The sequence below is a fragment of the Algivirga pacifica genome (assembly GCF_039543525.1).
In the GTDB taxonomy this organism is placed as follows: domain Bacteria; phylum Bacteroidota; class Bacteroidia; order Cytophagales; family Flammeovirgaceae; genus Algivirga; species Algivirga pacifica.
On record NZ_BAABJX010000058.1, the window covers coordinates 1 to 57,671 of the forward strand.

A 57,671-nucleotide genomic window follows, 5' to 3' on the forward strand; every position below is an offset into this window, starting at 1 on the left:
TGTAGGCCCTCGCCTTAGGCGCAATGCCGTCAACTTAAGTTAAATAATAGCACTGTTCACTCGTAGACGATGGGTTGAAAACCCACCGCTAAAAGATTCTCAATCCCATAAATGGGAATTAGGCGCTACGTTCATTCCCATTTATGGGATTAATAATATCAGCGGTAGGCTTTAGCCTATCGTCTACGGGTGAATAGAAATCCTTAAGTAGACGATATTTTACTTAACCAGCCACGCAAGTAGCCTCAACAAAGTACATCTAGAAGTTGGCTAAAAAGGCATGAAGATCCGTATCTTCCCCATTAATGCCTAGCTTTTTTCTCAATCGGAATCTAGCCATATTGATGGCTTTAGGCGATTGAAGGGTAATGGAGGAGATATCCTTGGTACTAAGGTTCAGTCGAAGAAAGGCGCAAAGTTTACGCTCATTGGCCGTCAGGTCAGGATATTTTTCATGTAGCCGCTCGTAGAAATCTTTATGAACTTGTTGAAAGTGGGCTTCAAAGGAGTTCCACATCTGATCTTCCACGGAGGATTGTAAAGAAAAAATGACCTGGCGGACAGGCTTACGGTTCTCAACTTTCAAGCTTTTCTGTAACTTGAGAAGCTCTTCAGTAACCTTGTTGATCAGTTCATTTTTCTGCATCAAGTGCATAATGTTAGACGTCAGTTCTTTGTTCTTGAAGTTGACGTCTTGCTGTAGTTTTTCATTCTCTAAGGCCAGTCGTTGGTGCTTAAGGATCGCTTGTTGCTCTTTATAATAGGCATTCTTGGCCTTACTTTTTTGTAGAAGGTATAAGACAATCGTAATTGCTGTAAGGGCGAGTAAGATGGTCATGATAATGTATATCCTCACCTGAAAGGCTTTTTCTTTCGCCTCTTGTAGTCGTTGCTCTTTTTCAAACTCATATTGCTTGATAAGGGCAGAGATCTTGGAGGCACTTTCCTTTAGATTGATCTTTTCCTTATAATGGGAAAACTTTTGTAGATGAAAGAGTGCCTTCTTGTCATTGTTTTTAGAAAGGTAATATTGGTAGTAAGCCTCATGAACTTCTTTGTAGATATCATCAGAAGTAATGGAATTGGCAATGGCCTCTGCTTTTTGTAAGTAAGGGAGGGCACTATCAAAGCTTTTTAAAGCGAGGTAACAGTTGGCTAGCTCACAATAGGTGCTTACTAAGGTATGATTGCTCCCCAGTTTTTGTTTGAGGGCCAGTGCTTTTTGATATAACTTAATGGCGGAGGAGTACTCGCTTTTATTTTGAAAGAGTTGCCCTTGATTATGATATACTTTGGCTTCAATTTCTTGATTTTTTGATGCCAGGGCCAATTCTAGTGCTTTATTATAATATATACTTCCTTGAAGGGTATCGGCATTTTCAATATTGAGTACTCCCAGGTTAAGTAATATATGTTCTCTAGTACCAGAGATTTTTTTATTAGAAGCGTTATTGTTGGCAAGCTTCAAGGCTTTCTCCATATACTGGCTGGCATTTTGGAAATCTTGCTGTTTGCCGTAAATTAATCCGATGTTATTGTACACCGCTAATAAGCCTTCCTGGTCACCGATGGACTCAAATACTTCTGCCGCTTTCATATAGTACTTGGTCGATTGCATATATAATAGCTGATTGAAATAAATATTTCCATAGGTATTGTACAATCGTCCTTTGTAAGGATGATTTTCTGCACCATCAATCGCTAGCTCAAATTCCGCTATATACTGCATGGCTTTATCCATGTCATTCTCCATGTAAAATATTAACACCTTTAATAAGGCTTCAAGTTGTGCTGCTTCGGTTACTATTTCTTCCCAGTGAGCGGTCAAAGAGTCAATTTCCTCTTGGCTATTCTGGAAAGGTTTGGCATAGACGGAGAATGTTGATATAAGGAAAAAAGTGATAATAAAAATAAATCTCATAGCGGTTAAATAGGTGTGCAAAGTGGCCCTTCTTTACGATTCTATCTGGTACATGAAAAAAATACCAACACCAATTTAACTATTTTAAGAAATTATTAAAACATATTAAGAAAAAAATATAAGTACTTAACTATAGTTTGAATTGCATCTGCATGACAATCATGCCTTTATGCCCTTCTAGAGTAGCGTCGCTTCTATAAATCGGTCGGGAGGAGTATTGAGCTGTAATTTTAAGGGCATGCTTATAAATCATATAGTGTAACCCTGCATCGTATTGTACGGAAGTATCTTCCAGAGCATCTAGATCCTTGATGGCAAGTGCGCCAAAGGGCATGAAACGTTGGTATTTTTTAAACTTGAAAGGAAGCAAGTAGCCGGTACTTAAGTAAGAGACATATCCCGTACCAAAAGTAAACTGTTGTATGCCTACCCCTTGCAAGGGAATGTCTCCGGTAGAAGGTGCGGAGGCAACTCCTCCTAGTGGGGTGGTTTTCCATAAGTAATTATCTCCATAATCGTATCGATAAAATACCCCATAAACACTTAGTGCACTGTTGTTGGGAAGGGGCTTTTCAAAAAATACATCTACAGCCAGGGAGAGTTGCCCATGCTTGGAGACACTTCCATCACTTTCAAGAATTCCAGAGGCTTCGGGTGTCCACTGGAACCCTGTACCCAGGTTTAGAATGGTCCCTTTTTCACCTAGATAAGTAGTTCCTTTAAAGGGAGTGACACTATAGTTTACCCGATCAAAGAAGCCCCAATCTACATAGCCTCTAAAACTATAGTTACTATGTTTTCTGTTTTGAGCAATATTCACTTCTTGTAAGCTGATAATTTGCTCATCGGTAAGCGTGGCATTAGGATCTAGTAAGGGAGTGTTCCAAGCGGCTTGATACCGTAGTTTTCCAATCTCCCCATGAACGAAAATGCCAATCTGTCGTCCAAATAGGTCAGAGACATTGATGTTGGGAAAATTAAAACTAGGGTTATCGAGTGTAAGTATAGAAACGTAGCTGATCTGGGTCAATCGGGAAAGACCTGTAAAAAAATGTTGCCCAGCACCTATGTATAATGATTTATTGAACTTGAACTGTCCCCAAAAATCATGAAAAAACATTCGGGTAGACCGTCCCGTAAAAGGGGAGATACTCGTATTACCAAATTGTGTATAGAAGAAATAACGGCCCTTGGCACTCACCAGCGCAGAGATTCGGGCACGACGAATATCAAAGTCGCTGTAAGTGTCCACCGGCTCCCCGGTGTTTCTGTCCAATGAACTAGGGTTGAGCCAGGCGTATCTGCCCCAAGCTTGTAAGCCAATCCCCATATCAATTTTAGATTCTCCCTCTTTGTCGATCTTAAAACTAAGCCGAGGGGTAGATATAGGCGTTTCTTTTAAAGGTTCTGATTCTTGGGCATAGGAAGTATAGGAAAACGTAATAAAGAGAAGAAGGATAGGGTAAATGGGTTTCATGCTTGTTCGGGTATTAGGTTTACCCTAATTTCAAAAGAAATCTCCGTAATTCATAGGAAGAACTACGGAGAGCTAACATGAATAATAAGCAGAACTATGGAATCAATAAAACCTTCCCAGCACTCTGTCCACTTTCCAGGAATTTATGAGCTTCTTCTCCCTCGGATAATTTGAAACGAACCGGCTCAGCAATTTGAATACTACCGTCCAGCAACCATCCAAATAACTCTTTGGCACGTGTCTGTCTTTGTTCCGCAGAGGTTAAGTAACTCCATAGGTCACCCCCTGTTAAGGTTTTACTGCTGTCCATCAGCATTCTTGGATCTACAGGAGCGGGATCTCCACCACTCATGCCGTAAAACACAACATGTCCTCCTTCTCGACATACCTCAAAGCTATCCATAAGGGTGATGCCTACGCTATCATAAACTACGTCCACGCCTTTGCCTTGGGTAAAGGCCATTACTTCTTCTTTCCAACCTTCTTGAAGCAAAACGACCTTGTCTGCTTTGTTCTCTTTAATTAAGGCTGCTTTGTCCTCACTCCTTGTTAGGCCAATGACGGTAGCACCTTTCATCTTAGCGATCTGTGTCAAGAACTGTCCAACTCCACCGGAAGCAGCATGAATCAATACACTTTCTCTAGCCTGTATAGCATGGCTGTCTTTTGCCAGATAATGTGCCGTTAACCCTTGTAGCAATACGGATGCGGCTAGCTCGAAGGAGATATCGTCACTTAGTGGAATGACATGGTCTTCAGAAACGGTGACCAACTCAGCATTGGCATAAGGTACATCCGCAAAAGCGACACGTTGCCCTTCCTTAAATTGTGGAGACTCAGAAGCGACAATAACTCCTGCTCCTTCATATCCTGCAATATAAGGAGGAGTACCTTTGAGGTGATAGTTCCCTTTTCTACGGTAGATGTCCGCATAGTTGAGACCAATCGCTTCCATGGCAACCAGAACTTCTCCCTTTTTAAGTATAGGGTCCTGAACATCTATGTATTCCATTACCTCAGGCCCTCCAAATTTCGAAAATGTCAGTGCTTTCATTCTTTATCAGTAGTTAAAGTTGTTCATACCGCTACACGGCGTATGTTAATTGAGCTTCGCTCGTTCATGGTGTTTAGTTGATGCTTATGACATATACTTAGTATAGAAACATCATTAGAGTTTATCACGGTTAGTTGTCTATGAGTAAAAAACTACTGAACTGCTTCTAGAGGGTATTAATTTTCAATGATCAATTTTCAATTAAAATGAATCACCCCAAAAGGCTGCTGAACTAGCTCTAGAGTCGATTAATTATTGAAAATTATAAAAGCTATAGCGTACCACTGACCTATTTTAAGAGCTCAGCATTTTCTGCTTATACTAAATTAAACGTGATAAAGTCTATTGATAACCATCATAATGATAAAACAAAATGAAAAATAGGGGGGCGAATATACGACAGTTTATGAACATATCCACTTATCAATGAACAGTCATCGATAAATAGCAAATAATTGAAAATTAATCATTGAAAATTAACTACCACTGCACCAACAATGATCTACAAAAGCATCAATTTGCTCACTGCTCACTGCTCACTGCTCACTGCCTACACAAAGATTTCCTCAATATTCCCTGCCACTTCCAGTCCGGCGTTTCGTCCGGTATCTTCCAGTAAGATGGTTTTATTCTTTTTGTCATAAAGGACAACTTTGAGTTGAGCATTCATGCTTTCCTCTACACGCCCATCCATAAATCCAGCGATAGGAGAGGCTAATCCAGTAGCTTCTTCTCTAAGGGCTTCAATTTGTAGGCGGTATTGGGTGTTTTCCATTTCTAATATCACCTTTTCTTGGTTGGCAAAGGATTTATTCAGTTTGGTGAAATTGTAGGTAGTGAACTCAATCAGTCGGTCTTTCAGCCATACGCCTGCAATAAACCCAGTAAAGGAACTTCCCAACCAAGGAATTTTAGCAATAGAGGCTTTCAGGGAAATACCAGCTTCACTAAAATGATTGGTTTGCATCCAGAAATAGGCACTTGGAAAGGTGTGTCCCCAATCTTTTTCCATGTAGCCCCTTCCTCCTGTAAAATCAACGGCTTCTCCATTGATGTCTAATACCCCCTCAATATGGTGGTTCATGCTCAAGATACCGTGGTAGCACTCCATAAAAGGAATAAAAGAGAAAGGCCCCATAATATTGGGGGAGTACCAGTTATTGGACCAGGGAGCATGTTCCTGGAAATGAAGTGTACCTTCAATATTCGGTAAGGAAAGCTGTATACGATCGTTGGAGAAGTAGTTTTTGTCTATGTTTACTTCAAATCGTTCGCTGCTTGTGGAGAAAGTATCAAAGTCATATTTATGGTAATTGGCCGTAAGCTGTTTTCCATCCAATACTTGCACAAAGGCTTGTTGTGCGCCATTCTCATCCATCGCAATCCCCGGAATAAAGGCAAAGGCACGGTCTTCGGCCTGATTAACAACCTTATAGTACCATCCTTCGAAATAGTTTTTTTTACGTCCCCACCCGTGGTAACGTTCTGCATTAAAGAGGGCTTGAAGTTTTTTGAGTAGCATAGTAGATTCAGTTATCAGTTATCAGTTATCAGTTATGAATTATGAGTGAGCAGGAAGTTAATAGTTAAGTGGGATAATCCCATGGTTCTTTGTGAGGATATACTGAGTTTGTTTCTGAAAACTAGTTTTCTATTCTGGCGATATAGTGTAGGTCTTTGCCTCAGGCGTAATGCTGTTAACTTAAGGATTGCTATTCATCCGTAGACGATAGGCTAATTAAGGTTGAATAAATAACCGACACACTTCCCACGTGAAGAGATGGGTTGAAACCCACCTCTATGTGATGTCACCCCTTCGGGGTTTTGATAAATAACCCCGAAGGGGTGACATCACATAGGGGCGGATTTTAATCCGTCACTATACGAAACATGACGGATAAATATTCAAACTTAATTAGCCCTAGGCGGAGTTGAGGGAAGAATTTATGACGATTATTTATTCAACCTTAATAAGCCTACCGCTGATATTATTAATCCCATAAATGGGAATGAACGTAGCCCCTAATTCCCATTTATGGGATTAAGAACCTTTTAGCGGTGGGTTTCCAACCCATCGTATACGAGGAAATAGTGTGACTGTTTTTCTTAAGGTGATGACATTGCGCCTCGGGCGAGGGTTCAGAAAAGAATAGTGTTTCGACTGGAATCTTAGAGGGGCAACCTGAAGTATATTCAGTAATATATATTGTAATGATCTGGGATGTGATATACTTCGATACTTTATGGGTAGGAGTTTCTTGGGACAAAGTTTAGGAAGGCGCAGAAGTATATACTTTGTTCATGATGTTTAATTGTCGTTGCTTCGCAACTACGTTGATGATGTTTAGTTGTTTTATTGATTGGTAATAACAACTAAACATCATGAACGAGCGAAGCTCAATTAACATACGCCGTGTAACGGGATGAACATCTTTATTCTGCCGCAGGGATTTCATTCCCCCAAAAATCTTCCTTATCACGTTCACGGCCTCCTGTTTGCCAGTAAACACAATGTGGACGATCCTCCGGGAAAAAAGCGTCCGCAGGAACCAGGTCCGACCACACGCCTTCCTCAAAGTAAGCAATAATGGCCTTCCTATTGATATTAACTTTCTTGATCTCGTTTCTATGACAACGAAGGTGATAGATGAAATCATTGATGCTGGAAGCCGGAATCTCTCGGTCTTCCGCCCATATTCTGATCGCGCCTAGGGTCTCTGCAAAGTCAGGCCCTTCATTCGGATATATTTTAGGCATAAAAATACTGTAAAATCTTCTTCAATAATTAATACTGCAAAAATGCAGGAAATATTTGTATGGAAAAAGAAGATAGGATGATTAAAAGATGATCTTGTACAATGTTTTGATGGAAAGGCATTTTTTCGACGATTTCTTTTCTAATTTCATTGTCCTAAAGGACGATTCTTGTGTCTTTATTTAAAATCGTTAACGATCCAATTAAATTACTCATTAGGGATGCGCAAGCATTTCGGCCGAAACTATTTTTATGATGAAACAACTACAAGTGTGCCTCACATTTTTTCTTTTGTTGGTGGGGACGCAATCTTATGCCCAGAACAATTATACCATTAGTGGTTATGTGAAGGAGAAAGGAAGTGGGGAGCTGTTGCCCGGAGTGACTATTTATGATGCCAACTTACAGTTGGGGACTACCACTAATACGTATGGTTTTTATTCCTTGACCCTTCCGGCAGGTAGTCGACAACTAGTGTATACCTTTGTAGGCTATGAACGGGTAGTAAAAACCATTGACCTAAAAGATAATATTACCCTAGACCTAGATTTTTTGCCTTCTACCGTAGAACTGGAAACCGTGGAAGTCAATGCGACCGCACAGGAGCGAGTGAGTGAATCCGTGGAGATGAGTAAGATGATATTACCCGTTTCCCAGATTCAGGACTTACCGGCTTTTTTGGGAGAGAAGGATGTGATTAAAACCTTGCAATTGATGCCCGGGGTACAGTCAGGTAGGGAAGGGAGCAGTGACCTGCATGTAAGAGGGGGAGGAGGAGACCAGAACCTCTTGATTCTGGATGATGCCGTGGTATATAATGCCAATCACTTGTTCGGCTTTTTCTCGGTATTTAATGGAGAAGCACTGAAGAGTGTAGAAGTTTATAAAGGGGGATTTCCTGCACGCTACGGTGGACGATTGTCTTCCGTGATTGATATGAATATGAAAGAGGGGAATAAGGAAGAGTTTCATGGAAGTGCTTCTGTAGGGTTGATTTCCAGTAGCGCGACAGTGGAAGGACCTTTAAAGAAGGGGAAGTCCTCCTTCCTGGTTTCTGGTCGAAGAACCTATGTGGATATTCTGACACGCCCGTTTATGGATGATGATTTCAATGCAGGGTATTATTTCTATGACTTGAATACGAAGGTGAACTATGACTTTGGTCCAAAGAATAAGGTATACGTTAGTGGGTATTTTGGACGTGACCGATTCTATTCCTCGGAAGATTATAGAGATGATGAGTTCAAGGCCGGATTGGAATGGGGAAATGCCACTGGTACGGTCCGATGGAATCACCTATTCAATCAAAAACTTTTTGCGAATGCGACCTTGATTGCCAGTAACTATAAGTTTGGCTTGTTTCAGGATGAAAGATACCAGGAATATCACCCGGATGGGAGGGAGGAAGTGCATTTGAAGATGCGCTATAATTCCAATATTACAGATTATTCCTTCAAATATGATTTGGACTATATGCCTACTGCCAAGCATCAATTAAAAATGGGCGTAATATTAACCAATCACCGTTTTTCACCATCTGCCTTTGTGTTCAAAGGCCCGGAAACAGACATTGATGAGCGTCAGTTGATCAGTACCTTGGAAGGAGGCGTATATATTGAAGATATCTATAAACCAACCGCAAGACTAACCTTAAACCCCGGTTTTCGTTTGAGTACGTTCTACCATGAAGGAAGAACCTATGTACAACCAGAGCCTCGTTTCAATGTGTCTTATGTGGTGAGCAAAGATTTGGCTATAAAGGCCTCTTATGCGATGATGAATCAATACGTCCATCGTTTGAGCAATACAGGAATTGGCTTGCCAACGGACCTTTGGGTATCATCGACCAAGAATGTTTTGCCACAAACCTCTCAGCAAGTAGCGGCAGGCTTGGCTAAAGATATTGATAAGTACGGCTTGACCTTGACGGTAGAAGGGTACTATAAGCGCTCCATCAATGCCATTAGCTACAAAGAAGGAGCATCTTTCTTATTCCTGGAAAACTTATTTGAGGGGGAGAATAATGAGGTGGATTGGGAAAATAATATTACCAGAGGGAATGATACCTCCTATGGTGTGGAGGTGATGCTGCAACGAAAAGTAGGGCGACTGAGTGGTTGGGTAGGATATACCTTATCCTGGAGTGAACGACAGTTTGACGAGCTTAATCTTGGTAAGTCATTTTATGCTCCTTGGGATCAGCGCCATGACCTTTCTATTGCAGGGTCTTATAAAATATCTGACCGAGTAAGTGTGGGGGCTACCTGGGTCTATGGTTCAGGTACGCCATTGACGATGGCCGTTGCAAAAACACCAAGTGATGTTCATAGCCCTGAGTTGGATGCTCATGCCCCTAAGGATCCTCTAGGGCAAACGTATTATTCATACCAACCTACTAGAGACTATTATGGTACGCTGAGTAATTTCAGAAGACCGGCCTACCACCGTATGGATATCGCTTTCCGTTTCCACAAGCAAAAGAAATACTTCCAGCGTACTTGGGAGGTGGGAGCCTACAATGTGTATAACCGACAGAATATGTTCTTCTATACCACCGATTATGAGTATGACTACCGAAATGATCAGGAGTATGCTTATCTGCAGCAGGTCTCTTTGTTTCCGGTGATTCCTTATGTGTCTTATAAAGTTACTTTTTGAAGGATGAAGGATGAAGGATGAAGGATGAAGGATGGGTTCTCCTTGTGGGCACTCCAAGAACAAGAAAAGATATAAGGTAAAAAGTAAAAGGTATTAGGTAAAAGGTGATTAATTTTCTCCTTTCTCCTTTCTCCTTTCTCCTTTCTCCTTTCTCCTTTCTCCTTTCTCCTTTCTCCATACTTATAACCGATATAAAACCAAAATCAACAATGATTAAAAAATATATAATACCATTTCTAATTCTGCCGATAGGGGTACTATTAGGCAGTTGTGAGGATTTCTTTTTAAAAGATATAGACGTAGATGACTTGCCACCTTATGAGAAAATTATGGTGGTACAAGGGTTTATTAGCCCACAACAGGACAGTATAAAAATAGCCTTGAAATTTACTTTACCAACTTGGGGCTTAAGAAACCAGCCTTTGTCAGAGGAAGATCAGTTGGCGTTACGTTCTGCTGTGGTTACTTTAAAAGATGAGGAGCGCTCTGTATCCATTCCTTATGTGGAAGCCCAAGGGGTATATGCCATTAGCCAAGAAGAATTTCCATTACAAGAAGGAACTCGCTATGAACTGACCGTAGAGCGAGAAACACAGCGATTGACGGCTTCTTGTGAAATTCCTAAGAGTAATAATACGCTTGTCATATCATTGTCCGAAAGAGAAAAGGAGAATGATCCGCAATATGGATATGAGCCACAGTATTTACGTTTAACTTGGGAGGATACAAAAGACCAGGTTAATTATTACAATGCTTATGCATATAAAAACGAGTACTATACTTATTATGATGAGCTTGGTAATGAGACACAGCAGGCATATCAGCAACGGTTAACTTATAGTGAAGGATATACCTCAGATTATTTAAGTGATGGCCGATGGCTAGAGGTTGAAGTGAACTACTATGGTTATGGAGAAGGGGAAATAAAAGGAGTACTTTACTCCGTGGACGAGCATTATTATGAATACCATCAAAGTGTTTACAATTACACGGGAGATAACCCTTTTGCTGAACCCCAGAATATCTACACGAACGTAGAAGGAGATGGTACCGGTATTTTCTGTGCATACAGTTATGATTCTACGGCAATCCCTACCATAGAAGTAGAAGGGGTGGAGAATTAAAAATGAAGAATGAAGAATGAAGAATGAAGAATGATCAATTTTCAATTTTCAATTTTTAATTAAAATGAATCACCCCAAAAGCCTACTGAACTAGTTCTAGCGTGTATTAATTATTGAAAATTGATAATTAATCATTGAAAATTATATTTCACATAAAAAATCCCCTTGGAGTAGATCTCTAAGGGGATTTTTTGTACAGAATAGCCTTTTCGGCCTATTCCTATGCAAAATATATCTAGAAAGGACGGTTGCCCTTATTTTTCACACGGACAGGAATTGGCTTCAGCTTTTGCTGTTGTTTAATGGATAGTTGTTTCAGGAACCAAGCAGCTCCAGATAGGATTGTAAACCCAATAATAGAAACTCCGATGTGATAATCCATAAATAAATGGTTGAGGTGGACATTAACTATATTCAGTACAATATAAGTACTCAAGGTTAAGAATAAAAGAAATTTATTTTACCCTCATGGTTATTAACGGAAAAGTACAATCAAAGGTTTTACAATCCCGCTTCCATTTCTGTAATCGTCGATTCCTTACCCGGTGTATACTGTCTACCGCCTTTAGAAAGTGACATTTCCTTGCTTCTGTATACAGGACGTAATTTTTCCTGAACAAACAAATTAGCTTGATCACTATAGTGTGGAGAGGTAGGGTCTAAGGTTGCCGTTCCATAGTTATGGATGGCTTTGGAAGAAATTACACCATTGCTATCCCATTCTACCATCATGATATAACTGTCTCCGGCACGGTTGTGTAGTTGACCATCCTCATTTAGAGGTCCTCCGTAGACTGCTCTTAAGATATCTGGTCCACCACTAATCGGCAGACTGACCTCACCTCTGACATGACGATTGACCTGACCATAGGTGGGAGCATAGGTATTATAATGTTCTTCTAATTGATCGACTGCTTGCACAAATGCTTCTTGAATTACTTCAGAAGACACCTTTTTTCCTTGAGCTTGCTGAATAGGGGCTAGCGTTAGTACCCCTAAAGCGGCAGCGGTATTATCAAGATGTGTACTAAGGTCCCAGGACTGTAAATGCAGGAAAGCCTTTTCATAGACCGTGCCTTTCCAAACTTCTGGAATAGGTTGTGAGAGCCATTCACGAAGCCTTTTGGCTTGAGTAGAAGCTGGGTGGTAACTTAAGTCATACTTGAACTGCTCAAATTCTTTGGAAGAAATTTTATCTTCCAGTCCATAGAGCGTCTCAATTTGCAAGGCTCTATTGGTTACAAAAGACTCTATTCCCATAGAAGGAGGGAAATCCTGAGACTTAGGATCATCATTTCCATCCGTAGCCTGAAAAGGAGGATTGTTGGCGTTATAGACTAAGCCCGTAGTTGGGTTGACCGTCTTAGGGGTATCCTGATAGGGACGATAAGTATTCCAAATAAGCTCAGAGCGGTCACCCGGTAGGTATTTTTTCCAGTCCCATCCTTCGATGCGGTGGGGAAATTGAGCATTATAGAAATGTGCAATATTGCCTTCTTTATCAGCGTAAACATAATTGATACTTGGCATGGCCTGCATACGCATCGCCTCTTCAAATTCTTCAAAATTGGAGGCCTTGTTTAAGCGATACATAAAGTCCAGCTGTCGGGTTTCTCCCCTTCCAGCCCAGTTGATCGCAAAGTACCCCTCTTCCGTTTCCATCACAGGGCCATGTGCAGCAATAAGAATATCTTTCTTGACCGTCCATCTTAAAGGGCCAAATAATTTGACTGTCATAGAGGCTTCTTTCATCTCAAAGTTATGCCATGCGCCATCCATCCAGTATTGCTGATCGTTTTCAGGGTTGATTTTTAGCACGTAGATATCTGTCAGGTCCGGTTTGTTGACCGTGTTCGCCCAACCTAAGTGTTCGTTGTGTCCATGAATAATGATAGGCGCACCGGGAAAAGTAGCCCCAGCCATATTCCATCCTTCTTCGGAATGTAGAGAAGCTTCGTACCAGGCTACGGGTCCTGTTAGTGGTTGATGGGAGTTGATGAGCAAGTGGGTACGCCCTTCCTCACTTCGATGAGGAGCGACAGCAATTCCCTGACTTCCGACAGGTAAATGCTCCGAAGGTTGCCATACCAATGGCTGTTCCCCTTCTTTTGCAATCTCTTTTGGAATAGATGTGTCGAATAGCTTTCCAAGCTCTTTATCGAACCCATAAAATAAAGGGGTTTTAAAAGTAAATCCCGCGACAACATCTTCTCCCTTAAATGGAAAAGCATAAGGAGAAACTTTGTCAGGGTTTTCTGCAGCATATAGGTTCAGTCCATCGGCATAGGCTTCGGCGATAGCTTTAGTATGTTCGGGAAGGGTATCATACCCCTGAGCAACGGCTTCCCATATTCCCATCCATTGAATCAGATAATCTGTCTTGGCGGCTTTAGGACCCTTTTCAGCGGCTAGCTTTCCTCTGGTAGCAAGCATCACATCTTGTATGGTGGCAAAGTCATCCTCGGCATGGGCATAACCCAGTCCAAAAGCGGTATCTTTATCTTTCTTTCCAAAGATGTGTGGAATTCCCCATTCGTCTCGAATAACGTCTACATTGTAAGCGTGTGCCTTTTCCTTAAAGGGTGTCATATCCGGAAGAGAAGGAAGCGTACTGTAGGCAATTGTAAAAATCCCACCAACGAGCAGCCCCAATACTAAAAGAGTAGTATAGCGTTTTTTCATGGTTGTTGAAGTCTGTTTAATAGGTGTGTTCAAAAAATGGTATAAGATAAAGGTAGGAATTATTGATTGGAAAGCCATTCGTAAGGAGCGTAAGCCCCAAAATACTGGTCGTAGCGTCCTCGCTACGACCCACCAGCGCCTTCCCCGAGGGTCCACCCTCGGGTTAACTGCATTATAATTGAAGTAGCCCTCCCTACCTTTCTGCTTCATCAAAACATAAAACCATATGGGCAGAAAGTATAAAATCCACGAATCCGATTACCCTTATTTTCTTACGTTCACGATTGTGGGATGGATAGACCTCTTTACAAGACGCTGTTATGCAGATCTTATGGTTGAGAGTCTACAGCATTGCCAAGAAAATAAAGGATTAAAGGTAGGAGGGTGGTGTATTATGAGCTCTCATTTACACCTTATTTTGTATACGGAAGATAACCAACCCTTGGAAGGGATTATTCGAGACCTGAAAGCCTATACCGCCAAGGAAATCTGGAAAACACTGAACAACAATGATCAGGAGAGTCGTAAGCGATGGATTTCCGGCATGATGAAAAAAGAAATAGAGTACAGTTCCAGAAATTCTACTTTTCAGGTTTGGATGCAACATAATCACCCTATTTAATTATCCAATGATGAGAAACTGAGGCAACGGTTAAATTATTTACATGAAAATCCAGTGAAGGCTGGGTTAGTGAGAAAGGCAGAAGATTGGGTGTATAGTAGTGCTATTGATTATGAAGGGGGGAAGGGGTTGCTGGACATAGACTTTTTGTTTTGAACCGAGGGTGGACCCTCGGGGAAAGCGCTGGTGGGTCGTAGGCTGGAGCCTACGACCAGTTGTCAATCGCCAACTGTTTTTGAGCTTATGCTTTAAACACCACATTCTTCATGATAGTAAGTTGCTACTTTTTCTTAGTATGATTACATTGCAAGGCTGTAGTGGGAACGTAGATGTTATACTTTTTGAATTAAGCGAATGCCAGCATTTCATTCTGTAGACCAACTGCTTCTGGAACTGGGAAACCATAAGGTCCGGAAGGTTGTAGATATCATTTTTAAGCATAACGAGGTTACTCTGGATCGACTGATTGATCTCCTAGAAGGAGATGAGAAGTTCGTGAGAAGTATGCTAGCCAAGGAAATCATCTCTACCGATGATGATGAGAAGGTACGCATGGATGAGCGACTATTGTCCTTTTTGGAAGGATTCATGGAGGTACGGGAAGAAATCCAGAATTTTGAGGTGGATGCCCGTATCAAGGGACTTCGTCGCAGAATGAGGCTTTATGAGATGGAAGATGACTATCTCGAAAAGCAGCAGCATATCGACAAGATCAAGAGCGAACTGAAGCGTATCGGGAAGGTGATCAAGCGAAATGTGATCGACCTGAGCCGTTTGGTTATGCAGGATTATAAGACGGCTGATAATGCGGAGGTGAGGAAAGAAAAAATTCTTGATCATAACGATAAGGCCGATCGACTATTGACGCTGATCCAAGGGTTGGAAGAGATGTTGCAGGAAGAGCATATCTTCTCATCGGTACAGGATGAACAGTTGCATCGTATTGCCAATAATCTTCGCCACGACTATCTTAAGCCTGCCCGCACCAACCTCATTGAACTTAGCCAGGAGATCGTAGCCTTTATCAACCGTATCATCTATCATCAGCGAATCTTCAAAAAGTTGATGAAGATCAAGCGATTGAGAGATCACTACGAGTTGGAGAAGTATACCAATATTGAAGAGATCCTGGAACAGGATGATAAGTTGTTTAATGATTCCCGCCCTTCTTTTCGTACCAAGCCTTCTTTGGAGTTTTTGCGTTCCGATGATGGGTATGAGATGATTCTTAAGTTGGCGACCCGTCAGCATCACCAATCCTTGAAGTTGCTGAAGGCAGGGGAAGCGTTGGATCAAAGCTTGATCAATACAGCAGCGGTGGTCGAGCAGCGTATCAACTATCGCAGTATTAAGGATAAATTTTTGCAGTCAGGGAAAGACCTGTTCACTTTTATCATGGAGTATCCCTTCAAGGTAGAAACACCTTTTGAGGAAAGAGTTAAGGTGTATTGTAAGATTGCCTTGCTGTATGCCGATGAACTGGACTACTCGGAAGCGAACGACAATAGGCTGCAAATGAACGGTTATGAGTTTGCGAATATTGCTGCAGGTACGCCCAAGGCGAAAAGGCAGACCAAAGCAGTAGCTTCTGTCTAAATGCGATTTGCAAAGTAAAAGCTAAAGCTCAACGCTCCAAAGGAGCAACTCAACTCACCGAAGGTGAAATTCAACAGCCCGAAGGGCTACTCAACCAGCCGCGCAAGCGGCCTCAACAATAATTAACCATTTACGGAATTGGATCATATAAAGAAATATATCAGTAAAGCTTTTGAGGTATTGAGTGCCGGGCATTTTATCAGTGCCAATAGCTCCAGAACCGAGATCAAACGTTTATATGAAGTGATAGAGGAATACTTCGAGGATTTTTATAACTACTTCGAGCCTTTGAATTTTTTCTTGGGAAGAGGGAATAACTACTTCTACTTTTCAAGGGAGCAGCAACGCCAAACGGTAGAGCAGAAAGTAGAGCGATTCTATCGCTATATCGACTACCTGGCTTTCTTTAGGGTATACGATAACCTCTTTTCGGAGGGGACTCGTTTTACGCTAGGAGATTTAGAGCAACGTTGTAAGGCAAATACGGACCTAATGGAAATTCTAAAGCGAATGAATCTGGAGAAGGAAACCGTAAGAGATAGAGTGCAGAAGATTGTCGAGCAAATGACCAGAGAGTCTTTCTTCGAATGTGAGAACCCCGAAACCCAAAGCTATAAGGTGCTTTCGGCTTATAATTACTTTGAGGAGATCATTGAAATGCTTGACATCGATCAAACTGACGAACAGTAAATAACCATCACACTACCAACTCGCTTTGTTGAATCGTTGAATTTCACCTTCGGTGAGTTGAATTGAGCTTTGCTCGTTGAATCGAGTTGAACTGTTTACTGAACTCAATCAACAGTTCAACTCGATTCAACGATTCAACAAGCAGTGTAAGCTGCCTCAACGATTCAACAAAGCGAGTTGGTAGTATAATGGGTAAATCTTCAACAACACTCCTCCCACTTATTGACAAACAATTTTCATGGAAAATAAAAGATATTTAAAGAAAGTCGTTTATATCAATGCCGCTTCCCTACCGTATTCGGAGGTAGAAGTAGGTGGAAATATTCACTTCGTAGGATCGAATGGTTTTGGAAAGACCACCGTATTGCGTACGATCCTGTTTTTCTATAACCCTACCAGTAATAAGTCAGAGCTAGGGATTCGTGAGAACCAACGTTCTTTTTCTGACTATTATTTTGAGCAACTGAACTCCTATATCATATATGAGGTAGCCAGAGAGACAGGGGATTATTGTATTGTTTGCTATAAGTCCGGGGGGCGTATGCAGTTCCGTATTGTGGATGCGCCTTACAATAAAGACTATTATATTTCTCCGGATATGCAGGTATACTTGCCGGAAGAGGTGTGGGATAATTTTAGAAAGGACGATCTACGTTGCTCGGAGGAGCCGATCATCAAGTATGGAGACCTTCGTAATATTATTTATGGTTCTACACAACTGAGACGATACAGAGGGTATGGTTTGTTGCAGGCGCGTATTGGACAAACAGCCAAGCGTACTGCCAGTATTCCAAAAGCGATTGCGAATATCTTCCGTTCATCGGGTTTGAACTCGGACTATATCAAGAAATCAGTCATTGATGCCGTAGTAGAGGAGGAGCAAAAGCCTATTGATCTTTCGGTGATTGAGAGACACCTTCGTAAGTTTAGGGATGCTTTACAGGCGTTGGAGACTTTTGAGAAGAGTAGGGATTTAGCGGATGATATTATCAATGCCTATCAGGAAGTAGTTGATAAGGAATCGCATTTGGAAAAGGTTGCCAATACATTGGGATTGGTGGTGAAGCGTACACAAGCCAACTTGGCTAAAATGCGTAAGGAAGAGGAGCAGTTGGAAGAAAAGCTCTTGCAACTGCAGGAGGTTTATGATACGGAAGCCAAGGAGAGAGAAGAACAGGTAGTATCTCTTAACCAGCAAGTAGGAGAACAGAATAGTGTGCTGAAGAATATTGAGCGCCTGAAGAAGGAGTATGAAAATATTGAAGTCTATGGACAGGGGTATTCCATAGAGGAGGTACTGGAAAAGGCAGGGGAAGAATTGTCTGTAAAGGACCGTTTGAGCAATGAAGAAGCTACATTGCGTACGCTTACGGCGAAGGCAGAAGAAGTAGAGCGCATGTTCAACAGCCAGCAGGTACAATTGGATAGTGCGATGGAGTCCTTCCGTCTCAATACAGAGCGAGAGAAGAACGAGTCACAGGCAGCATATCATGAAAAGCAAGAGCAGATTCGTCAGCAATCCTACCGCAAACAGCAGGAAGCGACCAAGATGCTTAGAGCCGATTTGGAGAAAGCCGAGCGAGTGGCAGAGGAACATCGTATTAATGTCAATGAACTGCAGCTACAAAAAGAGCGCATAAAATTAACGACCAACTCTTCTGAGGCGATGCAGTTACACCGCAACAAGGTGCATGCCGCAGAGCAGGAACTGACGGCATTGAAAGGGCAGTATGAGTTGAGTAAGGCAACTTTCCAGAATAAGAGAGTCTTACTGGAAAGCCAAAAGGAAAGCTTGGAGCAAAAGCTGAAAACGGAAGAAGAAGTATTGCTGCAGGAACGCCAAACACTGGAGCAAAAACTGGTCTTGGAGCAAAAGAAACTGGAGGAGTTTGAAGGTTCATTGCAAGATTACTTGAATCAGGAAGTAGGAGAGTGGGAAGGTACAATCGGTAAGCTTTGCCGGGAAGAAGTACTGATGATGAAAGATCTGAACCCTCAGAAGGCTATAGAGAATACAGGTTCATTCTTTGGCTTGAAACTGGATTTGGATAAGATTGATTTCCAACCGGCACAAGCGGATGATTTTAGAGAGCGAATTGATAAGATTACCAAGAAGCTGCAAGCCTGGAAAGGAAAATTCCATCAGGCGAAAGAAGAGATGGAGGTAAAGCTTCAGCAGTTTAATGAAGGAGCTAGAAAGGAACTGAGAGAGTTGGATGAAGCCGTACAAGAACTGTATGGTAAAGTAGCGAGCACGGACAATAAGGTGAAGCGTCTTCACCTGGAGCAGGAAACGTTAGCGGATAAATTAAAGAATGAGCAGGATGCAGCTCTTAAGTCCATAGAAAAGGAGCTGGAAGAGGCTTTTCAGGTACTGGAAACGGCCCGTGAGGAGTTGAATAAGGTGCGTACTCGTATGGAAGAACTGCAAGCGACCCAAGAGGAAGAAAAAGATGAATTGCTCAGGGAAGCGCGATTGCAGTATGAAAATGCATTGGAGAAGCTCAAAGAGAAGTTACAGACCTATGAGCAAGAGTATGCGAATAACAAGGAGGAACTGCAGCAACGCCGTACGGAGCAGCTACATTCCTCAGGAGTAGATACCGAAGAGGTGAAATCCATTGAGTTGACCATTGGTCGATTGAAGGAAGAACTAAAGGTGATCGAGCAATGCAAGGAATGGAAAAATAAGTATCAGGTACACCGATCGGATATTGAGCAGGAGCATGGTGTGAAGGAGCAGTTGCAGTTGCTGGAAGAACGCTTGCAGGTTTTGAAATCCCAGCAAGAACAACGTAAAGCTACGCATCAGCAACAAACCAAGGAATTGCGTCATAACCTACAGGAAGTGACGAATAGTATCCGAGATGACGAGAAGGAACTGTATGATGATTATGCTTACTTCAAGCAGGATCATACCAGCCCTTATTTCTTGTATATGTCTCAGATTGATCACCCACAAGAGGAGGAAGAAGCATTAGGGGAAGCGGAGAATATTCGCTTGAAGCAGATTCTGCAGTTGATGCGTACGACTTTCCAGGATAAGAACATGACCCTTGGACGTATGAAGGAGCGTATCAAGAAGTATGTGGAGAAATTCCCGGAGAATAACGTATTGAACTTCCCAACGAAATTCAGTACGGTAGATGATGAGGAATATCGTCTGTTTGTATCTACCTTGCTGTTGCCGTTTATCAAGGAAGAGAAGTATATTCAGATCCGGGAGCAGATGGAACGACAGCATGGAGGGATCATCAAGAGTATTGCGAATGAGGTACAAGACCTATCTTCTGCTTCTTCCAAGATCTCCGAGACTATCCGAAAGATTAACTCGGACTTTGAGAACTCCAACTTTGTAGGGGTGGTAAAATCCATTCAACTGGACTTCCGTAAAAATGACACGGGGATCATTCGCCTCTTGAAGAATATCAAGCAGCTGGAAGGTCAAAATGTATTTGGAGAGCAGTCGGAAGTATTCAAGCCTCAAAGTACGATTGAAGTCAATAAAGATTCCAAGAAGCTGTTGAATGACCTGATCAAGGCCATTGATAATGAGCCTAGAAAATTCATTTCTATCCACGATAACTTCGACCTGTTATTCCGTGTACAGGAGAATAATAACGATACCAACTGGGTAGAGAAATTATCCAGCGTGGGGTCAGAGGGAACAGACGTTTTGGTCAAGTCCATGATCTATATTACGCTACTGAATGTCTTCAAGCAGAATGCATTCAAGAACAACGACAACTATCTGTTGCATTGTATGATTGATGAGGTGGGGAAACTATCGGATAGTTATCTAAGTGATTTGATTCAATTCACCAACGATAAAAACATTCGATTGATCTTTGGTTCACCGAATGAGAATGATCCATTGATTTATCATCATGTATACAAGATTCACCGTTTGGGTAGAAATAAGGCACAGGTGGTGAAATTAGTTGGAGAAGCATGATTAAAGGTAAAAGGTAAAAGGTAAAAGGTAAAAGGTAGGGGCGTCCCTTGTGGTCGCCCACAATGTTGTCAATTTAAACTGAAAGTAAAAAGGTAGAAACTGGTCTTAGGGTCGACCACGTCATGTAATGATAAGACCTAAAGCGGGTTTGCACTACCCTTTCTACATCCACTATTTCTTTGAGTTTACAGCATTGCGCCTCAGGCATGGTCTCCCTCCTAGTCCAAGAGTTCAGTATTTATAGGAGGAACGACTATAAATACTGAACTCTTGGACTAGAACAGTAGCAATTTATAACAGACGAAAATTTTCAACAAGTCAACAATCAAATATCCCATGCACTCATCCACTGTCAAACGCTTACAAAGTCTAACCTCCTTCCAAAAGCAAGTATTAGCCATTTACGCGCTTTACCAAGAAGAGCCTTTGGGACAAAAGCGAATATACGAGTTGCTTAAGGAGCACCCGATACGAAAAGAATACAGAACAGCCGTCGAATTTAAAGAGGAGATTAAAAAGGCAATCAACCAGTTAAAAAGAGGAAAATGGTTGGCGACTAGTGGTTATTCAGGGTACGAGCTAGGAAAGGATCATCCTTTGACGGTATTGTATTACTTTCTTAAGGAGGAATACATTAACCTAGATATGGAGTTGCAGATAAGGCAAGACATGCATGGGTTTACGGTGCGATGGCAGTGGCAACAATACAGTACTCCTAGGGCTAGAAGCATGTTCCTTTGTGCAATTTACTTTTCCAATATCAATGAGTTTGATGAGGCTTTAGGACATTTTTCTATGGAGGAGATGGATTGCTTTCTAGAGGATCTCCACAAGGAAGGTTTTGATTTGAAGGAAATGACGGAGCATTTACCGTTTATAGGACAGTACCTGATTTTTGCAGTATTGGTGGAGTTGAATACCCTATACCTATTGAATCATGACTGGATTATTGACCTTGCGACTGAAATCGCCTCTATCAATCGGGATGAGATCAACGATGATCTTTATTCTGGTATGCATCGTCACTTGGGTGCTTACTACTTCTTGAAAGGTGATTTTCCACAAGCCCGAAATTACTATGAGAAAATAACACTTCCTGAGATGAAGGAGATGTCCCTGCAATGGCTATCCTTGATGGAGGGTAAAACCATTACCGAGGAGCGCATCAAAATATTGAAGAAGCAAGTAAGCCTTTATCAGCAACGGGTGGAGGATAAAAAGGATTACCCTCCCTATATGGAGGCTTTGGCTTACCCTATGATGATGTTGTTGCAGAAAGATTCTACTCACCTGAAAGCTGTGATTACCTATGCGAATAAGTATAAGGACGACTTGATGGAGGCTCCTTACCAGGGAATCAAGCGTATGAGTTACTATCTGCAGCACGAAAAGTCTAAAATGGAAAAGACAACGGTACATTTCCAGCCATATATGTTTCTCTGTTTTGAATTTGTGCCTGCTTTGATGTTGGCTTGGTCAAAGCCTCAGGCTTATGAAGACCACTATGGAGATCATGCGTCTTTATTATTGGGACGTTGTGTCGTTCATGGGTACCGATGGATGGCGGTGCAGCTGTATATGATGATGCGCGAGATAGAGGTAGACATCGCAGCACCTATTCGGAAGCAGTGTGAGGAGTGGAAGACGGATGTTGATTTTTACCTGATAGATCGCTTTGAGGCTAAATCTCCGTGGGAAGAGCAATTAGACTTTTTCTTGAATGAATTTTCAGCGACGCAAGCAGATGCTAAGGGAGCGGTTAAAGAAGAAGCTAGGGTGGTCTATATCCTTAGGGAAGGATATGGAGGTGGATTACCGATCATTACTCCCAAGGAGCAAAAGATATTGAAGAGTGGTAAGTGGGGCAAAGGCAAGCGTATCGGTATGCAGCGATTTATGGAAAAAGAGGTGATGGGTATGACCGAGCAGGATAAGGCGATTGCCAATTCCGTAGAGGTGCATGTAGAGTATGGGGGTTATGGATGGGGAGGAACAACAACTTATGAGTTTGAGGCGGAGAAAACCTTACCACTATTGGCAGGACATCCTTATATTTTTAGAGAAGATCGTGGAGAGTTGACTCCTGTGACAATTACGTTGGAAGAGCCTACTGTAACGATTACTTCCAAGAATGGCATGCTGGAGATGAGTATTTCTCCAAAGATGGAAGAAGGCAGTTATGTGGTCTGGCAAAAGAACGGTTCCTTTGCTTATAAGGTGTATAAGTTAGGAGAGGCTTATCAGAAGTTTGCGGCCATGTTTCAGGGAAAGAAAACATGGAAGATCCCTGAGAAGGGTGCGGAGAAGCTGCAGCAGGTGGTGGAGGTCCTTTCCAAGGGAGTGACCGTCAATTCTGAGGTGGAAGGACTAGGGCCTTCCCTACCGGAAGTGCCAGCAGATACAACACCAAGGGTACATTTTGTGCCTACTGATTATAGCTTTTCATTGTCTTTTTTAAGTAAACCTTTTACAGAGGGAACAACCTATTTGCCGTTGGGAATAGGGGACCAGCGTTGTACCGATATTGTTCATGGAGAGAAAGTACAGACGGTACGAAACCTGAAGCAGGAGCAAAAAATGTTGGATAAGCTATTAGGCTTGTCGGAGGCTCTGGAAAAAAATAAGGAAAGAACCTGGGAACTGGAGGATAGGTATGCCGTACTGGAAGTAATGCAACAGCTATTGCCTTTGCAGGAGAAAGGAGAAGTAATTATAGAGTGGCCTCAGGGGGCGCAGTTGCAGCTAGGAGGAACTGTCGATACGGGCCAGGTACAAATGGGCATCAAAGGGATCAACCATTGGTTCGAGGTAGAAGGAGAAGTACAGGTGGACGAGCAAGAGGTAATACAACTAATGGAACTGCTCAAGAAGTATAAGGGACATCGTTTTGTAGAGCTATCCTACGGGAAGTTTGTGGCACTGACGGAAAAAATGGAACGTAGTCTACAAGCTTTAAGTGAACTGACACATGGGGGAGAACAGATGCGAATGCCTATGCTGAAAGGGGCAGGGTTGCAGGACGTGGTAACTTTATTGCCTACCCAAGCCGATGAGGAGTGGAAAGCTTATACGGATAAGATGAACAAGGCGTTGGGGATGAAGCCTAGGGTGCCGGCAACCTTACAAGCTTCCTTAAGGCCTTATCAGCAGGAAGGCTATCAATGGTTGGTGAAACTATCTGAGTGGGGTGTAGGTGCTTGCTTGGCGGATGATATGGGATTGGGTAAAACCATTCAAACATTGGCTTTACTTCTGAAGAGAGCAAGCAAGGGACCTGCCTTGGTGATTGCTCCGGCTTCTGTAGTTAATAATTGGGTAGCGGAAGGAGAACAGTTTGCGCCATCCTTGAACTTCCAAATGATACGAGAAGGGAACAGAGAAGAAGTCATCGAAAAAGCCAAGGCGAAGGATGTACTGCTTTGTACCTATAATATAGCGCAAATAGAGCAGGAGCATTTTTCTCAAAAGCAATTCTCTACCATTGTACTGGATGAGGCACAAGCGATCAAAAACAGAAATGCCAAGCGTACCAAGGCGATCTTAAAGTTGCAAGGAGACTTTAAGTTAGCGCTGACGGGTACTCCAATGGAAAACCATTTGGGAGAACTTTGGAGTTTGTTCCATTTTATTAATCCAACTTTGCTGGGCAGTCATGACGCTTTTGTGCAGCACTATACCTCTGGAGAAGTAGGACAAAAAAGATTGAAAAGGGCCATACAGCCATTTATTCTTAGAAGACGAAAAGACCAGGTACTAAAAGATCTGCCTCCAAAAACAGACATTACGCTACATCTGGAGTTGTCTAGCCAGCAGCGTACTTTCTATGAGGCGGTAAGACAAAATGCCTTGAGTAAGCTGGAAGGAATGGAAGAAGGGCAAGGTGCCGTAGAGATTCTGGCAGAGCTTACCCGTTTGAGAAGAGCCTGCTGTCACCCACTGTTATTGGATGGAAATACGACAGTGAGTAGTCCGAAGATTGAAGCCCTTCAAGGAATTTTGTCGGAGCTCAAGCAAAATGGCCACAGAGCCTTAATTTTTAGTCAGTTTGTTAGTTTTCTGGATCTGGTCAAAGAATTTATGGAGGAGGAAGGGTATAGCTATTGCTATCTGGATGGAAGTACTCCCGTCAAGAAGCGACAAGGTATTGTGGACGAGTTTCAGCAAGGAGATGCCGATTTCTTTCTGATCAGCTTGAAAGCCGGAGGTACCGGACTGAATCTAACAGCTGCTGATTACGTGATTCATCTGGACCCATGGTGGAACCCAGCCGTAGAGGATCAAGCATCAGACCGAGCACACCGTATCGGACAGGATAAGCCTGTGACAGTTTATCGTCTGGTGACTAAAGATACCATTGAGGATAAGATCATTCAGTTACATCATCAGAAAAGGGACTTGGCAGACCAGTTACTGGAAGGAACGGAAGCCAGTGCGAAGATGTCCGCTAAGGATATTTTAGCCTTGATGCAGGAGGGATGATTTTTTATGCCATAAAGCCTCTTGTACGGCTGCGCCACTGGCGCGGCCGTACAAGAGGCTTGCAATGCTGTGTCTGTCTTATTGAATGATGCTAGTCCAAGGAAATCCTTGGACTGGAAATGACGGAAGCATTTGCTTCCGAATTGCTCTAAAATAGGCGACTCGAAAGTAAATTAAGGTTGAATATTTAAGCGTCATATTCTGTATAGTGACGGGATAAAGTTAATAAAAAGAGGTTGCCACCACTGCTGCCTTAACGGATTCAGAAGATTTCGCTTCCACTAATTCTTTGAGTTTCCGCATAGTTCGAATGGGACCTCTGGTGCAAGCAATATTGACAAGCCATGCAGGAAGTGCCCCTCCCGGGTCCCCTAAGGATTCATAGGTCACAGCAAGTAGTCCATCAGGACGCGTTTTGATGATCCAGCTGGAGGTATAGGTCATCATGCGGACCGTATGTTCTTTTTCAGGAATAAAATCGGGGGTAGCTACGGATTCAGAATAAATAGTGCCTTCTGCATCGGTCCATTGACGACACTTAACGACCAAGTCTCGATTGTATATAGGAGAGGGTAAGTCTACCACCACATGGTAATAGAACTCATCTTTATTGATGCGTTTGAGTTCTACACTTTCTTCACAGCTATAGAGCCAGTCTTTATAGATAGCTGCTTCATTGAGGTAATAAAGAAGGTGCTCCAGCGAACCGTTGATAAGCATTTCGGCTCGTATTGCCTTGAATGAGATATCCGTATCTTTTGTATAAATAGCAATAGCATCTCGATCGCTGACCAGGTCCCAGGAGTGATCCTTTACTTGACTATAAGCAGAAAGAGAGAAGAATAGTAGTAAGCTGCTGAGTGCTGAGACAATAAGTTTCATGTGTCCTGTTATTAAAAAGTGATTGTTAAATGAACCCTTACATGAATAAGATGCGTCAGCAGGGTTGTACCCCTATTGCGGTAGAATTTTTTTTTAGGGGTTGGGGATTGGGTGTTAGGGATTAGGATAATCTTCTTTACTCATTCGTGGTTTTTGAAGTGTTTCATAAAGAAAAAGGCAATCGCAGAAAGCAGTAAGATGCCTAGAAACAGAATTAATGAACCTATCCAAAAAAGCTTGAAAATAAGATCCTCTATTCTGTTCATCAACTGGTTGCTGTATTTTTCTGCAAGGGCATCTGCATCGAGTATTAGTGCTTTTCTTTCTTCAGTGGCTTTGTTCAGTACTTTATCATTCTCTTCGCCCAGGGCGTTCATTAGGGTGCGACTTTCATTTTGAAGTTCATACATAAAGGCTTCACGTTGTTGATCAAGTGTATAAGGAAATCGCTCAATGGTATTGGAGACCCCTACGATAGAGCCTTCTACACGATCTACTTTCTTGGAGAAGGCAATGGCAGCACTGTCCTTTCGGATATCTTCCAGTGTTTCCTGAACCATATAAGAGGCTTGCCATCGGGCTTGTTTTGGAAGGAGATCTACATAAATATCAATGCGTTCTGCAAATTGAGTAACAGACTCAGAGGCCCCCACGACCAATCCTTTTAACCCCAGTTTTTCCTTATCAAAATATTCAGCCAATAAAGGTGCCGTAGATTTTCGGTTGAAATAGATACTTTCAATGGGATGTTGGGCTGCAAAATCTTTGATAGATTCCACGGCAATAGTGGGATAGCGATTTTTTGAGAGCGTCATATAAATCTCCATGCTTCGATCCAATAGGGTGTCAGAAACAGCGATAGGGAGAGGCTGATATTCGCCAAAAGCACCACTTCCGGCCCCAGTTGCAAAAAAGTTTTTCATTTGCAGGCAAAGGGCTGCCCCATCAAACAAGCCGATTAGTGGATCATTGACCAGAATAGCCTTCTTGGCAGCCGGTATAGCATACATTTTCCATAGTAAAGCGTTTTTCTTAATCTCTTTATCGTTGCTGTCATGAATAATACTGTCGGCTGCGACTTCTACATAGTCCACAAAATCTACCAGAAACGTATGCATATACTCCCTCAGTTCTGCTGCGGTGATATCGACTGGTTGCTCGATATTGCGCATGGTTTGAGATTGTTGTTTACGCAATTCCTCCAGTTCCTTTTCCTTTTGACTCATACAGGAAGAAAGAAAAAAGAATAGGCATAGAGAGGGCAAAAGTAGTTTGGTCATGGAAGATAGTTATTAGGTTACATAGGGTAAGGAGACCTATCATTAAAAATTAATCATTGAAAGTTGAAAATTAAAAATTAATCATTGAAAATTAGAGACTTCAAACCCCTCCCATCTGGGCTAATATTCCTAGTACAACAATAGATAGTAAATTAAGCCATATTCCCGTTCGCATCATCTGGGAGACATGAATATCTCCATTGGAAAAGACAATGGCATTGGGAGGTGTCGCCATAGGGAGCATAAAAGCACAGCTGGCAGCCATAGTGATGGGCACAACAAATTCAAGTAAATCTTCTCCAAGACCGATAGCGATACTAGCAACCACTGGAATGAAAATGGATGTAAGGGCTACGTTACTCATCACCTCTGTCATAAATACCATCACGGCAATCAGTACAAAAATAAGGATCATCGTATTGAATCCGGCATGTAATTGCACCCAATCGCCGATCACCTGAATGACACCCGTTTTAGATAGTGCCCCCGCCATACTTAATCCTCCTCCAAAGAGAATCAAAATACCCCAGGGAAGTTTTTTGGTGTCTTTCCAACAAAGCAAGAAGGTACCTTCTTTTCGGTTGGCTGGAAGTACAAAGAGTAAAACAGCCCCTGTCATGGCGATGCCGGTATCGGTGAGTGGAAGTCCGGAAAACTGATTGATGACACTTCGAGAAATCCATAGCAAGGCTGTCGTGCTGAAAACGGCTAAAACCAACTTTTCCTGAGAGGTCAGTTTTCCTAATTTCTGTAGTTCCAAATCAAAAACCGTTTGCGCATTTTTGATTTCTTGCATGTCATTGGGGTAAAGCCATCGTGTCAGAAACCAGTAGGTGATGACAAGAAGAATGACGGAAACCGGAACGCCCCATACCATCCATTTGAGGAAAGAGATTTCCGTATCATAGGTGTCGGTCAGGATGCCGTGAGTGACAATATTGGGAGGGGTTCCGATCAGCGTCGCAATACCTCCAATATTAGCGGCATAGGCAATGCCCAAAAGTAAGCTGATCGTAAAATATTTGAAATTACCATTCGTATGGACCTCATCCTCTTTGATCCAATTGATGACAGAAGTGGCAATAGGGAGCATCATTACTGTGGTAGCGGTATTACTGATCCACATGCTTAGTAATGCTGTCGCAACCATAAATCCCAAAATAATCCGATTGGCACTGCTGCCTATAATGCGTATAAGTGACAGAGCGATACGACGGTGTAGATTCCATTTCTCCATAGCCAATGCAATCATGAATCCTCCCATAAAAAGGTAAACCATGGGATTGCTGTAAGGAGCCGTAGTTTCTTTTATATCCATAATACCTGTCAAGGGGAGTAAGATCATAGGTAAAAGGGCGGTGACAGCAATGTGTACCGTTTCAGAAGCCCACCAAACAATCATCCATACGCCAATAGCAATCACAAGTTGAGCATCTGGATTAGGAAATATATTGGAAGGGAGTAGTGCACTCACTATACATAAGATAGGGCCAAGAAATAGGCTGAGTTGTTTGAGTTTAGAAGGAGGAGTGGTAATCATAAGGGTTTAAGGATGAAGGAAGGGCGATCCTTGTGGTCGCCCCGATACAAGGATAAAGAAAGAAGATCCTACTGGTCGTCCCGATGCAATGATAAAGAAAGAAGAATTATGCTCCAAGGGGGCCTTATTCTTTAATCCTTCTTCCTTCCTCCTTTATTTTAGGGAGTAGTTTCCTTATTTCTATCAGAAAACTTAGTGCTTTAAAGATAGAAGCTTCAGGGAAAGACCACAAGAAAAACACTGGAGTTTGGCATTTCAGGTGAGAGAGGATACTCCACATTCTTCATACTTAAATCTTCAAGCTCAGGACACCTCCCACAGCCCCTCCGGGTAGTGTAGTGACTGCCATTTGAATAGATTCCTCTCGCTTAAGGTAGGGCTTGGTAAAGAGATAAGAACTACCTGTTCCTAAGACAAAACCGCCTAGAACGTCCCACCAATCGTGCTTGTTGGCATAAACTCTACTCCACCCTACATATCCGGCAAGTAGATAAGCAGGTATGCCTGCTTTCCACCCGTATCGTCGCTCGAGAAAGGCTGCGCCAGTAAAAGCGGCGGTAGTATGCCCTGAAGGAAATGAATGTACTCCTCCATTAGGTCTTTCCTTATTGATTCCTCTTTTAAGTGTTTGGGAAATAATAAGGGAGGTAAGTGCTGCTTTTGTGAATTGTAAGGTGCCTTTTTGTCCATCCCTCCAAATAAAAGTAGAGGTAAGGGCAATTCCGGGAAGAGCGTATTCTAAGATGTCGCCGGCGCTTTCATAACCTTTATGATATTGAGCGTTTAATGAATAAAAAGGAGAGCATATAAAAAGTAGAACTAGTAAAAAATAAGATTTCATAAAGAAGTAAAAATAGGAACCTGTTAATTAGGTTTCTTAGTGTACAAGCTGTTTGAATAAGTAGAGTAATAACGGGTTGTTCTATGTTTTATTTTTTATCAGTACAAAGAAAGAGTTATGAGTAACTGCCTTATTTAGGCAAACTCATAACTCATCACTCATCATTTACAACTCACTATTACTCACCGGGTCATTATTCGGGAAGTTCATCTGAGAAGGGAGTGATTCTGGTACATAGCGTTTTAGATTAGGGTCATAAAGTGCCTCTTCCAAAAAGCTACTAAGCTGTTGCACTTCTTCATCTGAAAGGTTGAGGGGAGTGAAGAGAGGTGAAAGGAATTCTTCTGTGACTGCAGGATTTTCTGGAACTGCGTTGTTTTTATATTCTACTACTTCTTTGATAGAACGAAATGTTCCTCCGTGTCCAAAAAAGCTTACGTCTTTCAGGTTATAGAGTTGAGGGGTCTTGAAGGTAAAGCGGTCATCGAAGGCTTTAGTAAAGCCCCCTCTTCCAAAGTCTGGTTGTTGTGCAGTAGTAGCATCAATAACAACATCACCTCCTCTCAAGTCACCCATACCCAAAGCGTGAAAAGCATCCATTTCTTCCAATGCATCGTTTGAGCTTAATGCTGGACCGGTGTGGCAGCTCACACATCCTGCTTTTCCGAAGAAAAGAATGGCTCCTTGTTTTTGGTCGGGAGTTAATGCAGAAGCATCGCCTTTCAGCCACTTTTGGAAAGGGGCCTCATTGGCTAACAAGGTGCGTTCGTAAGCGGCAATGGCTAAGCCAGCTCCTTCCGCAGAGAATCTTTTTTCATCATCCCAGTTAGGGAAAGCTGATTCAAATTTTCCTTCATATCCCATCGTATATAACCCTTCTTTGTCGATGACCATACGATGTACTGTCAGCCCGGCAATTGCTTGTATTTCTACCCCTTCGTACCCCAAGTGATTATTGAAAATAGGAGTGCCTTCTTTCCACTCTCTTTGGGTGTTAATATTATGACCGGTAGCTCCAAACTGTCCATTCCATAACATATTGAGTTGATAGGCACTATTGAGAGTAGAAGGACTCCTGACAGGCTGTACATCCAAGTCACTCTCATTCATGGCTGGATTAGCTTGACGTTGTGTTCCTTTGGGGCCAAATCCAATACCCCCTTCTCCTATCCCTTGTCGTATGCCTGCTTGAAATCCAGCCTCTACGTGATGACAGCTGGCACAGGAATATGTCATGCGATTTTCCTGAACATTAGGACTGGTACCTATACAAGGGTCGTGGTAGAGTAGCTTGCCTAAGCTGACCATATTTTCATTAATAGGGTTATTAGGGTCTTGTGGAATCTGATTGAGATCAGCGCCATCAGGGAGCTGGAAATAAGACAGTCCCTGTCCTTTGGATTGCTCTTTTAGCAGTAGTGTAAGGGTGTCGTCCAAAGACTGAGGCTCTTCTTTTTCTTGTTGACAGGATACTATACCTAAGAACAAGAACGCAAATAGTACTTTCGATAAGGAATTCATACGTGATATGGGTATTAAGGAGATTGCAATTGAGAAATGTTATTTATTAGATAGAAAATAATGCTACCTAAGTGATTTATAAATGTCAGCTTCTATAACATTTGTAATTACGTTGAAAAGAAAAAGGTCTTATGTATGTTGAGAGAATAAAATCAGCGTATGTAAGTTTTGTAGTATTATTGTACCCAACAAGATGCTGATCAAACTGTTAATTAAGATTGGATTATTACTAATGAACCTAATATAAGACCACAAAAAATATGATGAATACTGTTTTAGAATACCTGGAACTTTCTGAGGAGGTAAAAAAGGCACTGGATCAAAATGAGGCCGTTGTTGCATTGGAGTCTACCATTATATCTCATGGTATGCCTTACCCCCAAAACATGGAAACTGCAAGAATGCTAGAGGATACTGTTAGTCAGCAAGGTGCTGTACCTGCGACGATTGCTATTATTGATGGAAAATTAAAAGTAGGCTTGAGCACGGAGGAAATTCATCATTTGGCAACCTCTAATCAGGTGCTGAAAGCTAGTCGACGAGATTTACCTTATTTGGTAAGCCAGAAAAAGGATGGGGCTACCACGGTGGCTGCTACTATGATTATTGCTGCAATGGCAGGTATTAGGGTCTTTGCGACAGGGGGACTTGGAGGAGTACATAGAGGTGTGGCCGAAACATTAGATATATCTGCAGACTTGACAGAGTGTGCGAAAACGAATGTGGCAGTGGTTTGTGCAGGTGTGAAGTCTATTCTGGATATAGGGTTAACATTGGAATACCTGGAAACACAAGGAGTACCTGTGATTGCTTATAAGGCGGAAGAGTTCCCAGCTTTTTATACTCGAAGCAGTGGGTTTAAGGCGGATTACGCAATGTATACCCCCGAGGAAATCGCTAGTATGCTTAAGGTGAAATGGGAGATGGGATTGACAGGAGGAGTGATTATTGGTAATCCGGTTCCTGAGGAGGCCGCTATGGAAAAAGCAATGATTGATGTAGCCATTGATAAGGCATTGGCAGAGGCAAGTAAAAGGGAAATCAGAGGAAAGAAAATCACGCCATTTTTATTGGATCGGCTAAAGGAGATTACCGAAGGGAAAAGTCTGGAAACGAATATTGCATTGGTAAAAAACAACGCTCGTCTGGCTGCTGAAATAGCCGTGAACTTAGCAAGGAGGTGATTTGTGAGGGAGTGATCACTCCTTCACAAATGTTTCCAAGTATAAATCCTCTACTTTTTTTCTTGCCCAGGGCGTTCTTCTCAAAAACTTAAGGCTTGACTTGACACTAGGGTCACTTTTAAAGCAATTGATATCAATCAGGTAGGCCAATCGGTGCCAATCATAGTGGGCTACCAATTCTTCAACAATCTCTGCCAGTTTCTTTCCGTGTAAAGGATTATTTTTTTGTGCTTCCATAGGACGTTGTGTTTTTGCAAAGAAACGAATAATTATCGAAGAATACCTTAGTGCATATTTTTTGCTTTTTGAAATAAAACTGAATTGAAAAGTTAATGAGTACTTTCCGTGGGAGTGGGATATAGATTTTAGTCAACAATTTCTCTCACTTATTTTTATAAAGTAAAAGTATATCTTAGCGGGAAGAGTAGAACCTTTAGAATATAATTATGGAAGAAAAAAGGGCTGATGTACTAAGAACCGCTAAGAAAAGCATATTAGGAAATACCTTGATCGCTTTAGTAAAGGGAACGGCAGGAGTTTTTGGGAACTCCTATGCTTTGATTGCCGATGCGATCGAGTCAACCACAGATGTTTTCTCTTCATTGATGCTTCTGATCGGTTTGAGGTATTCTACTAAGCCGGCCGACGACAACCATCCTTATGGGCATGGAAAGATAGAGCCTCTGATGACTTTTATGATTGTCATTCTTTTGGTGATTTCGGCTACGGTGATTGCAGTGAAGAGTATTGACAATATACAGACTCCTCACAAAGCACCGGCGCCTTTTACCTTGATCGTTCTGGCGGTAATCGTGATTGTCAAAGAGGTTTTTTATCGATTGATTTCCCGAAAGAGTAATGAGACACAAAGCTCTTCGCTTAAGGCAGAAGCATGGCATCATCGCAGTGATGCAATTACATCTCTGGCAGCATTTATTGGTATTGGAATAGCGGTACTTATGGGAGAAGGATATGAAGCCGCTGATGATTGGGCTGCCTTATTAGCTTCCGGTATTATTCTTTTTAATGCTTTCTTACTGCTTAGACCGGCATTGGGAGAAATCATGGACGAGCATGTACATGAAGAGTTGATCGAAGAGGTACGTATTATTGCTTCTAAAGTTGAAGGGGTACAAGATACGGAGAAGTGTTATGCTCGTAAAAATGGTATGCTCTACCATGTGGATCTACACTTGATTGTAAAGGGTAGTATTACCGTTAGGCATGGACATGAAATTGCTCATGAGGTAAAGGATAAAGTGATGGGGCAGTTACCAGAAATATCCGATGTACTGATACATATTGAACCCGATTGATACTATTTTATCAAGTTTGATTTAAGGAAGCCGTAAAGAAAGGTAGTTCATTGGAGTTAAGGCAGAGTGTTATTACTTTCAAGTCATTAACACATACTAACTTTTTTAGGACTATGGCTATTATCAGAGGAATATTTTTTGTATTGCTATTCTTTCAGTCAGTTGCTTATTCCCGAGAAAATAAAGACTTACTCAAACAGCTTCAGGAGCATCCACAGGAAGACTCCATAAGGGTAAGTATTCTTTCCAATTTAGGTTTCTCGTATTGGACTTCAGATCCTGAAAAAGGATTGGCTTATGGAAAAGAAGCGGTTGCATTGGCCCAAAAGTTGGGTTATCGTAGGGGAGAGGCTTGGGCTTATGGAGCTTTAGGAGCTTGTTACTATGGAATGGCTAATCTACCAGCAATGCATGAAGCAGACATGAAGTGTTTGATGATCGCAGAAGAGCTACAGGACAAGCGTTTATTATCTTCCGCTCTGACCAATCTGGGTAATTATCATTTATCCAATAAGGACACTGTACAGGCATTGGAACATTATAAGCGTTCGGCAGCCATTGATGCAGAAAATCCTGCTCCAGTATTGATGACCAATATAGGGATTATCTATTACGAAACCGGACATGTGGATTCTGCTTTTTATTATTTGGATAAAAGTATTGCAGGGGCTATTGCTTATCGGGATACCACCAACCTTACCTTGGCATTATTAAATAAAGGGAATTATATGGCGCAAGAGAAGCGCTTTAGGGAGGCTGATCGAATTATGGAGGAAGCCAACTCCCATATTAAGACTGAAGCCAATGCTTTGTTTGAGAGCTTGTATTTTTCGACAAAGGGAATGATTTATGAAGGTTTCGGACAATATGATAAAGCGGAGAAAGCACTCCTTAAGGCATTAGCCATTGTGAAAGAGAGGGGGTTTAATGAGCAACTGAGAACCTTTTATAAGCAGGCAGCCTCTTTTTATGAAAATAGGCAGCAATTTGAAAAAGCATATTATTCTTTGATGGAATATTCTTTATTGAATGAAGAAATTTACAAGAAAGAATTATTGCAAAGAAGAGAAGAGATGGATGCGAAGTATGAGAAGGTGAAATCTCAGAAAAAACTTGAAATGCAGGCCCAACAGTTGGATACACAACGACTAATACAGAATATCTTTATAGGAGCATTTTTAGTCTTCATTGTGATGATGATCGCCTTGTATTGGAGTAATATTCAGAAAAAGAAACTGAATGCCATACTGATTGCTCAGGGAGAAGATTTAAAAGAGCAAGCTCATGAACTATTGGAACTTAATGAAGAAGTAGGGGCCCAGAAGGCTTACTTGGAGAAAAGTCACCAGTTGTTGAGTGACAAAAATAGACAAGTGACAGACAGTATTAAGGCTGCACAGTTGATGCAGCAGCGTCTGCTTCCTTCTTTGGATGTACTGCAATATTATTTTGCGGATGCTTTTACCTTGTTTATCCCTAAGGACATGGTTTCAGGAGATCTCTATTGGAGTAAGAAAATGGAGAATGTGATAGCTATTGCTGTAGTCGATTGTACAGGGCATGGAGTGCCGGGTGCTTTTATGTCTATGCAAGCATATTCATTGCTAGAAGAGGTGTCCAACAATATAGGTCTCCAAGATCCAGCCTTGTTATTGGATGAGATACAACAACGTATGATGAGTGGCATCACTACAGCTGAGAATCAGGTGGAAAGGGGAATGGATATGTCTCTTTGCATTATTGAGGAATTGATGCCAGGGAAGTTTGTGGTACATTTTGCAGGAGCAAAACAAAGCCTTTATTATACACACCAAGGACAATTGTTAAAGTTAAAAGGAGACAATATGTCTTTAGGAAAGAGGGCTAGGGTTAAAAGGTTTAAGAAATACACATCCCATGAGCTATTCTTAACAACGGGAGAAGTACTTTACCTTTTATCTGATGGGTTTGTCGATGCCTCCAACGAGGAGCGAAAGAAACTTGGTAGCCAAAAATTGGAAGATATTCTGCTAGCGTACCATAAAGAAGCTATGAATGTACAACTAGAACATCTAGACAAAAGCTTTCAGCAGCATACGACAGGGGCAGAACTTAGAGATGATGTGACCTTACTGGGGATTAGACTTTAAGCGTCTGTCGATAATTCAGATTATAAGAGCTTGTCTGAAGATGTATTCTAAAACAAGCTATGAAAACACCAAAGGCCTTCAGCAGGGCAGTGCTTCCCTGTTTGAAGGCCTTTGGTGAAAAAGAAAATATACTAAGGTAGTTTATCCTCTTCCATGTAACACTAACGTGCTATTTTTCTATTCAATTCTCATTCAAGGTTCGCTTTTATCTTAGAATTAAGATTTGCAGTGAGCGAGATCACTGTAACGATCAACATCACCTACCTGCCATTTGGGTTGTGTGCAGATAGTAAAGATACAGGAAGGGGTTCAAGCTTCCGTTCCTTTAATATATTGCATGATGTCATCCGAAATAAATAGTGAACTACTCAATTTCAATACCGATTATTTTTTAAAAGTCATCACCAAAAACAGGTAAAGAAAAAGAGTGCTGTTCCAAGAAGAGGAAGAGATATAATGGAGATTTACCTTTCGTTAACCGACGACCAAAAACCATTCGGGAAGTATCCTCCCTCTTTCACTTTGCTATGATGCATAGATAGCAGCTTTCAAATAAAATAGACTGCTTGATGGAGGAACTTTATCTCTACAATGCTCTAAAAACATCTTATCATCATCTCTACAAAAAGGGTTAATTTACTGATAGATAAATAGTTGTGATATATGTTGTTTGCTGGCTTAATTAACGGATAGACAACAGAATTATCGTTCTACACTGTGTATCGGTTATTGTTTATCGCTTATCGCTTATCGTTTAAGTGATTTGCTCACTGCTATAAAGAAGCAATAAAACTATTGAGGTCCTGATCTTCATTGTTAAGCCCTAGCTTTTTACGCAACCTAAACCTGGCCATGTCGATGGATTTTGGACTTCGATGGGTAATGGCAGCAATATCTTTACTACTCATATTGAGACGTAAGAAGGCACAGATCTTTCGTTCATTAGGTGTGAGATTTGGAAACTGTGCTTGTAGTCGTTCATAAAAGTCTCCATGTACAGATTGAAAGTGTGCTTCAAACTCTTGCCACATTTCATCGTTAAGGGAAGATTGCAGCTCCATAGCGATTTGTCGAATGGCTTTCTGATCTTCTTTTCTCATATTTTTTTGAGTAGATAAAAGGTCGGAAGAGATCTTATTGATCAACTCATTCTTTTGCAAGAGATGCATGACGTTAGCCGTGAGTTCTTTCTTCTTGAAATGAAGTTCTTGCTCTAGCTTTTCATGATTCAGTTGTAGCTGCGAATGCTCAAGTATAGCACGTTCTTTTTCCAATGCAATCTCTCTGGTTTTGGCTTTTTGTAGGATAAATAAAAACCCAATAGTGAGAGAACTTAGGATAAACAGAACTGAAAGAATAAGAATACCATTATTTCTTTCTTCTTGTTCCAGCTGCATGAAGAGTTGTTGTTTCTTGAGCTCATGTTGCTCAATCAGGAGATTGATTTTTTGTGTATTCTCATTGCCTTGTATTTGGTCTGTGTATTTCTTGTAAAGAATATGGTGCTCTAGAGCCTTGTTGGCATCCCCCATTTCTTGATATAATCGAAAAAGGTAAAAATGTGCATGAAGCAATGGATAGGGAGCCTTGTATTTTTGGGCACAAAGAAGCCCCTCATTGAAATAGCTTAATGCTTTTTGATAGTCTTTGCGTTGACGGTAATTCTCTCCTAAAGAGATATAGGTTAAAGGTAAGCTGCTATGGTCTCCTAACTTTTTCTTGAGCGTTAAGGCCGCTTGGTGTTGGGCGAGGGCCCTTTCCAGGTCGCCAGTGATCAGGTATTGATTCCCTAGATTATTGGCCGCTTTGGCTTCGATCTCCGCATAAGGTAGTCGTTGAGCTATCGATAAGGCTTTTTGTGTATGGTGAATAGCTTCTTTTCTTAACTTCATACCATCATAGGCACTTCCCATATTAAGATAAATCTTACAGAGCAGTGAGTCTTGAGGAGGACCGTGAAGTTGTAACGCATAGGTTCTGGCTTTATCAAGATATTGATAAGCGGTAGTATAATCTTTAATTCGCTCATGCATGGTACCAAGCGTATTGTTGAGCTGAGCAAGCCGCCTGACACTATCGGGCAAATGCTGAACGATTTCCATCACTTTTAATAACTGTTTGGTCGCTGTAGCATACTGCCCCTTGTTGAGTTGTAGCATCCCATAAGTATGTAAAGCCTTTGAAAGTTCCTCTTGATTTCCACTTGCTTTTAGTAGTTGAATAGAGCGCAGGATACATTGCTCTGCTTCATGGATATCGCTAGAGAGTAATTCGTAGCCAAGTTGATGCAGTAAGATACCTTCTTCGATTTGATTGGTACTAACGGATAATTCCATCCGGAGACTGTCCAGTACTTTTTTATCCGAAGCCTCTATCCATATCGGAAAGAGTAAGCCGATAATAAAAAGTAGTTTGTTCATAATTTGATAGTTTAGCACACTAACTATTGCGACAACACAATAGGTGACTTGTTTCGTTTGTTTTGTAGCTTAGTATTAGAGAATGTTAATATTTTGATTTTATCTATTACTACTATGAGTTTGTATGGTTAAACACGTGAGCGGGAATAAAGAGTTATTGATAATGGAAAAATAAATACCCCATGTTTATGGGGTAGCAAAGATAAGAGAATGTTCGAAAACATAAACATCGGGAAGAAAGGGCTGTGGATAAAAGGTTTATCGCTTATCGTTTACCGCCTATAAACAATAAGCGATAACCGATAAGCGATAAACAAAAAATAAATTAATTTTTGATGAACTGCTTAAAGAAGATATGTTCTTTCGTCTGTGCACGAATCAAGTACATACCTGTTGGAAGCTTATCCAGTAACAATACTGTTTTCTCTCCAGAGAAAGTACTTTGCTGTACTACTTGCCCTTCTAAGGTCATTAGTTCTAGGGTGACATCATTAAAGACATCCGGTAGTTGTACATGAAGTTGCTCTTTGGCTGGAATCGGATAGAGCTTGAGTGTTTGATATGTACCGTTAATAATGTTGGTGACATCTCCAATGGACTCCGTTAGTGTGACCTTACTTTCTCTTTGGTCATAAACCTCTAAGGTATAGGTGCCTGCAGGAATATTAATTAAATCCTCTGAAGTTGCTCCATTGGACCAACGATAACGATAAGGAGGAACACCGCCTTCAACCGTAACATCTATTCTTCCATTGGCACGTCTGTCCCTACTGTCTCGTTTTGAACGAACAAATACACGGTAAGGAACAGCACTTCTCAGGAAGTGAGTGGCAAACCCTCGGCAGCCATTGGCATCAATGACTTCTACGGTATACTTTCCAGCAGTCAACCCTGTTGGGTCTTGTTCGTTGGAGGTATATCCATTAGGGCCTTCCCAAGTGTAGGTATATGGAGGTGTCCCCCCTTCTACTTCTATGTCAATCGACCCATCAGCTGCTCCCTCAGCGCTTTCCTTGACATCATCAATATAGATGACGTTGATTCGGACATTCTCACACCCTTCAAATTCAATCACAAACGTTCTAAAGAGTACACATCCATTGGCATCGATAATGAATACGAAGTACTCACCTTCCGCAAGGTCTGTGCGATCCTCTTCTGTACTTCCATCAGACCATAGGTAACTGTAAGGAGGTGTGCCCCCTGTAACGGTCAGATCAATATTCTGATTGCTATCACCACTGATATCAGCAGTAACCTCTAGTTGCTCATCTGGCTCCTCTACGGTGGTGTTTAGCTCTGTAGTACAACCATTTATATCAGTGACCGTTACGGTATATTCTCCAGCAAGCAATCCATTGATGTCTTCTGTGGTCGCACCATTACTCCAACTGTAGGTATAAGGAGGAGTCCCCCCTGAAACACTGAGGTCGATTGCACCAGTGGCTTCACCGAAACAAGATACGTCAGTCACAACAGAAGAAGCGATCAGGCTGTCTGGTTCAGTGATAGTCTCTGTAAGACTAAAGGTACATCCATTACTATCCGTAATATTTACAGTGTAATCACCTGCACTTAGGTTGGTAAGGTCTTCTGTGGTTGCACCATTGCTCCAAACAAAGTTATAAGGAGGAGTTCCTCCACTGACGGTTAGGTCGATACTACCATCATCAGTGCCATTACAGCTGATATTATTTACTGTAGAGGAGGCTGATAGGGTAGTGTCAGGTTCAGAGATATTGAAACTTGCATCTTCTGTACATCCATTGGCATCGGTAACGGTAACGCTATAGGTGCCAGCTGAAAGTCTTGTACGATCTTCTACAGTGGCTCCGTCACCCCAACTATAACTATAAGGAGGAGTCCCTCCTGTAACGGTTAAATCGATAGCTCCTGTTTGCTCACTTTTACATAAGACATCAGTGACTGTAGCTGAGAGTACGATAGGCTCAGGCTCTGTGATTGTGTAGGAGGTGTCTGTAGTACAGCCAAGAGCGTCTGTAATTGTTACGTTATAGTCTCCTGCTGTCAGATTCGATAGGTTTTGTGAGGTAGCGCCATTACTCCAAGCAAAGCTATAAGGAGGAGTTCCTCCAGTGACTACTTGATTAATCTCACCATCCTCTAGCCCATTGCAACTAATGTCAACTGCTCCACCAAAGACGATTAAAGGAGTGATAGATTGATTGATGTCGAATTCTGCAAAGGCAGTAGCTCCATTATTATCGGTTACGGTTACGGCATAATGACCAGCACTGAGTCCAGTCAGGTCTTCCTGATCAGAGGTAAAGCCATCAGGGCCTTCCCATTCAAAAGTGTAAGGGGGTACACCGCCACTCACCTCTAGCGTGATTTCGCCATCGTTAGTGCCGAAGCAAATACTATCTGTACCATCAATAATTACTTCCAGTGGGGTTGGTTGAGGCACAACAAACACCAAGCGTTCACTACATCCATTGGCATCTGTAACGACAACACTATAAATCCCGGCAGAAAGTCCTGTACGGTCTTCTGTAGTGGCTCCATCATTCCATAAGAAACTATAAGGAGCGGTTCCTCCTGAAACAGTCAGGTCGATAGCACCATCACTTAGTCCGCTGATTGTAACAGGTGTGACTACGCCACTTACGCTGAGAGGAGCATCAGGTTGAGAGATGCTTGTAGAAGCCGAGGCTGTACATCCATTTGCATCGGTAACCTCAAGGGTATATTCTCCACTGCTTAATCCTGTACGGTCTTCAGTGGTAATACCGTCACTCCAAGTATACGAGTAAGGTGGAGTTCCTCCAGATATTTCAGCATCAATACTCCCTGTGTTTTCTCCAAAACAAAGGACATCAGTAGGTGTCAACACAATCTCCAAAGGCTCAGGAGCGGTAACATCAAAGGTAGCTTCTGCGGTACATCCATTGGCATCAGTAATCATAACAGTATAACTGCCCTCAGCGAGGTTAAAGATATCTTCAGTAATCGCTCCATTACTCCAGCTGTAGCTGTACGGAGTGGTTCCTCCAGTAACAGTGATTCCGATAACGCCATCACTCAGACCGTCACAACTAACATTTTGAATGAAGTTGGTTGTAATAGATATTGGACTATCGGGCTCGCCTACCGTAGTGGAAGTGGTAAAGGTACATCCATTGGCATCTGTAATGACAACTTCGTAATCTCCGGCAGGAATATCCTCTAGATCAGCGGTCGTTGCTCCATTATTCCATTGGTAAGAATAGGGAGGAGTACCTCCGGACACATTCAAATCAATAGCCCCAGTACTTTCTCCAAAACAAAGGATGTCTTGGATTCGGAAGGTGCTGTTGAGGGGATCGGGTTCGTTGATAATAACAGAAGTAGTTTCTGTACATCCGTTAGCATCAGTTACGACAACTTCATACCTTCCTGCAGGGATATTCTCAAGGTCAGCGGTCGTTGCTCCATTACTCCATTGGTAAGAATACGGAGGAGTTCCTCCTGTTGTTATCAGGTCAACACTACCATCACTTTCTCCATTACACGAAACATTTTCTTTTGTAGTGGTAAGTCGTAATCCTAATAATGGTTCTGTGATTTTTACTGAAGTAAGCGCTGTAGCTCCTTCACTATCGGTAACAAGTACTGTATAAGTTCCTGCAGGGAGGTTTTCCAGATCCTCTGTTGTCGCTCCATTGTTCCATAGAAAGGTGTATGGAGGAATGCCACCTTCGACTGTCAGATCAATGGTTCCATCTGCATCGAATTTACAACTTACGTTTGTTGATATGATCGTTACGGTAAGAGGATTGGGTTCGTTAATACTATAAGCAGCAGTGGTGACACAGCCATTGACATCTGTAACCGTGACTGTATAGCTACCCGATGGAACTCCTGAGAGGTCTTCTGTGGTTGCACCATTACTCCATTGATAGGTGTATGGAGGTGTTCCACCTTCCACGGTAATATCAATTGCCCCAGTACTTTCGCCAAAAATAGCAACATCAGTGACAATGGCATCCGATATACTTAAGGCATTATCGGGTTCTGTTATATTGGTTTCTAATGTGGCGGTACACCCATTTTGATCGGTTACCAAGACTGTGTAAGAACCTGCAGTTAGCCCAGACAAATCTTCTGTAGTACCCCCATTGCTCCATTCGTAGGTATATGGTGGATTGCCTCCAATAACACTTAAATTGATTGACCCAGTGTTGTCCCCATTACATGAAACTGGAGTAGGGGTAGCGACTAGCTGAATAGGAGGGAAGCCTGGGACAGAAAAGGTCTCTTCTAGTGTACAGCCATTAGCATCCGTAATGATGACATCATAAAGTCCGGGACTCAAGTCAGCGATATTTTTCTTGGTTGATCCATTACTCCATTGATACGTGTAGGGAGGAGTCCCTCCAGTAACATCTAGCTTGATACTACCATTGGCATCTCCGGTACATTGTTCGCCTCCAACCAATCCATTGGCTTCCAGTTCATCTGCTGGCCCAAATATCTCGACACTTCTAAATTCCGTAGCACCATTAGCATCTGTAACTCTCAGTTCATACCTACCAGAAGGAAGATTATCCAAGTTCTCATCGGTAAAAATATCTCCCTCTTCATTTACCCATCGGTAGGTATATGGAGGCACACCTCCGGAAACCTCTGTAGTGATGGTTCCGGTACTATCGTCAAAACACAGGTTGTCAGTGGTCGTCACGGTTACCTCCAAGACTGTTGGTTCGTTAATAGGTACTATTAAGATGAGGTCACAACCGTTAGCGTCCACAATACCTAAGAAGTACAATCCAGCACTGAGGTCGACTCGATCCTGTGTTCTTGGTCCGTCCAACCAATAGTAATCATAAGGCGGTACGCCTCCGGTCACACTGACATCTATACTACCGTCATTTCCTCCATTGATGGTTACATCCATAGCAGTAAAGCTAGCTTCCAGGGAAGTACTGGGCTCGTTGATGTTGAAGGTCGCACGTTCTGTACAGCCGTTGTCATCGGTTACTTCTACAGTATAACTGCCAGCAAAGAGGCCAAATAAGTCTTCTGTTGTTTCCCCATTACTCCATTGGTAACTATACGGGGGAGTACCTCCTTCAACACTTAGGTTGATATCTCCACCATTTGCTCCCTTACAGGCTACGTCTGAGGTTTTAGCAGAGAGTTCTAGCGCAGGAGGTTCATTGATGGTTGCTGGAATCTGCAGGGTACACCCATTGGCATCAGTGATAGTAGCAGTATAATCCCCTCCTGGTAAGTTGTTAATATTTTTAGTGTTTCCTGGTAGTGTTCTGGATACAGAGGTCCATACAATATCATAAGGAGGTGTGCCTCCATTAATATCTAAATTGACAGCACCATCGCTAGCTCCATTACAACTCACATCTTTTATAGAAGCTACTCTAGCATTGAGCTCCTCTGCGGGTTCGGATAAGGTAATAGTATCAGTGATGAGACAATCATTAGCGTCTGTTACTTCTACGCCATACTCCCCTGCTGGCAGGTCTGACAAATTTGGTGTGGTCGCTCCATTAGACCATAGGTAGCGATAGGGAGGAGTTCCCCCATTTACTTGTATACTTATAGTACCTGTACTATCTCCTTTACAAAGAATGTTCTCTGTTAGTAACTTGAGTGCTAAAGGGGCTGGCTCTTCAATCGTAAAGGTTTGTTCTAGCGTACATCCGACTTTATCTGTAATGACTAGTGAGTAGGTTCCTGCAGAGAGATTATCAATATCTTTGGTGGTGGCTCCATTACTCCATGTATAGGTATAGGGTGGGAATCCTCCAAAAACATTTAGTAAAATAGCTCCGTCGTTCGCCCCATTACAGCTTATATCAGAGACAAGACTATTAATTGAAATAGGAGCAGTAGACTCAATGATAAATACAGCCAAGAATGTTTGGGCACCGTTGGCATCGGTTACGGTGACATCGTATTCCCCTGCCGGTAAATTATCTAGATCTTCTTGGTTAGAGGTAAAACCGTTAGGGCCTACCCAGCTGTATGTATAAGGAGGAACCCCTCCGGTTACGGTTAAATCAATACTTCCGGTACTTTCTCCAAAACAAACGGTATCTTCTGCTATAGCATCCACCAATAATGGCGTAGGCTCTCCTACCACTACCCGTACAGAGGCGGTACATCCGTTAGCGTCTGTTACCAAAGCTTTGTAAACACCAGCGGTTAGGTTTTCTCGATCTTCCGTAGTGACACCATCCTCCCATTGAATTGTGTAAGGTGGCGTACCTCCTGAGATGCTGAGATCTATGGCTCCATCATTTCCACCATTGATAGAAACGTTAGTGACCACACTGATGACATTGAGAGGTGAAGAAGGTTCATTAATGCTTGTGGTTTCAGAGACGGTACATCCATTAGCATCTGTAACAGTAAGTGTATAATTTCCCGCAAAAAGACCTGTACGATCCTCCTCTGTGCTATTTCCTATATCGGACCAATTCAAGGAATAGGGAGGTGTTCCACCCTCTATTGTTGCATCAATACTACCCGTTCCTTCTCCATTACATAATACATCAGTAGGGGTGAGAGTCAAGAGTAAAGGGTCAGGTTCTTCGATGATGTAAGAAGCTTCAAGGGTACATCCGTTGGCATCGGTTACCACTACGGTGTACTCTCCACCGGGCACATTGAGTAAATCTTTTTTTACACTACCGTCAGACCAGTCGAAGGAATAGGGAGGCGTACCTCCTGAGACACTCAGGTTGATACTTCCATCATTATCTCCGTTACAGGCAATATCCTTGATGATCGCATCGTCAATCAATAAAGGACCGTCCGGTTGTGTTACCTCAAAAGAAAGTGTTTTACTACAACCGTAGAGGTTGTCAGTAATGGTAACCGTATAAGTACCCGCTAGTAGATTGTCAATATCTTCTTCGGTAGAGGTAAACGCATTGGGGCCGGTCCAGCTATAGCTTACGTCTCCGGACCCTCCAGTAACCGTGAGGTCAATACTTCCGGCAGCCTCTCCAAAACAGGGTTCATTCGTGACAATTCCAGACGGAAGAATCGTATTGGTTCGTACTCTATAATCTTCTACTTCTCCCTCTTCAAACTGCCCAAAAGAGCGTTCATCGATACTAGTGGAAGGATTGTCCACAGCTCTTCCTGTACTATTGAGTTGCTCATAGGAAATTCTGATCCTCAAGTAGGTGAATTCATTAGCTAAACAACTCAGCCCATTCCAGGTAAATGTTTCAGTGCCAATCGTTTGGTTAACGTCAATTTTCCTAGCCTCTCCACTATCAAAAACACCATTTTCATTGACATCCAGCCAGGCAATGAGCAAGGCCGGACGAATACCTCCTCGTTTATTGATGTAAGGAACATTGATCGTCAATTCATCATTATTGACAATTTCTAAAGTAGTTTCATCTAGCCCGTCATCGGCATCTGAAATAGCATCTGTCCCAACGGCATTACTTTCAAAAGATATGGTATCTCCAATGGTTAATAGAATTTCTTCTGTAGTGGTGTAATGGCTGGGGCCATCGTCTGCATCCAACGTTTTATAAGATACAGGGTTATCTCCATAATCTAGGTTGATATCTGCCAAGGCACAACGAGCACCGTCATTCTTGTCCGAGGAAGGACCCTGAACAAAGAGTTCTGCAGTGGTAGAAGTGGCGTTGTTGGGAATTTCATGGACAGCCCGCAGGATATGAATCTTACCTGAATTATTATTACTAGCATAAAAATTACCTTCACGGTCAAAATATACGGCGCCATACCCTCCTGTGTTGTTGTTGAATCCATCACCAGATACTGGAATCGTAAAGGTAATTTGCATTGTTGTAGGGTCAATTCTAACCAATGCATTTTTATCAGCTTGTACAGCGTAAAGATTATTATCTACTGGACTAAAAGCCCAATCGGCAAAGTTAATGTTCTCGCTGAGCGTAAGTGTATTGGTATATAAAGGTCCTGCACCATCAACATCTCTTAGGTCTATGATGTCGACTTCTAACTTGGAGTCTTTATTATTACGTAGGTAATAAAAGCCATCCAGGTTGACATCTCCAACAATATTATCTTTGCCTTGAAGCTGCGGAATATTGAAATAACTTACATTGTAGGTGACAGGGTCTACCCGAACAATACGGGGATCATTCCGTAATGAGCCATAGATAAAGCCATCAATAATATTAAAGCCTATGGCGTTAACTTGCCGTTCCGATTCCGAAGCGGGAATCAGGGGGTCTTTGACTAGTGTGGTTTGTCCAGTCACCAAATTTACTTCGTAAACCTTGGTAGGATCTTCCTGAAACAAGTATGAGGTAATGGGACAATCACTTTGTGCATGTACGGAGCCGTACAGCAATAAGGTAGTGAGAAAGAGAAAAGCTCTTTTCATAGTGTAGGTGGTATTGGGTTTGTTATTAAGGTTTTGCGTGTGAGTACTTAACAGAAAGCATGTACCAACTTGCAAATAAGAGTGTATCAATAATACTACATGTTGATGTAATATTGGTGGGAGTAATATTATTGATAATTAGATAGTTGAAGGTATCTAATAAATATTACCTAAAAAATGTAAATCCGTTCTAAACCTTAGTTAGATGGAGGGTGAAGAATATCTAATTGATCATTAGACTTTATCACGGTTAATTTCGTATAAGCAGTTCAGTAGGCTTTTTTACTCATAGACAATTAACCGTGATAAACGCTATTAAAAATTATTTTACTCTCGGTCTCTTGTATACCGGCACCGTACTACAAGGTTCCCCATACATCAGAGACTTGACAACCGGCTTGAGAAGGCGAGTAATTTCGACATAGGCATAGGTGGGCACGGGAAGGTTACCACACCCTTTGATCACCACTGGGCGATCCCTGAATTGCTCCACATCAATTTTGGATAAAGCTTCTTTATAAAGGCTGATCTCTAGCTCTTCCAAAGACCCAAAGGCTACCATGTGGGCATGGACTTCTAGTTTAGAAGCTAATAGCATGTAGGCCCAGATAGGAACAATGGCGTCAGCTGAGCAAGTAAGGGCAACATTTTTTCCTTCATATTGAGTCCAGTCGTGCTCTTTTACAAATGCACGAAAGTCTTTTTCCCTTAAGATAAGCCCTTGAAAAAGTTGATCTTTGATATCTAGAATAATACGTTCCCCCTGATGGTAGTAATCCTCCAGGTTTAAGGTAATAATAGGACTTTGTGCTACACGATTAATAATCTCTTCCATATTTTGTGAAATGTTGGGGCTGCTAGCGCAGCTAGTTGAGTAGAACTTCGTTCTGTTGAGATGCATCCATATAAATTTTCAGGTCAACCTTAATTACTATATAGCATCTCCATAGGTAACCATGAAACACAAAATAAGTTAAGTTAAATCCAAAAGAAAAGCCTTGTTCCTAAGAACAAGGCTTAAAATTTTTCACTGCTCACTGCTCACTGCTCACTGCTCACTGCTCACTGCTCACTGCTCACTGCTCACTGCTCACTGCTCACTGCTCACTGCTCACTGCTCACTGCTCAGCTACTTTCTGATCCATCATTTTCTTCCAAAGGGACGGCTTGTCCACTTTCCTGTAAACTGTCTGCTTGACTACCGTCTCCAGGCTTGTAAAAGCGAGGTCGCCAGAACTGCCACCATTTGCGTTGTTTAACGGTATCTGAGACAGACCTGATGATTTCTGCATCCAAGTCAACAGGTTGTCCTACCAGCTTTTCGTAGTGATACTGTTCTACATCATGAGGAGGTAAAGAGTCTGGATTAAAGTTGTAGTAATCCAGAATACGTTCCTGTTGGGTACGCTTTTGGTACTTTTTAGGGATTTGGTCTTTGTCCGGGTCAAAGAACGGATCTGCACCACGAGCAGGACCTATCTGTGCTGAAGCCACTGAATCATTAGCTGCAAGCATACCATCCATCGTAGAATCCTGAGCTGCACCTGGGTTGGCAGGGTAATAGACATCATAGTATTGTCGGGGTTGTGGCTTGAACTTCAATACCACTGCCAGCTCTGTATTGTCCGGAACCGTTTCATAGTCCGGAAGTTCATACCCTCTCAGACTGTCATAAGCATCCACTTCTTTTTGTGTAGGATACGTAATGGCATATTCCATCTCTTTACGTAGACTAGTTTTTGCCTTAGGTTTTCGGAATAGGCCCCTTTTTTGCTTCTTATCCAATGTACCATTCCAACGGGTTTTCTGAGCAACCAATAGATCATGGGAAGGTTTTTCCTTGGGATCGAGTTGTTCAATGCCGAAGGGGGAGAATTGATAGGCAAAGTAATCTTCATACTCTCCGGTAGGCTGGAAAGCGCTATAATAGGCCGGACACACCTGTGGCTTGCAAGCCATCATGAGTTGGCAGGAGAATAGAATAAGTATGAGAGATTCTGTTCTTTTCATTATACAATGACTTCAATAGCAGTGCTGGTACATGATTACCTATCAATACAGTAACATAAAGACAACTGTAAGGTTTGGAAAGGGCAATCATACTTTTAGTTTTTGGAAAATTTTTCTTTAGAGCTTGTTTGGAATACTGATTTAGATAGAGAAAATTTCTATAACCTGTTCAAAATGATTCAAATTTGAGAATAATAGTGGTTCTATTTGTCGAAAATTTGAGTCGATTTGAACAGTGATTAGAGGAATTTTCTATCTGAAGACGTATTCCAAACAAGCTCTTAGTAGATTTCTCTCATAAGCAACGCTTTCATCTAAAGTTATTCTGAGAAAAAAATGTGCCACTATTTGCCACAAACAGTGGGAGATACAATATCTTGTAATTATTATAGAAAAGTCATATTCTGTGCAACGTAATGAATAGACCTAAAGCTGTTACAGATATAATATTTGACACTGGTATAAAATGCCAATATATACCCTTCTCCCTTCCTTTGCAAATTGCCATCCTCCAAATAGTTCAACTTAAGTGAAAGATAACTCATGTAAGACAGAGATACGATGATATATATTTTTTACAACTTGTAAATATATCTTAATAGTATGCTTGAGGGAATAAATTATTCTATAAATCCACTATTATCAACGTCATTAATAGAGGGGGTTATTGTACTTGTCGGGGTTTTTTCTGTATTTTTGCGGCAGAATTATGACAAGCATCACTAAACAAATACAGACTTTAGTCAAGAAAGAATTCTTGCTGGAATGGAGAGAACGCTCCGCTCTTAATGGCATACTGTTGTATACCTTCAGTACCGTCTTTGTGTGTTATTTGAGTTTTAATCAGCAACGGGTCAATTTGCACCCAATTACCTGGAACACACTTTTTTGGATTATACAGCTATTTACGGCAATCAACGGGATTTCCAAGACCTTTGCGCAAGAGCAGGGTGGAAGATTTTTCTTCTATTACTCTTTAGTGAGTCCTTTGGCTGTGATCTTGTCCAAGATTATCTATAACTCCTTATTGATGGTATTGGTAGCGATGGTGGGGGTTGGAGTTTATGTCTTTGTAATGGGTAACCCCGTACAGGATTTACCTTTGTTTATACTCAATTTATTTCTTGGTGCCATAGGGTTTGCCGCTACCCTGACGATGATTGCAGGAATTGCGTCTAAGTCCAATAATAACAGTACGCTGATGGCTGTCTTAGGTTTTCCTACGATCTTACCCATGATCTTAATGTTGATCAAGGTGTCTAAAAATGCGATGGATGGATTAGACCGAGGAGTGAGTATGGACGAAATTATTACCATTCTAGGTATAGATGCTGTGGTGATTGCGGTGTCTTGCTTGCTTTTCCCCTATTTGTGGAGAAGTTAAGCAGTTATAAAAAAAGAATAAACATAATTGGCCTTTGGGCCGGTGGTTAAATATAAAGACGATGAAATTAAGCTGGTGGAAAATAGTAACCATTGTGTTACTGACCTATACCGTAATCGGAGGGTTATTGATGGAAGTGCCTCGCTTGCCAATTCTCAACGAGACAATCCGTAACTTGTATTTTCATGTACCTATGTGGTTTAGTATGATCATACAGATGTTGGTCGGGACTGTATATGCTATTAAATATCTGAAATCGTCTAATACAGAACATGACCTGAAGTCAGTAGAATTTACAAATGCAGGAATTCTATTCGGTATTCTGGGTCTATTGACTGGAATGCTTTGGGCCAAGTTTACTTGGGGCGACTTCTGGACCGGAGACCCTAAACTGAATGCGACAGCCGTAGGGATGATGTTCTATATGGGATATTTTGTGTTGAGAAACTCTTTACAGGATGCAGAGCAAAAGGCAAGAATCAGTGGTATCTATAACATCTTTATATTTCCACTATTTGTGGCTTTGATCTTCGTCTTGCCTCGCTTGACAGACTCCCTTCATCCAGGAAATGGAGGTAATCCAGGGTTTAATGCCTATGATTTGGACTCCAAGCTACGCCTGGTGTTTTATCCAGCAGTAATAGGTTGGATCTTACTAGGGGTATGGATTGCTACCTTGAAGGTTCGTCTAAGAAAAGCAGAGGATAAGATCCTTGAGAAACAAGAGGATAGCCAACGCGCAATTCTATAGTAGTATTGTTGAGCGCTACGTATACCGAAAGTAAGTGGTATAAAAAAAAATGAGCGCCATATCATTGATTAATAAAACATTCAAAGGGAACAGATACTTTTAGTAATTGAACCCTCTTGCTTATAAATAATAAAGACATGAAAAAGTTAGTATACATTGCCACCTTTGTCATCATTAGCCTTTTTGCAAAACTAGAGGTTGCACAAGCACAGGATAAAATTCCAGTAACGGCAAGAGATTATAATAATCAGGAAGTTGAGATGGCTGATGTCATGCGTGATAATGGAAAAATCTTTGTGGTTGTTGGCGTCGTGGCAATTATTATGGGGGGAATGTTTTATTACCTGATTGCGATTGACAGAAAAGTCAGTAAGATCGAAAAAATCGCTAACGAACAGTAATTTCAACAAACTAAACAAGACGGTATTCTTGTTATTAATTAATTCAAAATCGCTATGAAGATTTCCAGTATTATCGGATTAATCGTAATCGCTGTGGGTATTGCAGTAGTTGTGACAACCTCAGGAGATGCCAGTGAATATGTGAGCTTTCAGGAAGCTTACACTAAAGCTGCTAACGGAGATGACGCTAAAGTACACGTAATTGGAGAATTGTTGAAGAATGACAATAATGAGGTGATTGGTATTGAGTATAACCCTAGTATTGATGCCAATTATTTAGGGTTTACCTTGGTTGATGAAAACCATGAAGCACATAAGGTAGTCTGCTTTAACCCACCTGCATCGATGAAAGATTTTGAAAAGTCAGAGAAGGTAGTTGTAATCGGTAGAGCAAGCAAAGATGGAAACTTTGTAGCTTCTAAGATTTTGATGAAATGTCCTTCTAAGTACGAAGAGAAGCAATTATAAGAACTTCCTATAGTCAGAAGATAAAAAGGCACCTTTACTTATTAAGTTTGAATAATTAACCGACAGTTGAGGCGGCTTACGCCGCTGGTTGAGTGGCACTGCGTACCGTTGAGAAGCCCTTCGGCCTGTTGAGAAAGATCAGTACTGCAAAATCTCAACAGCCCGAAGGGCTATACTCAACGGAGCGAAGCTCTACTCAACGACACGCAGTGTCACTCAACAAAGCCATTGGGTAGTATGACGGTTCTTTTTTCAATCTTAATAAGTAAAGGCGCCTTTTTTCTCTTAAATAAGAATCTCTTTCTCAGCTTCTGGAGATAGTTTAGCGAGTTCTCTTTCCATCGGTAAATAGGAACGAATCACTTTAATAAGCAGCAGTCCAGCAATAACAGACATTAAGCTATCAAAACTGTCAAATAATGCCGAGTGCTTATTGTCGTAAGTAATTCCATCGGCATCCCCAAAGACTCTCCATGAAATTTGACCGGTGATATTGGAGATGATCCAAAACATCCACCATAGGTTGATGTACAGAAAAGAAGGCTTGGGGTAGTCTCTATCTTGCTTCTTGTAGATAAATACCCATGTTTCCTGATAAATTTCTTTCATAATTTGCATTGGGCGAAATGCGTTTAGGAAGGGAATAAACCAAGCACCTACAGCCCATCCTTCTCCATGATTAAGGTGACTTACTTTGACATGTAAGTTTGCATAACTTCTTCTGAACCATTGCAAGAAGAATACTATACTACAGACATAACATGTCAGAAGTACTAAAGCAACAAAACCAATGATAATGTCTATCATATCAAGGGTTTCCGAATAGGCAATATTATCCATTTCCAATAAACTACTGACTAAGTTGTACTTGAATAAATAGATAAAAATGAAGATGAAGTTAATGGTAGCAACGGCATAAAGAAAGGTAATCGCTCGCTTACCTCTTGCCTCATTTGATTTTAGAAAGTTCATCGGTAAAAAAGATTAATTAAAAAGTATATTAAGAAGAGCTTGTCTGGCACCAGATCTTTTGGAATAAAATTAGAGGGATTTTATTCTCAAAACCTGGATTCCAGACAAGCTCTAAGTTATTCCTTTTATAAGGGACACACAAAATATTATAAGTCTTCTACGGGATTTTTTAACCCAGCTTTGATCGTGTGATAGCTTACCGTTGTCAACATTACCAATAAAGCGGTTATTCCACTGATCGCGAAGGCTTCCCATCCTACAGACGTACTAGAAGGGAAACCATTGAGCCAATTTTGTAGTATGGCGTATGAAATAGGCCACGCCACTGTGATAGCAATAAGCACCAAAGTGATAAACTCTTTGGTTAGGAAGAGCATAATGGCAGGGTTGGTCGCGCCCAAGGATTTGCGAATAGCCACTTCTTTGGCTTTTTTGGAGACCTCAAAAAAGGAAAGGCCAAATAACCCCAAAACCGTAATTAAAATACCTACGGCAGAGAAGAATAAAGAAATACGAACGAGCTTGACTTCCTGAAAATAGAGCTTTTTTAAGCTACTCTTTAAAAGGAAAGTGTTAGCCTTCTCCTTTTTACCTAACTTTCTCCATACCTGATTGATATGTTTTGTAATAGAACGTGGATTACTACGTTTCATACGAAGAAAAAGGTAGTTGGAACGGTAGCTCTTATTGGATTTCTGTTCATGTATGAAGAACACAAACGGCCCTGAAGGTTCATGTAAGGAGCGGTAATTGATATCAGGTACAACACCTGTAATGACTTGCTTGTCTTTTCTGTGGGGGAAATAAAATAGTTGTCCCAAGGCATTTTCTGGATTGTGATACCCTAGTATTTTGCTCATGGCGTGATTGATAATGACTTCTTTAGCCCCATCGTTTTGTTCAGAAGAAAATCGTCTTCCGGCGAGTAGCGGAATATTAAATGTATCAAAGAACCCATCCCTGACAGCCATTCCTGGAACTAAATAGCTACTCTTATGTGTATTAGCGCTATCTGATCCCAAAAAGAAATGCGTTTGATGTGCTGCTCCCAATAGAAAGTCCATGGCGGTGATAGCAGTAATATCAGGAGAGGCCAGAAGCTCGGCTTTTAGGGTGTCAAAGCTGTGCTCAAATCGCATATCTCCCAAAGGCACTACCATGATATTATTGGAATCAAATCCAAGGGAGGCAGAGGTCAGGTGATTGAATTGCTTTATGCTTACAATAGAACTCATCACTAGAAAAATCGTAAGTGCGATTTGAGTGACGATCATGCCCTTTCTGAAATGAGTCCCCTTGATGTAAGTGCTTCTTTTGTTCTGTAGAATACGAGAAGGGTCTCTTCCAAGAATATAATGGATGGGGTATATGCTGGCTAATATTCCTACGACAAGCCCAGAAGCGATGATGCAGGCGATTACCGTACGCATATTATCCTGATAGTAAAGCAAATATTGTTCATCAAAATAGGTGAGCAACGACATAATTGATTCGCTAAGTAATAAAGCGAAGAACATCGATACAAAGCATATTAAGAGGGTTTCCACAAGAAAAAGGTCTACTAACTCTAAGTCTGTGGCTCCAATACTTTTTCGAATACCTATTTCCCTGAATCGACTGCTATATCTTGCCATGGAGAGGTTGGAGAAGTTAATTCCTGCAATCACAAGAACCACAATAGCCAGTAAGGCAAAAATGTAAATATAGATGATATCTCCATTGGGAGATAGTTCATAATCCAGTTTTGAAAATAGGTGTATTTCTGTCAGTGGTTGTAAGTAAATAGAGGTATACCCCTGTAATTCTTTAGGATATTTTTCTTCTATAATTTCTTCAAAGTGGTATTCAACTTCTTCGGGTTGACGTCCCTCTTTCAAGAGCAGATAGGTCCAGCAAGGGTTCCAAAGCCATTGTTTATTGCCTTTCTGATTGAAGCTACCTTCTCTTCCATAGTCAAGTGTACTAAGTGAGATCAATACATCTGGGGCAAGGTGTGTAGGCTGACTGGAAGGAACGAATACCCCTGTGATTTTCACCGATTGTCCTCTCCTGTGTTTAATGAATTTCCCAATAGGAGACTCATTACCAAATAACTCCTGTGCTACCTTGGTAGAGATAATGGCTTGCTTTGCCTCGTTCAAAGGCTGTTCTAAGCTACCTTCTTTGAAGGAAAGGGGAAATAAGGACAAGTAGCTTGGGTCGGTATAGTACAAACGTTCTGAGATAAAGGTTTTCTCTTGATACTCCAGGGTATGGTTGTTCGTCTGAAAATTAAATAAACGGACGTAGTTTTCGACTAACTCAGGGTATTTCTGTTGCAGGTGTGGGCCAAACATCACAGGCATAGAGGCAGACTTTTCTCCTGTACCTCCTTTTTGAATATGCTCTACCACCCGATAAGTACGTTGATGCAATGGGTATTGTTGATCAAAACTCCATTCATACCGTACGATTAGGATCAGAAAGGTGAAAAAGGCAATACCTATTGATAGCCCCAAGATATTGAGGATAGAAAAAAGCTTATGCTTAAAAAGATTACGTACTGCGACAATAATATAACTCCTTAACATGTAGAAAAGGTAAAAGGTAAAAGGTAAAAGGTAAAAGGTAAGGGTGTCCCTTGTGGGCACCCCGCCCAAGGTTTAACGTAAAAGGTAACCAACTCCCAATCCCTAGCCCTTCTGAATCAGGTTTTCAGTAACAATTTCTCCATCGAACAAGTGAATCACCCGATGACTATAATTGGCGGCACTTTTGGAGTGGGTAGCCATAATAATAGTAGTGCCAAGTTCATTGAGTTGCATTAATAGCTCCATGACTTCTTGTCCTTGTCCAGAGTCCAGGTTACCCGTGGGCTCATCAGCGAGGATCAATCGAGGCCTACTCACCACAGCTCTGGCAACAGCTGCCCGTTGCTGTTGTCCTCCTGACACTTGGCCGGGGTAGAAGTCTTTTTTGTGTAAGAGCTGTAAGCGTTCCAGAACTTGCATGACTCTTTCCTTACGTTCCTTGGGGGCAATGCGCTGATAAAGTAAGGGGAGTTCGATGTTTTCAAAAAGAGTGAGTTCTTCAATAAGATTAAAACTCTGAAAAACAAACCCTATGTAGGCACGTCGATAATAGGCTCTTTTACGGGCACTAATGCTGGAACAGTCCTTTCCCATAAAAAATAGTGCTCCTTCTGAAGGAGTATCCAATAGTCCTAGTAAATTGAGTAAGGTAGATTTGCCACAACCTGATGGCCCCATGATGCTAACAAATTCTCCTTCCTCTACAGAAAGATTAATACCACGAAGGGCTTGTGTGACGACCTCCATGTTGATATAGGACTTATTTATATTTATTGCTTTAATAAGCTCCATAAGTAAATAAAGGTACGCTATTAAATAATTGAACGGTATACACCACAGTTATTTTACACCCTGAGTATTCATAATTTTTTTAAGGAATTAGAAAAAAATATCTCAGTGTGAAATCTCTTGATGGATACGCTTTTCTCAAAAATAATAGATTTAATAGTATTCTGTTTTTCTTTGTTTTTATAGGATGATTATTGGGTTGTTAATCAATTGGTTAATAATAAAATATTGTGTTTTGTGAAGAATTCTTAATCCTTATGGGTTGTTCGAAATTGAACAGGGCAGAGAAGAGTTATAGCCTTCATTATGAATAAGGTTATTATAAGTGTGTTATTAACGCTTATAGGTATTTCTTTTTTAAAATTATTCAAGTACGTTTGTATTAATTAAATATGAAATAGGGAATAGCGAAGAGCTTTTATACCTCTATAAAGGTATAAATTAAGGGGGCGAAGGTATTCCTTGAGTTCATTAAAAAACACATACTTACCAACCGAATAATGAATACGACTGAACGAACGCTAGTCATTGGGAGCTGCGGACAGCTAGGTACTGAACTGGTAGAAGCATTGTGCCAAAAGTTTGGCAAGGAGAATGTATGGGCTACGGACATTGCAGAAAAAACACCTGCTTTGGAAGGGTATCAATTTATGAAGCTGGATGTGCTGGATGAAAAGTCTTTGAGCAAGGTGATTAAGGATCATGAGATCACACAGGTATATCATTTGGCGGCAATTTTATCTGCTAAAGGAGAGACGATGCCTTTGAGAGCTTGGGACATCAATATGCAAGGGCTTTTGAATGTACTGGAAGCTGCTAAGCTTTTTCACTTGAAAGTTTTCTGGCCTAGCTCTATTGCTGTATTTGGTCCGAATACCCCTCAGGACAATACTCCTCAGGATACGGTAATGCAGCCTAACACGGTGTATGGGATGAGTAAGTTGGCCGGTGAGCTTTGGTGTCAGTATTACTTTGAGAAGTATGGTGTAGACGTAAGAAGTATCCGTTACCCAGGTTTGATTGGATGGAAGTCATTGCCAGGTGGAGGAACGACAGATTACGCAGTAGAAATTTTCCATAAGGCTTTGGCAGGAGAGTATTTTGAGTGCTTCTTGTCGGAACAAACAGGCTTGCCGATGATGTATATGCCAGATGCGGTAAAAGGGACCTTGGCGCTGATGGATGCACCAGCAGAGCAGTTGACGGTAAGAACGTCTTATAACTTTGCAGGAATGACCTTTACACCAGAAGAGATCTATAAAGAGGTGAAGAAACATTTTCCTCAGTTTGAGATTTCTTATAAACCGGATTTCCGTCAGGCAATTGCTGATTCATGGCCTTCAAGTATTGATGATGCTGTGGCGCAAAAGGATTGGAACTGGACACCAGATTATGACCTGGGAAAGATGACGGAAGATATCGTCACTAATCTTAAAAAAAAGCATAGTCTAATCGACTAAGATACATTATATGTTATGATAAAAAGGGTTTCCTGTTACTACAGGAAGCCCTTTTTATTTTTATAGAAATCCCCAAAATGATTATATTATCATATAAGCGTCCCTTGTGGTCGTGCGAGCATTATAATTTTTAGATAAAAATTATTTCCAAATGAAAACAACCCAACTACAAGACCTTAATGAGAAGGAGTTAAAGCTTTTGCATAATGGAGAGTATCAGGCCACCTTATCCCTTGCCGAATGGGCACATAGCTGTAGAAAACTATTGAGATTGGCGAGCAACTATCAGATAGTGAAGGAAAGAGAGCAGTATGTGTTATTAAGGGTAGTACTCATATTGTTATTAGGAGGGTATACGGTAATAAGTATAGGAGATACTCTTCC

At 41.5% G+C, this 57,671-nt stretch carries 36 protein-coding genes (1 of these 36 running past the window's edge); 16 read left to right on the top strand and 20 right to left on the bottom strand.

The genetic code is table 11. The features are described 5' to 3' along the window. Nucleotides 1-259 precede the first annotated feature (259 nt). The 5 genes from ABD985_RS18370 to ABD985_RS18390 form a co-directional block, all read right to left on the bottom strand. The gene (locus ABD985_RS18370; RefSeq protein ID WP_345374307.1) at nt 260-1,921 is read right to left on the bottom strand and encodes a tetratricopeptide repeat protein; all 1,662 of its coding nucleotides are present in this window, start codon (nt 1,919-1,921) and stop codon (nt 260-262) included. A gap of 130 nt (nt 1,922-2,051) precedes the next feature. Further along, complete coding sequence (locus tag ABD985_RS18375) at nt 2,052-3,398, bottom strand: hypothetical protein (RefSeq protein WP_345374309.1); 1,347 nt, start codon at nt 3,396-3,398, stop codon at nt 2,052-2,054. A 94-nt stretch (nt 3,399-3,492) separates the two neighbouring features. After that, nucleotides 3,493-4,452, bottom strand: coding sequence for a quinone oxidoreductase family protein (locus tag ABD985_RS18380; protein WP_345374311.1), 960 nt, complete (start codon nt 4,450-4,452; stop codon nt 3,493-3,495). 550 nt (nt 4,453-5,002) lie between these two features. Continuing rightward, entirely contained in the window at nt 5,003-5,974 is a 972-nt protein-coding gene (locus ABD985_RS18385; RefSeq protein WP_345374312.1) for a tocopherol cyclase family protein, read from the bottom strand. Nucleotides 5,975-6,885: 911 nt separating this feature from the next. Beyond that, nucleotides 6,886-7,209, bottom strand: coding sequence for a hypothetical protein (locus ABD985_RS18390; RefSeq protein WP_345374313.1), 324 nt, complete (start codon nt 7,207-7,209; stop codon nt 6,886-6,888). Nucleotides 7,210-7,459: 250 nt separating this feature from the next. Between ABD985_RS18390 and ABD985_RS18395 the strand changes: the two genes are divergently transcribed. Both ABD985_RS18395 and ABD985_RS18400 read left to right on the top strand, forming a co-directional pair. Next, nucleotides 7,460-9,865: a TonB-dependent receptor gene (locus ABD985_RS18395; protein ID WP_345374315.1), complete on the top strand. Its 2,406-nt coding sequence runs from the start codon at nt 7,460-7,462 to the stop codon at nt 9,863-9,865. 209 nt (nt 9,866-10,074) lie between these two features. Beyond that, a complete protein-coding gene (locus ABD985_RS18400) occupies nt 10,075-10,989 on the top strand; it encodes a DUF4249 domain-containing protein (RefSeq protein WP_345374317.1) in 915 nt (304 codons plus the stop codon). A gap of 235 nt (nt 10,990-11,224) precedes the next feature. Here ABD985_RS18400 and ABD985_RS18405 read toward each other — a convergent pair whose 3' ends face one another. Next, a complete protein-coding gene (locus tag ABD985_RS18405; protein ID WP_345374319.1) occupies nt 11,225-11,371 on the bottom strand; it encodes a hypothetical protein in 147 nt (48 codons plus the stop codon). A 119-nt stretch (nt 11,372-11,490) separates the two neighbouring features. Then, nucleotides 11,491-13,671, bottom strand: coding sequence for a penicillin acylase family protein (locus ABD985_RS18410; protein WP_345374321.1), 2,181 nt, complete (start codon nt 13,669-13,671; stop codon nt 11,491-11,493). 226 nt (nt 13,672-13,897) lie between these two features. Between ABD985_RS18410 and ABD985_RS18415 the strand changes: the two genes are divergently transcribed. The 5 genes from ABD985_RS18415 to ABD985_RS18435 all read left to right on the top strand — a co-directional run bounded on the left by ABD985_RS18415 (nt 13,898) and on the right by ABD985_RS18435 (nt 25,013). Then, nucleotides 13,898-14,293 carry a transposase gene (locus tag ABD985_RS18415; protein WP_345374323.1) on the top strand — a complete coding sequence of 132 codons (396 nt, stop codon included), beginning with the start codon at nt 13,898-13,900 and terminating at the stop codon, nt 14,291-14,293. 354 nt (nt 14,294-14,647) lie between these two features. Beyond that, entirely contained in the window at nt 14,648-15,889 is a 1,242-nt protein-coding gene (locus tag ABD985_RS18420; RefSeq protein WP_345374325.1) for a hypothetical protein, read from the top strand. Nucleotides 15,890-16,027: 138 nt separating this feature from the next. Then, nucleotides 16,028-16,579 (top strand): condensin complex protein MksE, encoded by a 552-nt coding sequence (locus tag ABD985_RS18425; protein ID WP_345374327.1) that lies wholly within the window; start codon nt 16,028-16,030, stop codon nt 16,577-16,579. 238 nt (nt 16,580-16,817) lie between these two features. Next, the gene (locus ABD985_RS18430; protein WP_345374329.1) at nt 16,818-20,534 is read left to right on the top strand and encodes an ATP-binding protein; all 3,717 of its coding nucleotides are present in this window, start codon (nt 16,818-16,820) and stop codon (nt 20,532-20,534) included. Nucleotides 20,535-20,870: 336 nt separating this feature from the next. Next, entirely contained in the window at nt 20,871-25,013 is a 4,143-nt protein-coding gene (locus tag ABD985_RS18435; RefSeq protein ID WP_345374331.1) for a DEAD/DEAH box helicase, read from the top strand. Between the two features lie 222 nt (nt 25,014-25,235). On the opposite strand, the gene ABD985_RS18440 is transcribed toward ABD985_RS18435, so the two are convergent. The 5 genes from ABD985_RS18440 to ABD985_RS18460 form a co-directional block, all read right to left on the bottom strand. Beyond that, nucleotides 25,236-25,895, bottom strand: coding sequence for an START domain-containing protein (locus ABD985_RS18440; RefSeq protein WP_345374333.1), 660 nt, complete (start codon nt 25,893-25,895; stop codon nt 25,236-25,238). Between the two features lie 140 nt (nt 25,896-26,035). Continuing rightward, nucleotides 26,036-27,175, bottom strand: coding sequence for a hypothetical protein (locus tag ABD985_RS18445; protein ID WP_345374335.1), 1,140 nt, complete (start codon nt 27,173-27,175; stop codon nt 26,036-26,038). 100 nt (nt 27,176-27,275) lie between these two features. Beyond that, on the bottom strand, nt 27,276-28,649 hold the full coding sequence (locus ABD985_RS18450; protein WP_345374337.1) for an SLC13 family permease: 1,374 nt from the start codon (nt 28,647-28,649) through the stop codon (nt 27,276-27,278). A gap of 355 nt (nt 28,650-29,004) precedes the next feature. Further along, nucleotides 29,005-29,556 carry a phosphatase PAP2 family protein gene (locus tag ABD985_RS18455; protein WP_345374339.1) on the bottom strand — a complete coding sequence of 184 codons (552 nt, stop codon included), beginning with the start codon at nt 29,554-29,556 and terminating at the stop codon, nt 29,005-29,007. 165 nt (nt 29,557-29,721) lie between these two features. Next, entirely contained in the window at nt 29,722-31,077 is a 1,356-nt protein-coding gene (locus ABD985_RS18460; RefSeq protein WP_345374341.1) for a cytochrome-c peroxidase, read from the bottom strand. 260 nt (nt 31,078-31,337) lie between these two features. On the opposite strand from ABD985_RS18460, the gene ABD985_RS18465 reads away from it, so the two are divergent. After that, nucleotides 31,338-32,261, top strand: coding sequence for a pseudouridine-5'-phosphate glycosidase (locus ABD985_RS18465; RefSeq protein WP_345374343.1), 924 nt, complete (start codon nt 31,338-31,340; stop codon nt 32,259-32,261). 15 nt (nt 32,262-32,276) lie between these two features. On the opposite strand, the gene ABD985_RS18470 is transcribed toward ABD985_RS18465, so the two are convergent. Then, nucleotides 32,277-32,498 carry a VF530 family protein gene (locus tag ABD985_RS18470; protein WP_345374344.1) on the bottom strand — a complete coding sequence of 74 codons (222 nt, stop codon included), beginning with the start codon at nt 32,496-32,498 and terminating at the stop codon, nt 32,277-32,279. A gap of 209 nt (nt 32,499-32,707) precedes the next feature. Here ABD985_RS18470 and ABD985_RS18475 point away from each other — a divergent pair, with 209 nt between their 5' ends. Both ABD985_RS18475 and ABD985_RS18480 read left to right on the top strand, forming a co-directional pair. After that, nucleotides 32,708-33,577, top strand: coding sequence for a cation diffusion facilitator family transporter (locus ABD985_RS18475; protein WP_345374346.1), 870 nt, complete (start codon nt 32,708-32,710; stop codon nt 33,575-33,577). 113 nt (nt 33,578-33,690) lie between these two features. Further along, nucleotides 33,691-35,706 carry a SpoIIE family protein phosphatase gene (locus ABD985_RS18480; protein ID WP_345374348.1) on the top strand — a complete coding sequence of 672 codons (2,016 nt, stop codon included), beginning with the start codon at nt 33,691-33,693 and terminating at the stop codon, nt 35,704-35,706. Nucleotides 35,707-36,479: 773 nt separating this feature from the next. On the opposite strand, the gene ABD985_RS18485 is transcribed toward ABD985_RS18480, so the two are convergent. From ABD985_RS18485 to ABD985_RS18500, 4 genes are all read right to left on the bottom strand, one after another. Next, nucleotides 36,480-38,126: a tetratricopeptide repeat protein gene (locus ABD985_RS18485; protein WP_345374350.1), complete on the bottom strand. Its 1,647-nt coding sequence runs from the start codon at nt 38,124-38,126 to the stop codon at nt 36,480-36,482. A 325-nt stretch (nt 38,127-38,451) separates the two neighbouring features. Further along, on the bottom strand, nt 38,452-46,482 hold the full coding sequence (locus ABD985_RS18490; RefSeq protein WP_345374352.1) for a T9SS type A sorting domain-containing protein: 8,031 nt from the start codon (nt 46,480-46,482) through the stop codon (nt 38,452-38,454). A gap of 322 nt (nt 46,483-46,804) precedes the next feature. Then, nucleotides 46,805-47,317 (bottom strand): DUF2480 family protein, encoded by a 513-nt coding sequence (locus ABD985_RS18495; protein WP_345374354.1) that lies wholly within the window; start codon nt 47,315-47,317, stop codon nt 46,805-46,807. A 290-nt stretch (nt 47,318-47,607) separates the two neighbouring features. After that, on the bottom strand, nt 47,608-48,492 hold the full coding sequence (locus tag ABD985_RS18500; RefSeq protein WP_345374356.1) for a hypothetical protein: 885 nt from the start codon (nt 48,490-48,492) through the stop codon (nt 47,608-47,610). A 709-nt stretch (nt 48,493-49,201) separates the two neighbouring features. On the opposite strand from ABD985_RS18500, the gene ABD985_RS18505 reads away from it, so the two are divergent. The 4 genes from ABD985_RS18505 to ABD985_RS18520 all read left to right on the top strand — a co-directional run bounded on the left by ABD985_RS18505 (nt 49,202) and on the right by ABD985_RS18520 (nt 51,496). Continuing rightward, nucleotides 49,202-49,876 (top strand): heme exporter protein CcmB, encoded by a 675-nt coding sequence (locus ABD985_RS18505; RefSeq protein WP_345374358.1) that lies wholly within the window; start codon nt 49,202-49,204, stop codon nt 49,874-49,876. A 61-nt stretch (nt 49,877-49,937) separates the two neighbouring features. Further along, entirely contained in the window at nt 49,938-50,627 is a 690-nt protein-coding gene (ccsA, locus tag ABD985_RS18510) for a cytochrome c biogenesis protein CcsA (protein ID WP_345374360.1), read from the top strand. A gap of 137 nt (nt 50,628-50,764) precedes the next feature. Further along, the gene (locus tag ABD985_RS18515) at nt 50,765-51,028 is read left to right on the top strand and encodes a CcmD family protein (protein ID WP_345374362.1); all 264 of its coding nucleotides are present in this window, start codon (nt 50,765-50,767) and stop codon (nt 51,026-51,028) included. A gap of 54 nt (nt 51,029-51,082) precedes the next feature. Further along, complete coding sequence (locus ABD985_RS18520) at nt 51,083-51,496, top strand: cytochrome c maturation protein CcmE domain-containing protein (protein WP_345374364.1); 414 nt, start codon at nt 51,083-51,085, stop codon at nt 51,494-51,496. Between the two features lie 285 nt (nt 51,497-51,781). Here the strand turns inward: ABD985_RS18520 and ABD985_RS18525 are convergent, their stop codons facing one another. The 3 genes from ABD985_RS18525 to ABD985_RS18535 all read right to left on the bottom strand — a co-directional run bounded on the left by ABD985_RS18525 (nt 51,782) and on the right by ABD985_RS18535 (nt 55,785). Beyond that, complete coding sequence (locus tag ABD985_RS18525; RefSeq protein WP_345374366.1) at nt 51,782-52,468, bottom strand: DUF4328 domain-containing protein; 687 nt, start codon at nt 52,466-52,468, stop codon at nt 51,782-51,784. A 146-nt stretch (nt 52,469-52,614) separates the two neighbouring features. Beyond that, nucleotides 52,615-55,038, bottom strand: a complete 2,424-nt coding sequence (locus ABD985_RS18530; protein ID WP_345374368.1) for an ABC transporter permease — start codon at nt 55,036-55,038, stop codon at nt 52,615-52,617. Nucleotides 55,039-55,140: 102 nt separating this feature from the next. After that, nucleotides 55,141-55,785 carry an ABC transporter ATP-binding protein gene (locus ABD985_RS18535; protein ID WP_345374370.1) on the bottom strand — a complete coding sequence of 215 codons (645 nt, stop codon included), beginning with the start codon at nt 55,783-55,785 and terminating at the stop codon, nt 55,141-55,143. A 542-nt stretch (nt 55,786-56,327) separates the two neighbouring features. Between ABD985_RS18535 and ABD985_RS18540 the strand changes: the two genes are divergently transcribed. Both ABD985_RS18540 and ABD985_RS18545 read left to right on the top strand, forming a co-directional pair. After that, nucleotides 56,328-57,287: an NAD-dependent epimerase/dehydratase family protein gene (locus ABD985_RS18540; protein ID WP_345374372.1), complete on the top strand. Its 960-nt coding sequence runs from the start codon at nt 56,328-56,330 to the stop codon at nt 57,285-57,287. 151 nt (nt 57,288-57,438) lie between these two features. After that, nucleotides 57,439-57,671: the beginning of a hypothetical protein gene (locus tag ABD985_RS18545; RefSeq protein WP_345374374.1), read on the top strand. It continues 808 nt past the right edge of the window; the window shows 233 of its 1,041 coding nt (coding positions 1-233); its start codon is at nt 57,439-57,441; its stop codon lies beyond the right edge, outside the window.

Bases quoted from the DNA above. Each gene is read 5' to 3' on its own strand.
- ABD985_RS18430 (WP_345374329.1), top strand. From the start codon at position 16,818: ATGGAAAATAAAAGATATTTAAAGAAAGTCGTTTATATCAATGCCGCT.
- ABD985_RS18420 (WP_345374325.1), top strand. From the start codon at position 14,648: ATGCCAGCATTTCATTCTGTAGACCAACTGCTTCTGGAACTGGGAAAC.
- ABD985_RS18370 (WP_345374307.1), bottom strand. From the start codon at position 1,921: ATGAGATTTATTTTTATTATCACTTTTTTCCTTATATCAACATTCTCC.
- ABD985_RS18495 (WP_345374354.1), bottom strand. From the start codon at position 47,317: ATGGAAGAGATTATTAATCGTGTAGCACAAAGTCCTATTATTACCTTA.
- ABD985_RS18400 (WP_345374317.1), top strand. From the start codon at position 10,075: ATGATTAAAAAATATATAATACCATTTCTAATTCTGCCGATAGGGGTA.
- ABD985_RS18380 (WP_345374311.1), bottom strand. From the start codon at position 4,452: ATGAAAGCACTGACATTTTCGAAATTTGGAGGGCCTGAGGTAATGGAA.
- ABD985_RS18505 (WP_345374358.1), top strand. From the start codon at position 49,202: ATGACAAGCATCACTAAACAAATACAGACTTTAGTCAAGAAAGAATTC.
- ABD985_RS18475 (WP_345374346.1), top strand. From the start codon at position 32,708: ATGGAAGAAAAAAGGGCTGATGTACTAAGAACCGCTAAGAAAAGCATA.
- ABD985_RS18395 (WP_345374315.1), top strand. From the start codon at position 7,460: ATGATGAAACAACTACAAGTGTGCCTCACATTTTTTCTTTTGTTGGTG.
- ABD985_RS18520 (WP_345374364.1), top strand. From the start codon at position 51,083: ATGAAGATTTCCAGTATTATCGGATTAATCGTAATCGCTGTGGGTATT.
- ABD985_RS18455 (WP_345374339.1), bottom strand. From the start codon at position 29,556: ATGAAATCTTATTTTTTACTAGTTCTACTTTTTATATGCTCTCCTTTT.
- ABD985_RS18485 (WP_345374350.1), bottom strand. From the start codon at position 38,126: ATGAACAAACTACTTTTTATTATCGGCTTACTCTTTCCGATATGGATA.
- ABD985_RS18460 (WP_345374341.1), bottom strand. From the start codon at position 31,077: ATGAATTCCTTATCGAAAGTACTATTTGCGTTCTTGTTCTTAGGTATA.
- ABD985_RS18540 (WP_345374372.1), top strand. From the start codon at position 56,328: ATGAATACGACTGAACGAACGCTAGTCATTGGGAGCTGCGGACAGCTA.
- ABD985_RS18390 (WP_345374313.1), bottom strand. From the start codon at position 7,209: ATGCCTAAAATATATCCGAATGAAGGGCCTGACTTTGCAGAGACCCTA.
- ABD985_RS18525 (WP_345374366.1), bottom strand. From the start codon at position 52,468: ATGAACTTTCTAAAATCAAATGAGGCAAGAGGTAAGCGAGCGATTACC.
- ABD985_RS18405 (WP_345374319.1), bottom strand. From the start codon at position 11,371: ATGGATTATCACATCGGAGTTTCTATTATTGGGTTTACAATCCTATCT.
- ABD985_RS18470 (WP_345374344.1), bottom strand. From the start codon at position 32,498: ATGGAAGCACAAAAAAATAATCCTTTACACGGAAAGAAACTGGCAGAG.
- ABD985_RS18445 (WP_345374335.1), bottom strand. From the start codon at position 27,175: ATGACCAAACTACTTTTGCCCTCTCTATGCCTATTCTTTTTTCTTTCT.
- ABD985_RS18410 (WP_345374321.1), bottom strand. From the start codon at position 13,671: ATGAAAAAACGCTATACTACTCTTTTAGTATTGGGGCTGCTCGTTGGT.
- ABD985_RS18515 (WP_345374362.1), top strand. From the start codon at position 50,765: ATGAAAAAGTTAGTATACATTGCCACCTTTGTCATCATTAGCCTTTTT.
- ABD985_RS18415 (WP_345374323.1), top strand. From the start codon at position 13,898: ATGGGCAGAAAGTATAAAATCCACGAATCCGATTACCCTTATTTTCTT.
- ccsA (WP_345374360.1), top strand. From the start codon at position 49,938: ATGAAATTAAGCTGGTGGAAAATAGTAACCATTGTGTTACTGACCTAT.
- ABD985_RS18375 (WP_345374309.1), bottom strand. From the start codon at position 3,398: ATGAAACCCATTTACCCTATCCTTCTTCTCTTTATTACGTTTTCCTAT.
- ABD985_RS18490 (WP_345374352.1), bottom strand. From the start codon at position 46,482: ATGAAAAGAGCTTTTCTCTTTCTCACTACCTTATTGCTGTACGGCTCC.
- ABD985_RS18385 (WP_345374312.1), bottom strand. From the start codon at position 5,974: ATGCTACTCAAAAAACTTCAAGCCCTCTTTAATGCAGAACGTTACCAC.
- ABD985_RS18440 (WP_345374333.1), bottom strand. From the start codon at position 25,895: ATGAAACTTATTGTCTCAGCACTCAGCAGCTTACTACTATTCTTCTCT.
- ABD985_RS18480 (WP_345374348.1), top strand. From the start codon at position 33,691: ATGGCTATTATCAGAGGAATATTTTTTGTATTGCTATTCTTTCAGTCA.
- ABD985_RS18535 (WP_345374370.1), bottom strand. From the start codon at position 55,785: ATGGAGGTCGTCACACAAGCCCTTCGTGGTATTAATCTTTCTGTAGAG.
- ABD985_RS18500 (WP_345374356.1), bottom strand. From the start codon at position 48,492: ATGAAAAGAACAGAATCTCTCATACTTATTCTATTCTCCTGCCAACTC.
- ABD985_RS18530 (WP_345374368.1), bottom strand. From the start codon at position 55,038: ATGTTAAGGAGTTATATTATTGTCGCAGTACGTAATCTTTTTAAGCAT.
- ABD985_RS18435 (WP_345374331.1), top strand. From the start codon at position 20,871: ATGCACTCATCCACTGTCAAACGCTTACAAAGTCTAACCTCCTTCCAA.
- ABD985_RS18465 (WP_345374343.1), top strand. From the start codon at position 31,338: ATGATGAATACTGTTTTAGAATACCTGGAACTTTCTGAGGAGGTAAAA.